The organism is Ruegeria profundi (assembly GCF_001507545.1).
Lineage (GTDB): Bacteria > Pseudomonadota > Alphaproteobacteria > Rhodobacterales > Rhodobacteraceae > Ruegeria > Ruegeria profundi.
The window spans coordinates 113,761-171,431 of the sequence record NZ_LQBP01000002.1; the positions used below are offsets into that span (position 1 = coordinate 113,761).

The window sequence follows — 57,671 nt, forward strand, 5'->3', positions numbered from 1 at the left end:
ACCCGATGTTCGCAATGCCGTGGTACTGGCACCTTGTGGTCGGTGGCTACGCGTTTGGGTTGGCATTCATGGTGACCGAGCCGGTCTCGGCCAGTCACACCAACATGGGCCGCTATATCTATGGCGCGCTGATCGGCATCATGGTCGTGATGATCCGCGTCATCAACCCGGCTTTCCCTGAAGGCATGATGCTGGCCATTCTGTTTGGCAACGTCTTCGCTCCGCTCATCGACTATTTCGTGGTTCAGGCCAACATTAAACGGAGGGCGCGCCGCCATGTCTGATACGCAACCCCACGAACCCAAGGGCGCGATCGCAAGGTTTCTGGCGGCCTCGCCGGATTCGGTTGGTAAAACGATTTTCATCGCCGTCGCCGTCTGTCTTGTTGCGTCGATGGTTGTATCCTCGGCAGCGGTCAGCCTGCGTCCAGTGCAGGAAGCGAACCGCCTGAAAGACAAACAGGTTAACGTGCTGCAGGTCGCCGGCGTGTACGAGCCCGGCATCGACGTATCCGAAGCCTTCGCCGCATTCGAGCCGCATGTGCTGGAACTGGCGACCGGTGAGTTTGTCGATGACAAATTTGATCCGGCCACCTTTGACGATCTGGCCGCCGCCAGTGACCCAGAGCTGAGCATGGCATTGGAAAATGATCCGGCAGGCATTGGCCGCAAGTCCAAGTACCGCGTGGTCTATCTGCTGCGCGATGAGTCTGGTGACTTGAACAAGGTGATCTTGCCGCTGCATGGTTATGGCCTGTGGTCGACACTCTATGGCTTTATCGCACTGGAAAACAACGGCAACGATATCTTCGGTCTGCAATTCTATCAGCACGGTGAGACGCCGGGCCTGGGGGCCGAGGTCGACAACCCACGCTGGAAAGCGTTGTGGAATGGTAAAAAGCTGCGCGATGACGAAGGAGATTTGCAGATCTCGGTCGCCAAGTCGCAACCGGCTGCTGGCCCTGAATATTATGTCGATGCGCTGGCCGGCGCGACGCTGACTTCGGTTGGTGTCGACAACCTTGTGAAATTCTGGATGGGTGATGAGGGCTACGGCCCCTTCCTGGCCAAATTGCAAGCAGGAGAGTTCTGATGTCCCAGACCAAGAAAGAAATGCTGGTCGACCCGCTTGTCGACAACAATCCGATCACACTGCAAGTACTAGGCATCTGTTCGGCGCTGGCGGTGACGTCGTCGCTCCAAGTGTCCATCGTAATGGCACTTGCGGTGATTTTCGTGACGTCGTTCTCGTCCTTCTTCATCTCGTGCCTGCGCAATCAGATTCCGGGTTCCATCCGGATCATCGTTCAGATGGTGATCATCGCCTCGCTGGTGATTTTGGTCGATCAGATCCTAAAAGCCTATGCCTTCGAGATTTCGAAAACCCTGTCGGTTTTCGTTGGCCTGATCATTACCAACTGTATCGTTATGGGGCGCGCCGAGGCGTTCGCCATGAAAAACCCGCCGGTCGCATCTTTCATCGACGGTGCTGGCAACGGTATGGGCTATGGCCTGATCCTGTTGCTGGTTGGGTTCATTCGTGAGCTGTTCGGCGCTGGGTCGCTGTTCGGTGTCACCATCCTGGAAACGGTCAACAATGGCGGCTGGTACGTGCCCAACGGCATGCTGCTGCTGCCCCCATCGGCGTTCTTCATCATCGGTCTGATCATTTGGGCCTTCCGCACATGGAAACCTAAACAGGTAGAAGAACGCGAATATAAAATTCAGCAGGTAGAGGCCCACTGATGGAAGGTCTGATCTCACTGGCTGTAAAGGCCATCTTTGTCGAAAACCTTGCGCTTAGCTTTTTCCTGGGGATGTGTACTTTCATCGCCGTATCGAAAAAGATTTCAACCGCGCTGGGGCTGGGTATTTCTGTGATGCTGGTTCAGGCGATCACCGTGCCGACCAACAACCTGCTGCTTACCTATCTGCTGAAACCGGGCGCGCTGGCCTGGGCGGGGTTTCCGGATGTGGACCTGACCTTCCTTGGCTTGATTTCGTATATCGGCGTGATCGCGGCGATGGTGCAGATTCTGGAGATGATCCTGGATAAGTACTTCCCGCCTCTCTACAACGCACTGGGGATCTTCCTGCCTCTGATCACGGTGAACTGCGCCATCCTGGGTGGCTCGTTGTTCATGGTGGAACGAGACTACAACTTTGCCGAGGCTACGACTTATGGTCTGTCTTCGGGCTTTGGTTGGGCACTGGCGATCACCGCCATGGCGGGTGTGCGTGAAAAGCTGAAGTATTCTGATATTCCAGACGGTTTGCAGGGCTTGGGCATCACGTTTATCACCGCAGGTCTGATGGCGATGGCCTTCATGTCCTTCTCGGGCGTGAAACTGTAAGGAGGCGTCGATGGAAACCTTTAGCCTTGGCGTTGTCCTTTTCACTCTGATCGTTATTGCGCTGGTAACGGTTATTCTGGCAGCCCGATCCAAGCTTGTCTCGACCGGTGACGTGAACATCACGATCAACGGAGAAAAAACCATCTCAGTCCCGGCGGGCGGCAAGTTGCTGCAAACGCTGGCAGCCGAGAAGCTGTTCGTGCCGTCCGCCTGTGGCGGCGGTGGGACCTGCGCACAATGCCGCGTGCGGGTACATTCCGGTGGCGGATCAATCCTGCCGACCGAGGAAAGCCATATCACCAAGCGTGAAGCCGCCTGCGGAGACCGCCTATCCTGTCAGGTCGCAGTCAAGCAGGATATGGATATCGAAGTTCCCGAAGAAGTCTTCGGCGTCAAAAAGTGGGAGTGCACCGTTCGTTCCAACGAGAACGTGGCCACGTTCATCAAGGCGCTGACGCTGGACCTGCCGGAAGGTGAGGATGTGGACTTCCGCGCTGGTGGCTATATTCAGATCGAAGCGCCAGCACACCAGTTGAAATACACCGATTTCGACGTCGAAGAAGAATACCGCGAAGACTGGGATCGCTTTAATCTCTGGCAGTACGAGTCCGTTGTAAGCGAGCCAATCGAACGCGCTTATTCGATGGCCAACTATCCGGATGAGAAGGGCATGATCATGCTGAACGTCCGGGTTGCCTCACCTCCTCCGGGCTCCGAAGGTATCCCCCCGGGGCAGATGTCGTCGTACATCTTTAATCTCAAGCCGGGCGACAAGGTCACGATCTCGGGTCCGTTTGGCGAATTCTTTGCCCGCGACACCCAGAAAGAAATGGTTTTCATCGGCGGCGGCGCTGGTATGGCTCCGATGCGCAGCCACATCTTCGACCAACTTAAGCGTCTGGAAAACCGCGATCGAAAGATCAGCTTTTGGTACGGTGCCAGGTCTAAGAAAGAAATGTTCTTTGTCGAGGATTTCGACCAGCTGGCCGAAGAGTTCGACAATTTCGAATGGCATGTAGCGCTGTCGGATGCGCAGCCCGAGGACGATTGGAAAGGCTATACCGGCTTCATCCATAACGTCCTGTACGAAGAATACCTTAAGAACCACCCCGCACCAGAGGATTGCGAGTTTTACATGTGTGGCCCGCCGATCATGAACCAATCGGTTATTAACATGCTGCTTGATCTGGGCGTGGACCGCGAAGACATCATGCTCGACGACTTCGGTGGGTAAGGCGGAAAAAAACCGGCGCATCAGGCGCCGGTTTTCATTTGAGGCAACAACGCCTAGTCTAAAGCCTAAGATCGCTGGCCTCGCGCGGTAGGCAGGATTTGACGTCAAAGACCACGCTTTTGGGTTTGCCAAAGGCGCGGAACTGCGCAGGGTCGAGCGTTCGGTATTCCTGATGTGCGACGGCCAGAACCACACCGTCATATGTTCCGTTCTCCGGCTGCTGGATCAGGGACAGCCCATACTCGGATTGCGCCGCCGCAGGATCGGCATGCGGGTCATGCACGTCGACTGTCACCCCGTAGCTTTGAAGCTCGGTTATAATGTCCACGACGCGCGTGTTGCGCAGGTCGGGACAGTTTTCCTTGAAGGTCAGGCCGAGTACCAGAACCCGTGCAGCACCCACGTTTATTCCGCTGCGTGTCATCCGCTTGACCAGTTGCGACACGACATAGCCACCCATACTGTCATTCAGTCGCCGACCCGCCAGAATGATCTGGGGATGATGTCCAACGGCTTCGGCCTTATGGGTAAGGTAATAGGGGTCAACACCTATGCAGTGCCCGCCCACCAAACCGGGGCGGAAGGGTAGAAAGTTCCACTTGGTGCCAGCCGCCCGCAACACGGCTTCGGTGTCGATATCCATCCGCCCAAAAATCATCGCAAGTTCATTGACCAAAGCGATATTCAGGTCGCGTTGCGTATTTTCAATGACCTTGGCCGCTTCGGCCACACGTATGCTTTCAGCTTTGTGAGTACCGGACGAGATTATACGAGCATAAAGCGCATCTACCAGATCAGCCACTTCGGGAGTCGAGCCGGATGTAACCTTGCAGATATCGGAAATTCGGTGCGTCTTGTCACCGGGATTGATACGCTCGGGACTGTATCCGGCAAAGAAATCGGAATTGAATGTCAGCCCGGAGACATGTTCCAGCACGGGCACGCAGTCATCTTCAGTCGCTCCGGGATAGACTGTGGATTCATAGATCACCAGATCGCCGGGTTTCAGTAAACCACCCACCATTTCGGAGGCGCGGAGCAGAAGGGACAGATCAGGCTGCTTGCCCACGGTGATCGGGGTAGGCACCGTTATGATGTAGGTATCGCAGTCCGCCAGATCGTTCAAATGAGCGGTGAACACCAATCCGGAGGCTGCTGCAAAATCCTCGGGCTCGACCTCTTGCGTTGCATCGAGACCAGCGCGCAGGGCATCGATCCGGTTTACGTTGATATCATAGCCCAACACTGGGCCAACCTTGCCGAAAGCCACCGCCAACGGCAGGCCAACATAGCCAAGGCCAATCACCGCAATACGACGCGCGTTTGGATCGGACTCAATCATCAAAGCACCGTGGACAATTTGCCCGCACCTTTTTGGCGTGCGAAAGCTTCGTCGGATTGAACCCAATTGATCACTTGGTGCCTGTTACCGGAGCACATTATTAGCATCCCTCGACCTCACTGCAGCCTTTGACGCCTCAGGGATACTGTCGCAAGGGCAAGGTCAAGGGTGTTTTCTGCGAAACCACTTATCCAACGATCATCTGCTTCATGCGAAGGGCTTCGTATTCCAACTCTTTCAGGCGGAAATGAACAACGTCGCCAATGGTAATCACACCGCATAGATTGCCATCACGCAGGACCGGCATGTGACGAAAGCGGCCTTCTGTCATGGTTTTCAGAACATCGTTCAACAGGTCGTCCGGCGTGCAAGTCTTTACCTCGCGCGTCATCAGGTCTTCGACCGCTTGCGGCAAGGTCTGGCCGGGCGTATCCGCCATCCGTCGGACGATGTCACGTTCGGACAGAATACCGTGCAGGGCACCGTTCTGATCAGTCACCAGAACTGCACCGATACGTTTTTCTTTAAGCGTGTTGACCACGGAATGGATCGTTTCGTTGGGCCGCACCGAAAACACTGCGTCGCCTTTGCCTTCCAGCAGTTTTGCCACAGGCGTTTGTGAGTGCGACAGGTTTGACTCCGTCGATTGGCTGTACGTGGTCTTGTCTTCCTTGTCGCCGCGCATCGGAGCCTGGTAAGAGCTTGGAGCCATAGGCAATCTCCTTTTGGTCTTGCAATGCCTTTCCCTTTCACCTTAGCGCAGCTAAACGACCTGTATAGGGTGCAATTGCGTTGATAGGCAGAATCCCGGACCTGAACAGGAGGCATAAGCCTTTGAACGATTTGTATCTCACCCCACCTGTGGCTGCCCTCATTTTTTTCCTAGTGGTTGTCTGTGGCCACAATTTCCGCATGTTGTGGAAACAACAGCCGACGGGGTGGCGAAAACGGGCGTGGCTGTTCGGTCTTCCTGCCGGGATCGGCCTATTGGTGCTGGGCTTTTTGCCTCTGAAGCTGTGATGTCGGTTTGACTCTGGCCGGGGTGGCTGGCATATGCCGGACACCGATTTTCAGGAGACCGCCCCATGCGTATTGCGCCTGTTCTGGCCCTTTGCACAGTTCTGTCCGGCTGCCTGTTCGACACAGAGCCAGAGGTGGTTCGACTGTCGGGCGAGACGATGGGAACAACCTTCAACATCACGGCAATCGGCGAGGATTTGGATCAGGACGCGTTGGCCGCCGCTGTCGAAGAGACGTTGGCGGAGGTCAACGCCAAAATGTCCAACTGGGATCCGAACTCCGAAGTCTCAACCTTCTCAGCCGCGACCAGCACGGACCCTATGCCAGTCTCTGCCGAATTCGCATATGTCATGGCCGCCGCGAATGCCGTTCACGAAAAGACCGGCGGCGCATTCGATGTTACGCTAGGCCCGCTGATCGAACTGTGGGGCTTTGGGCCGCGCACGCCCGAAGACCCGGTGCCTTCGGATGCCGAGATTAGGTCAGCACTGAACAGTGTGGGACAGAACCGTTTGCTGACCCTCGATACTGAGTCAGAAACGCTTGCGAAATCCGATCCCGATGTCGGTATCAACCTGTCCGCCATTGCCAAAGGCTATGGTATTGACGCGGTGGCTGAAACGCTGCGCGCGGCGGGTATCGAGGACTATCTGGTTGAGATCGGCGGCGATCTGGTCACAAGCGGCCAGAATGATCAGGGTGAAGCTTGGCGGATCGGTATCGAAAAACCGCAAGTCGGTGCACAGTCGCCGCAATTGATCGTATCGGTAAGCGATCGCGGCATGGCAAGCTCCGGTGACTACAAGAATTTCTTTGAACAGGATGGTGTGCGCTATTCGCATATCATCGACCCGACAACCGGGCGTCCAATCACGCACCGTACAACCTCTGTCACTGTTTTGGCCGAAAACGCGATGATGGCAGATGCCTGGGCGACCGCAATGCTGGCCTTGGGGCAGGAAAAGGGTTTGGAACTGGCCGAGGAGCATAAACTTGCCGTGTACTTCATCTCTAGGGATGTGACAGGCGGCGAAGATGCGTATATCACAGTACAAAGCACCGCGTTCAAAGATGCACTTGAACCCAACTGATCGGTAGGAATCACAATGAGTACCTTTATTCTGGCCTTTGTCTTGCTGGCCCTGGTGATGGTGGGCATGTCGCTGGGTGTCATGCTGATGGGCAAAACCATCAAAGGCAGTTGTGGCGGCCTCAATGCGATCTCGGGTGCGGACAAGTGTTTGGTGTGCCACAAGGACGTTGACCCCGACAGCCCACTGCGCGATCAGCTGCAGTGCAAGCGCGCCAAAAAGATGCTGGAACAGATGGAGCGTCAGGCCTGAGTGCAGAATATGCTTCGCTGATCGCCCGGAATTGGCTAACTAGATCCCTGACAATATCGGGGGCGTAACCTTGGCCAAAGCCAAAAACATCCTGTTTATCATGTTCGACCAGCTACGATGGGATTACCTGAGTTGCTATGGTCACCCACATCTGCACACCCCCAACATTGACCGCCTTGCCGCGCGCGGTGTGCGGTTTAACCGGGCTTATATCCAGTCCCCGATTTGCGGCAGTTCACGCATGTCGACCTATACCGGGCGCTACGTGCATTCGCATGGTGCATCCTGGAACGGTATCCCCCTGAAAGTGGGTGAGATGACGATGGGCGATCACCTGCGCAAGGCTGGAATGGGATGTTGGTTGGTCGGTAAAACCCACATGCGCGCCGATGCCGAAGGGATGGCGCGGTTGGGTCTGGAGCCCGACAGTCTGATCGGCGCTCGTGTGGCGGAGTGCGGGTTTGACGTCTTTGAACGCGACGATGGTATGCGCCCAGAAGGTCCAGACGGATTTTATGACCCGGACGGAGCGAAGGAATACAACAAATACCTGACCGAGAAGGGGTATGAAAGTGACAATCCCTGGCACGACTTCGCCAATTCTGGATTGGACGCGGACGGGAACGTGCTATCCGGATGGTTTCTGAAAAACGCGCACGAAGCCGCAAATATTGCCGAAGAAGACAGCGAAACCCCATATCTGACCGGTCGTGGTATTGAGTTCATGGAAAGCCATGAAGGCCCATGGTGCTGCCACCTGAGCTTTATTAAGCCGCATTGGCCCTACATCGTGCCAGAACCTTATGCCTCAATGTATGGACCAGAGCATGTGTTGCCTGTCGTGCGATCCGAGGCTGAGCGCCAGAACGCCCACCCGGTACTGCGTGCGTTTATGGAAACAAAAGTCGGGCAGGCATTTTCACGTCAGGATGTGCGCGAGGCGGTGATCCCCGCCTATATGGGTCTGATCAAACAGGCCGACGACCAAATGGGACGTCTGTTTGACTGGATGGAAGAAACCGGACGCATGAAAGATACGATGATCGTGCTGACCTCGGATCATGGTGATTTTCTTGGGGATCACTGGATGGGCGAGAAAACGTTTTTCCACGACGCCTCGACCAAGGTTCCGCTGATTATCTACGATCCGTCACCTGAATCCGACGCAACCCGAGGCTCAGTCAGTGACGCGCTGGTCGAATCCATCGACCTCGCTCCGACCTTTGTCGAGGTAGCCGGGGGTGAGGTGGCCTCGCACATTCTCGAAGGGCATTCCCTGTTGCCGATATTGCATGGGCACAAGGATGAGACACCCCGCGAGGTGGTGATCTGCGAGTATGACTATTCCGCCTCACCCATTGCCGATGCGCTGAATGCCTCGGTACGGGATGCGGTGATGTTCATGGTTGCCGACACGCGTTGGAAGCTGATCCATTGTGAAGGCGACCACCGCCCCCTGCTGTTCGACCTGGAAAACGACCCGGACGAATTGCATGATCTGGGGGAGAGTGACACGCATGCTGACGTCATCGCCCGAATGTACGACCACCTCTTTGCATGGGCCCGACGCCCGTCGCAGCGCACGACACGTTCGGAACAGCAATTGATCGAGATGCGGACCAAAAGTCGGGGTAGGGGTGTAGTAGTCGGTGTATATGACGAAAACGATGCCCCGCTTGAGCTGACGGTAAAATACCGGGGACGGAAAGCCCGGCCTTTTGCCGACTACATCGGCAAGGATAAGCCTTCCCGTCATTAAATCTGGCATCACGAGGCCGAAAGGCGGTTCACCCGCCGTGGGTCAGGCGATAAAAGACCGTCCAAGAGCAGAAACCCGGAGTTCAAAATGACCGTCCCGAAACCTGTCGTCCTTTGCATTCTTGATGGTTGGGGACTGTCAAACGAAACCAAGGCCAACGCGCCTTACCTGGCCAATACGCCCACTTTTGATGCAATGATGGCCAACGGGCCGCATGCCACTCTGATCACCCACGGACCAGATGTTGGCTTGCCTAGCGGACAGATGGGCAACTCCGAGGTCGGCCATACAAATATTGGCGCAGGGCGTGTTGTCGCAATGGATCTGGGTCAGATCGACCTGGCAATCGAAGATGGCACATTTTTTGAAAATGATGCTTTGCAGGATTTCATTGCCCGCGTGAAAGCCTCTGGCGGGACTACCCACATGATGGGCTTGGTATCGGATGGCGGTGTGCATGGACATCTGAACCACATCGTTGCTGCGACCAAAGCGATTACCGACGCGGGTGTGCCTGTCGCGCTTCATGCGGTGACCGATGGCCGCGATGTGGCCCCAAAGTCGGCCTTGAGCTTTGTGGCCGAGCTTGAAGACCGTCTGCCCTCAGGCGCGCAGATCGTAACGGTCTGCGGGCGCTATTTTGCAATGGACCGTGACAATCGGTGGGAGCGTGTAGCTAAAGCCTACAAGGCGATGATCGACGGCAAGGGCCGAGCCGCTTCATCTGCAAAGGAGGCAATCGAACAGGCCTACAACAAGTCGGAAACCGATGAGTTTATCGAACCCACGGTTCTGGATGGCTTTGACGGTGTCGCGGATGGCGACGGGTTTTTCTGTCTTAACTTCCGGGCTGACCGCGCACGTGAAATTCTGCGCGCGATTGGCGAGCCCAGTTTCGCCGAATTTGATACTGGTCCCCGCCCACAGTTGTCGGCATTGATTGGAATGGTGGAATACTCGGATGGGCACAACGCGTACATGACCACCGTGTTTCCCAAACGGGACATCGTCAATACGCTGGGCGAATGGGTTGCCAAACAGGGATTGCGCCAGTTCCGTCTGGCCGAGACCGAAAAATACCCGCATGTCACGTTCTTCCTGAACGGCGGCAAGGAAACGCCCGAGACGGGCGAAGATCGCTACATGCCGAAATCCCCGAACGTTGCAACTTACGATCTACAGCCCGAGATGTCCTCGGTCGAAGTAACGGACAAATTTGTTGAGGCGATTGAGGCCGGGTATGATCTGATCGTCACAAACTATGCCAACCCGGATATGGTTGGCCATACCGGAGATTTACAAGCCGCAATCAAGGCTTGTGAGGCTGTGGATCAAGGGCTGGCGCAGGTCATGGCTGCGCTTAAAAAGGTTGGGGGCGCAATGATCGTCACCGCCGACCATGGCAATTGTGAGGTGATGGTAGACCCTGAAAGTGGCGGGCCGCATACCGCGCATACACTGAACCCCGTACCTGTGGTTTTGGTCGGAGGGCCCGAGGGTGCCGTGTTGCGCGACGGGCGTTTGTCCGATCTTGCCCCTACCTTGTTACAATTGATGGGACTGGAACAACCGCCTGAAATGACGGGCAAGAGCCTGCTCTCATGACCCTGCGCGCGTTTCTGTTTGCCGCGTTGTTCGCATTGCCCGTCGAGGCCCAGACTGACCCGTCCAAAGCCGCCCTTGATGCGGTGCAGATGCTGGAAGAGGCCTCGATCGCGCTAAACAATGCCGAAAACGCCCGTGATCGGGTGCGCGCTCTGACAGAAACAATCCAAGCCTACGAGGCCGGTCTGGCCGCCATGCGCGAAGGGTTGCGCCGCGCCGCGACGCGCGAGGCGCAGTTAAACGCAGAATTGCGCAGCCGCGAAGATGAAATCGCGCAGCTTCTGGGCGTGTTGCAAACCATAGAAACGACCGCGCCATCCGTTTTGATGTTGCACCCATCTGGTCCGCTTGGCACAGCCAGGGCCGGCATGATGCTATCCGAGGTCACGCCCGGCCTGAACGCCCATGCACAGGCACTGGCCCATGACCTGCAAGAGGTTCAGACCCTCAGGCAGCTTCAGCAAAGTGCTGCGGAAACCCTGACCGAAGGCTTGACTGGCGTTCAATCCGCCCGCACTCAACTCAGCACCGCCATTGCTGATCGAACCGACCTGCCGGTACGGTTTGTCGAAGACCCGGTGCGTACGGCGATCCTGATCTCGTCAACAGAAACGCTGGACGGTTTCGCGCGCGGTCTGACAGAAATTGCCAACGGGGAAATCGCGGCAACGAATGCGGATGTGTCCAGCCGCAAAGGCAAGATCGCCCTGCCTGCACAGGGTATCCTGCTTCATCGCGCCGGCGAAACCGATGCAGCGGGTGTCAAACGTCCCGGAATGGTGCTGGGTACCCGGCCACGCGCGATTGTTACATCGCCCACGGCAGCCACGATCCGGTATCGCGGTCCACTGCTGGATCTTGGGAATCTGGTCATCCTTGAACCTCAACCCGGGCTTTTATTCGTGTTTTCGGGGCTCCAAGAGGTATATGGAAACATAGGGCAAGTCATTCCCGAAGGTACGCCTGTTGGATTAATGCCGGGTGAAACTCCGGGAATCGGCGCTATTTTGTCAACAAGCGGTGATGGCACTGGAACTGATCGGTCAGAAACGCTCTATATAGAGGTAAGACAAGACAACAGCCCCGTGGACCCGGAATCTTGGTTTCGGACCGGCAAGGATGGATAAGAACATATGAAGAAATTTGTGATGGCCGCTCTGGCCGGAACCGTGGCAGGTGTAATAACAACGACTCAGATCGCAGGCCCGTTGCTCGCCCAAGAGGCCGCGAACAAGGCCAGCGTATATGAACAACTTGATCTTTTTGGCGACATTTTCGAACGCATTCGCGCACAGTATGTCGAAGAGGTTGAGCCCGAAGAGCTGATCGAAGCTGCCATTGACGGCATGCTGACTTCGCTGGACCCGCATTCCAGCTATTTGTCACCCGACGATGCGGAACAAATGCGCGTGCAAACGCGGGGAGAGTTCGGTGGACTGGGCATCGAGGTGACGCAGGAAGAGGGTTTTGTAAAAGTCGTATCGCCCATCGATGACACCCCGGCAGATGCTGCGGGTATCGAGGCTGGCGATTTTATTACCCACGTCGATGGTGAAAGCATTCTGGGCCTGACGCTGGATAAGGCAGTCGAATTAATGCGCGGTCCGGTCGGGTCTGAGATTGTGATTACCGTCGTTCGTGAAGGTGAAGCGGACCCGTTCGATGTCACCATCATTCGTGACACGATCAAGCTCACAGCCGTGCGCGTCCGGACCGAAGGACCCAGCGTCGTGCTGCGTGTCACCACATTTAACGACCAGACCTTCCCCAACCTTCAAGAGGGGATGAGAGAACAGATTGAACAGGCTGGTGGCATCGACAAGATCAATGGATTTGTTCTGGACCTGCGCAACAATCCCGGTGGTCTGCTGACGCAAGCCATCAAGGTGTCCGACGCGTTTCTGAACGAAGGCGAAATCGTCTCGACCCGTGGCCGCAATCCGGGCGAGGGTGAGCGCTTTAACGCCACAGCCGGAGATCTGGCCGAAGGCAAGCCGATTGTGGTGTTGATCAATGGTGGTTCTGCCTCGGCGTCCGAGATCGTGGCGGGCGCTCTGCAAGATCACCGCCGGGCCATCGTTGTCGGCACCAAAAGCTTTGGCAAAGGCTCGGTGCAAACAGTGATGCCGCTGCGTGGGGATGGTGCGATGCGCCTGACCACATCGCGCTATTACACGCCGTCGGGCCGCTCGATTCAGGCGCTTGGTGTCAGCCCCGACATCATTGTCGAACAACCTCGACCGACGCCCGCCGCAGATGACGAAGAAACGGACGCTCGGACACGCTCAGAGGCTGACCTGCGCGGAAGTCTGAACAATGACAGCCTGAGCGAGGACGAAATCCGCCAGATCGAGGAAGACCGCGCACGTGCGGCAGCCACGGCCGAGCTGCGCGAAGAGGATTATCAACTGGCTTATGCGATCGATATCCTCAAAGGTCTGTCCGCCTTCAATCCAAGCGGACCGTCGCAGTAAAATAAAAGGGCCGTCCCAATGGGCGGCCCTGTTTTTATGTCGCGATCAATTCTCGACTTTGTGCAGTTTGTCTTCGTCCAGCAACATGGCCAGCACAATCCCTACTGAAACGGACAGGGTCGCAAAGATAAACGCCATGTTCATTCCTGTATCAAAGGCAGAGGCGATTGCGTCTTTGACTTTTTCAACCTCTGGGCCGGTCAGTTTTTGCATGACGTCGCGGGCTGTCGCGGTGGTCAGAGTGCCGCCATTGATAGCCCGCTGATCAGCATCAGACATATCAATCCCTGCGGCGGTAAGCTGCTCACCCAGACTGCGCAGGCTGACCAAGAACATGATTGCCGTCGCGCAGGCAACCGAAACGGCACCGTAGACCAGATGGGTCATAAAGCTAAGTCCGCCGACCAAGCCAGCGCGCTCCGGCTTTACGGCGCAGACGGCAGCAGTGCCCGAAGGCCCGACTGTCAGCGTGGCCCCCAGGCCGATCATGGCCATACCGGGCAATATCTGCCAATACCCTAACGTTGCCGGCATCGCGACGACGCTTGCCGCGCCAATGGCGGCGCAGAGGTATCCCCAGAACAGCAACCGCTTGGGGCCGAAATCATTGTATAGCTTGCCGGACACGATTGAGCCTACAGCCAACAACACCGTCAAAGGCGCCAAACCAAAAGCTGATTGCAGGGTCGACCACCCCAGAACCTTTTGCATGTATTGGGGGAAATACATCAATCCCACAAAAGCGGCAGACACGTTAAACATGTTCAGGCCCAGCGTGATACGAAACTCTCGGTTTGCCATCATCTGCGGCAGAAGCAGGGGCTCTTTCACGCGTTTTTCCACTTTGGGGAACAGAAAGAAAAGCCCGGCGCTGAGCAAAAACAACATCAGCAATGGGGGTGAGCGCCAACCCCAGTCCGCGCCAACATCCAAAGCATAAAGCAGCAGCAGGACGGCAAAAGACAGAATGCCCATACCCGCGAAATCGATATGTTCACCCTGTTTGTGTTGGGTTTCACGTTGCATCAGCAGCAAGGCCGTGACCATCGAGATGGTGGAGAACACGACGTTTGCAAGGAAGAACAACCGCCAATCCCCAAGATTGACAACTGTCCCACTTATCAGGGGACCAAAGACATTGCCGCAGGTCACACCTGCCAGAATCAGACCCATGATCATGGCCCGATGTTCCGGGCGTGAAACCTTGGTTGCACCGAAGGCCAGCGTGCATGGCCAGACACACCCTGCTCCAATTCCTTGCAGCGCGCGGGCGACGATGAGGAAATCCAATGTTGGTGATAGGAAGCACATGATGGAAGAGAACAAGAAGATCGAAAGCCCGATCAGCATCATCTTGCGATGCCCATACATGTCGCCCAGACGACCTCCGGCGACCATGGTCATGGCGAAAAACAGGGCATAGATGTTAAGGACCCACTGTGTGCTGGTAATATCGGTGTCGAAACTGTTTTCGATTGCCGGAACAAGGATTAGTGCGCCGGTGAAGTCGATCCCGATCCCGAACCCTGTCACCATCAGCGCAATGATTTTGATGATACTGCTGCGGTCCATGAGCTTGTCCAGATTATTTTGGATCGCTCAATGATGCACGGAAACGGCGCAAAAGATAGGAATTTGCCGCGCGCAGATCATTCGCTTGCGTTCTGCGACCGTCGAAATGCCCGCTTTAGCATGTCCAGTTCGGCGCGCAGCAACTCGACCTCGGCGCGTAGATCATCCGCTGCTGGTAAGCCCGCGATAACCGTGAAATCCCCCAGTTTTTCTGATGTTTCGGCGTTCTCGATCACAAAGCAATGCACCCCATCTGACAAGGCCGCCTGTGGTACAGGAATTTCCACGGACCATCCGCCATCTGAGGGCGTAACGCATACATCCGTGAGGGGTTTGCCCAGATACTGTACGCGAACCTTCGGCTCGGCTTCTGCCTCTATGTGCCCGAGCCAAAGGCCGTTTTCAAAGCGGATGGGTGTCAGTGTTGGTGACGTCATGCCAGAACTCTCACAAATCAGCGCGGTGGTGGCGGCAGAAGGTCAGATCACGTAACGAAACGCAGTTCATCTGTGGATTCTCAAAAATCAGGTCCAGCCATATCTTTTCAATCCGGGCCTCGTTCAGGGGTAAGTGAGCGAGGTCGAAATCGACCGAGTGGGACTGCGCAGATGGGTCCAGCGTGCGCAAAACCTGATCGGTGTTTGGGCCATGAAGAATGTTAAGGCGCGCAAACAGCTCAACCGGCAGTTCTGCGTCAATCAGAACGTCAACACGCATCAAGTGCTGTTTGGTCAGGTCTTTCGCGGCTTCAGTGGGCAGATCGACTGACAAGGACAGGAATGAACCGGCAAAGCCGAACACCTCAACCTGCAGCGCAAAGGCGGCTAAATCCTGATCTTGGCTGTTTCTGGTTTGCCGCATGCCGATCTCAGCCAGAGAGCAGTCGTGGAACAAAGTGACCTGCCGATCTATCTGCGCCCTGCGCGGGGCCGAGGCGACACCCGGGCGTGCCAATGGTCCGCGCCACAAGTCGGGCCGCCAACACCAGTCCGCCCCCAAAGGCTTGGGGATTTGGCTAGAGCCTATCCTGGGGCGGGCAAGCCGTGTTTCGGCCTCATGTAGTAACATATCCAGATACAAGCGTAGCCTTCGCGCTTGGTCGCGTTGACGGCGTAGCAAAGGTTCGGGCGATTCTGACGCGCCGCGCACGGCCTTGCGCCAACGCTCAACGACCTTGCGGTGGATATAGCGATCCAGAAGCCTGCCCATGTCCCCATCACTTGGATTGTGCTTCTGTTTAGTCAAAAAACGCAGAGGGTTTAAAGACAAATAAGCGAAACCTCGGGTCAAAAATCGCTAATTCGTGAAGGCAAAGACGGATGGGCAAACCCGGCGAAACCTGCTAGCTGCGCCATTCTTGCAATCACGCGGGTCAGTGCGTACCGTCTGCACCTGGTCGCAAGGGGTTATTCGACAAACGCATCCACTTAATTTGAGACAAGGCCGGGGCATGGAACCCACTCTTTTTGCTTTCATCTGGAAATACTCAAAAAAACAACAGCTTGTGTTGTTGCTGTTGACGGTTTTGTCATTTCCGTTCCTATACGCCTCGCTTGAATTGCCTAAGCAGATCATCAACGGGGCCATCGGTGCCCCCAGTGATACGGTGACAACTTTTGGCGTTACCGTGACACAGGTGCAGTATCTTATGATCCTGTGTTTTGCGTTTCTGGCCACAGTCATTGCCAGCGGGCTGATGAAGATGCGCATCAACACGATGAAGGGCATTTTGGCCGAACGCATGCTGCGCCGGTTGCGGTTCACTATGATTGAACGCACCATGCGCTTTCCGAAATCTTACTTCGCCACAACCAGCCAAGGTGAGCTGGTGTCGATGATCACTTCTGAGGCTGAGCCTATGGGCGGACTGATGGGCGATGCGATTGCGCAGCCTGTGTTCCAGTTTGGGCAGATGATGACCATCGTCACGTTCCTGTTTATGCAAAGCGTTTGGTTCGGCCTCGCCAGCATTGCGCTGATCCCGTTACAGGCCTGGCTGATCCCTAAACTGCAACGCCAGATCAACCTGCTGAACAAAGAGCGTATTCAAGAAGTCCGCAACCTCAGTTCCGAGATTGGTGAAAGCGCGGCGGGCATTAGCGATCTGCGCACCAATGGCGGTTGGCGCTACAGGCTGGCGCAGTTCAGTCACCGGTTGGGGCTTTTGTTCGATATCCGGTTCAAGATCTACAACAAAAAATTCTTTATGAAGTTTCTGAACAACCTGATTACGCAGATGACACCGTTCCTGTTCTATTCGGTCGGTGGCTATCTGGCGATTACGGGTGAGGTGACGGTCGGTGCGCTTGTCGCGGCGCTTGGTGCCTATAAGGACCTGAGCGGCCCGTGGAAGGACTTGTTGACCTACTACAATCAGGTTCAGGATATGTCGCTGCGGTGGGAGGTGGTGACCGAACGCTTTGCGCCCTCGAACATGATCCCGGAAGAGTTGTTTGAAGGTGAACCCGAGGTGATCCCGCATCTGAACGGTGAGATCGAGCTGCGCAACGTGACGGTGCGCGACGATGACGGGAAGACCATACTTGAGGATATCGACTTAAAAATCCCCAAGGGCGCGCGGGTGGCGATCAAGTCTACCAATGCCGCGGAACGCAATGCGTTGGCACAGGTATTGACGCGTGAAGTTCTGCCAGCCCGGGGCGAGGTAATCATGGCTGGACACGACCTGAAAGACCTGCATCAGGCGGTAATCGCTGCACGGATCGGCTATGCCTATTCGCGGCCCTACCTTTTCAGCGGTACGTTGGGCAGCAATCTTATGATGCCGCTGCGCACCCACCCGCAGCAAGGAGCAGAGGCTGATCCAACCCGGTGGCAGATCGAAGCCGCCCGCGCGGGCAACTCGACTGATATGCTGAGCGAGGAGTGGATTGATCCGGGAATAGCTGGGCTTGAGGATATCGATGATATTCGCGCGTGGTGGTTCCAACTGGTCGAAGCGATGGGAATCGACGAATTCATGCTGCGGCGCACCTTGCGGACGCGCTTTGATCCTGATCTGCACCCCTCGCTGGCGGAAGATATCGTCAAGCTGCGCGACACCGTTGCCGAGCGACTAAAGGAACGCGGGTTGGACCGGCATGTTTACCGCTTTGACCCTGAGCGTTTTAATCCGGCTGTTCCGCTTGGCGGCAACCTACTGTTTGCAGCACCATCGCGGGATATTAACCCGGAATCTTTGGCCGATGATGCCCGTTTTAAAAAAATGTTCGGGATGTATGATCTGGCCAACGACGCAATGGCGATGGCCAACGCTGTCGTGGAAACGCTGGATCAAGCCTTTGGCCGCGACGGGACCGATCACCCCCTGTTTCTGCGTTTGGGCATGTCGAAAGAGATGTTTCATCGCCTTTTGGACATCAAGGATCGCCGCAAGTCGAAGGGTGAGGGTGGGATAAGCGAGGCAGAGCGCGCCTTATTGCTGACGATTCCGTTCTTGCTGACGGCCGAACAAATCGGACCGGATTTCCCGGAAGAATATAAGGAAAAGATCCTCACCATCCGTAAAGAGCAGGCTGAAAGGCTGCGCGGGGCGCTTGAGGGCATGTTCGTGCCGTTGTCGCCAGATAGCTATATCCCAAGACTCACGGTTATGGAGAACGCGCTTTATGGCCGGGTTTCGCTGATGGCGGGCGCCCACGCAGACGAGATCGAGGATGTTGTTGCCGAGGCGATGAACGAGGCCGGTCTGCGCCGCAGGGCTGCGTCCACCATGTTCGATTTGCCAACCGGGCTGGGCGGAAACAACTTACCGACTGTGTTTCAGGAACGTGCGGCGTTTTCCCGTGCTGGTATCAAGCGCCCTGATATTCTGATCCTCGACAAGGCGTTGGCAAGCCACGATTCCGAAAGCCGCCTGCGCACGCGTCTCCGGTTGCGAGAATTGTTGCCCGATTCAATAATGATTTTCATGGAAGATCATTTTGCACATCCAGAAGCTTATGATCTGTTTGTCGAAATCAAGGAAGGTCGCATTGATGGCGTTTCACGTACGCGGACCCAGCCGGAAGTCAGCACGACGGCTGACCTGAGCAACAAACTGCGGATCATCTCATCGACCGAGTTGTTTTCCGGCATCGACGCACGCAACCAGCGGCTTCTGGCGTTCTCGGCACAATGGTACGAAGTCGCGGAAGGCCAGATGATCTTTTCTCGTGGGCAGGCGCCAGATGCTGCCTACCTGTGTATAAAAGGGAATGCCACGCTGGAATGGTCGGATGAAGACGGACGAAATCGCGTGATCTCCACCATTGAACCCGGTCGTCTGATTGGCGACCTTTCGATTATCACGGGCGAGTTGCGTCAACTGGACCTTACTGCAACCACGGACTGTATCTTTCTGCGCATTGGCGCCGAAGAATTGCGCGCCGTGATCGAAAGCGATGTTTCGGTCGCGGTTCAATTGCTGCAAACTGTGGCCGGATATTTTTCAAAACTGTCCAACAGGATCAACACGGCCCAGAACCCTTCGGACCTTTTCCCAGAGGCACCGCAATCCATCCAAGGTGAGAGCACAGGCAATAATGCGTGACACCAGCGCCTACTCCGCCCACGAACAGCTTGTTCGCGACGCCCGCGCGCGGCCCGAACTTTGGCGCCTTGCGGTGGGATTGGCCGTAGTCGTTGTACTGTATGTGGCGCTCAATTCTATCCTGTTTGCGGCCATCGGCAACATGTTGCAACCGAGTCAGGCCGAGACCCTGCTGCGCGGCTCCTCAAGCCTTGCAACCCTGGTTCTGCTGCTAAGTTTCGGGTTCCTGACGCTGGGCGTCGGATTGGCGGCGCGCCAAATGCAAAAAAGGTCATTGATCGGGATTTTAGGCCCGCGCGATCTGTGCCTTCAACAGTTCTGGCGCGTTCTCAGGGCCTTGGTGATTCTTGGGTTGGTGTTGATGGCCCTGCCACCCTATGGGATGGGTGAACCGCTGACGCAAAACCTGTCCTTTTCAAAATGGCTCTTGTTGCTACCGCTATCGCTGTTTGCGGTGCTGATCCAGACCAGTGCCGAAGAAATACTGTTTCGCGGCTATCTACAGCAATCCCTTGCGGCGCGGTTTAGGTCTCCGGTGATTTGGATAGGTGTCCCTTCGGTTTTGTTTGCCGCGGGGCATTATGCGCCAGGTGTGAGTGGTGAAAACGCGCTGCTGGTCGCGCTCTGGGCGTGTATTTTTGGCGTTCTGGCAGCAGACCTGACTGCAAGGGCAGGGACGCTCGGACCCGCTATCGCGATGCATTTCCTGAATAATACCGTCGCGCTGGTGTTTATCTCGTTGCCCGAAACCCTCAGTGGCCTGGCCCTGTACCTGTTGCCCTACGATATGTCCGGGACCGGCATGCTGCGCCAATGGCTGCTGGTGGATTTCGTTGTGATGATCGTAAGTTGGCTGACTGCGCGTCTCGCGCTCAGGCGTTGATTGCAATTCCTTCCCCAGCGTTTTATTTGACGTCAATGCCGCATAACAAGGTTCCGACATGAACTGGATCACAAACTACGTCCGCCCCCGGATCAACTCGATCTTCTCGCGCCGCGAAGTGCCCGAAAACCTATGGCACAAGTGCGACGAGTGCGGCACGATGCTGTTCCACCGCGAGTTGGCGGAAAATCAGAACGTCTGCACACAGTGCGGTCACCATATGGCGATCACGCCGCGCGAGCGGTTCAGGCACCTGTTTGACGGCGGTATTTTCACCGAGGTCAACGTTCCTGCGCCGACGGCCGATCCGCTGCAGTTCCGGGATCAAAAGAAATACCCGGATCGCATGCGAGCCGCCCAGAAAAAGACCGGCGAGAAAGAAGCGATGCTTGTTGCCACCGGCGAAATCGGGCGCACCCCGATTGTGGCGGCGGCGCAGGATTTTTCGTTCATGGGCGGGTCGATGGGCATGTATGTCGGCAACGCGATTATCGCCGCCGCGCAAGAGGCGGTAAAGCTCAAACGCCCGTTGATCCTGTTCTCAGCCGCAGGTGGTGCGCGGATGCAGGAAGGTATCCTCAGCCTGATGCAGATGCCCCGGACGACTGTGGCCGTTGAGATGCTGAAAGAGGCCAATCTTCCCTACATCGTCGTCCTGACCCACCCAACCACAGGCGGCGTGACTGCGTCTTATGCGATGCTGGGCGACGTACATATCTCGGAACCCAATGCGCTGATTTGCTTCGCCGGACCCCGCGTCATTGAGCAGACAATTCGCGAAAAACTGCCCGAAGGATTCCAGCGCGCCGAATACCTTCTGGATCATGGCATGCTGGACCGCGTAACCAAGCGGACCGAGATGCGCGATGAGTTGATAACCATCACGCGCATGCTGCTCAAACAGCCGCCTGCGGTCAAAGGCGATTTGCCTGCCCCGGCACCCGAAGACACCAAGGTCGAGGCGCCGGCCGAAGACGCAGCCGAATAATGACTGGCCAGACATCTGACCTCATCCTCGACAGGATGATGGCGCTGCACCCCAAGATCATTGATCTGACCTTAGATCGTGTTTGGCGTTTGCTTACGGCCCTTCACAATCCGCAGGACAGTCTGCCGCCCGTGATCCACATTGCCGGGACCAACGGCAAGGGTTCGACCCTGGCAATGATCCGCGCCGGGCTTGAGGGGGCAGGGCTGTCGGCCCATGCCTATACCTCGCCGCATCTTGCTCGGTTCCATGAACGCATCCGATTGGCGGGAAAGCTGATCTCGGAACCCGCCCTGACCGCCGTTCTGGATGAGTGCTACGCTGCCAATGATGGTGAGAACATCACCTATTTTGAGATTACAACCTGTGCGGCCCTGCTGGCCTTTGCCCGAGAGCGGGCGGACTACACGTTACTTGAGGTCGGTCTTGGCGGACGCCTGGACGCAACCAACGTTGTTCCTCAACCTGCCGTGACGGTAATTACCCCGGTCTCGATCGATCACGAGCAATTTCTTGGCAACTCTCTGGGAAAAATCGCAGCAGAAAAGGCGGGTATCATCAAACCCGGCGTTACCTGTGTCGTTGGCCCTCAAGAAGATGAAGCACTTGAGGTTATCGAGTATACTGGCGCGCGTCTGGGGGCACCGTTGTTGATCCACGGGCAGCATTGGCATGTGCATGAAGAAAACGGGCGCTTGATCTATCAGGATGAGACTGGCCTGCGCGATGTGCCAATGCCGAGCCTTCTGGGCACACACCAGATTCAAAACGCAGGCTCCGCGCTTGCTGTTCTGCGCTACCTGAACCTCGGCGATGATGCCTACGAAGCCGCTGTTTCCAAGGCAGAATGGCCTGCGCGGATGCAACGCCTGAAAACCGGTCCGCTTATCGAGGCCGCACCGCAAGCCGAGTTGTGGCTGGACGGTGGCCACAATGCCGCCGCCGGTCTTGCTTTGGCAGACGTGCTGGCAAAATTACCCGAACGTCCAACGCATATGATCTGCGGAATGCTCAACACCAAAGATGTGACCGGCTATCTGGCACCGCTAGCCAAACAGGCCGAAAGCCTGACTGCGGTCTCCATACCGGGTGAGGCAGCCACGCTGAGTGCGGAAGAGACCGCAGCTGCCGCTGCCAAGGTCAACCTGCCGGCAACAACCGCGGATAGCGTTACGGATGCGCTCAAGTCGATTGTTGCACAAAACCCGCAAGCCCGCGTTCTGATCTGCGGTTCGCTGTACCTTGCGGGCAATATCCTGCGCGAAAACGGCTGAACCTATCGGTGGCGGAGCGGGGCAGATATCTTACTTTCCCCAATCCTGATCCTGCATTTCGCGCAAGCGCGAGGCGGTGCGCTCAAACTCGAACGTGCCTTCGCCTTCAACATAGAGCATTTCAGGCTGGGCAGCGGCAGAACAAATGAGGCGCACCTTTGCCTCGTACAGGGCATCTATCAGCGTCACGAACCGCCTTGCCTCGTTGAAATTGTTGCGTGACAGGCGCGGGATATCCTCAAGCACCAGAACTTTTAGTATCTCTGCAATTGCCAAGTAATCTGCTGGCCCAAGCATCCTGCCGCAAAGATCATAGAACGATGCGCGGGCGACACCGTTTCGAAATGCGGGCAGCTCAACCGTCCGTCCCTTGACCTGCAACATCAAAGGCTCCGCCGTGCCGCCTGAAAGATCGTTCCATACGCTGCGAATGGCCTGCCGCGCTTCAGGCCCGATCGGAGTAAAGTAAACAGGCGCGCCCTTTAACCGGTTTTGCCTGTAATCAGTTGGCGAAACCAGTTCCCAAATCTGAAGCTGTTCCTTGATATGGGCGATGAAGGGCAAGAAAAGCTGGCGGTTCAGCCCGTCCTTGTACAGATCATCCGGGTGCCGGTTCGAGGTGGTTACAACAACCACGCCGCCCTCATGCAGCATGTCGAACAGACGTCCGACGATCATAGCATCGGTGATGTCGGTGATCTGCATTTCGTCAAAGGCCAGCAACTTGACCGATTTTACAACCGTTTGTGCGACCGGGGCTAAAGCATCCTCGACCCCGTCTTGACGTGCCTTGTGCATGCCTGCGTGAATTTCCTGCATGAAAGCATGGAAATGCACCCGCCGGACTGGAACGTCATCCATCGCGTCAACGAACATGTCCATCAGCATGGATTTTCCGCGCCCCACACCCCCCCAAAGGTATAACCCCTTTGGCGGTGGCGGCGCCTTGCGAAAGAACCCTCGCTTGACCGGGGCCGACAGCTCTGCCCGGATACGCTCGAACTGGGGCAAGACAGCCTCTTGCGCATCATCCCGCGTCAGGGATCCTTCGGCAATGCGAGCGTCGTAAAGCGAAATCAAATCCGTCATGGGGCCGAGCCATACCGCCCGCGTTGCCCCTTGAAAAGCGGGCATTCTCACTGACACATCAAATTTCCTTATCCTTGACCTCAAATCTGTTGAATTGACCGGCAGTTCAATTTCGCTAACGTCCGTCGAAGCATAACTCCGGGGGCCCAATGCCGCATACAGCACGCCTGCTGAACCCGATCCTGATCGTTGGATGTATCATCATAACGGTCAGCTTTGCCGTGCGCGCTTCGTTCGGGGTGTTCCAGATTCCGATTGCCAGCGAATTTGGTTGGCTCCGCACGGATTTCTCGCTGGCAATTGCAATTCAGAACCTGGCCTGGGGGATCGGCCAGCCAATCTTTGCTGCGATTGCCGAGAAAATAGGTGACCGGAAAGCGATTATTCTGGGAGCTTTGACGTATGCTGCCGGCATGGTCTTGTCGGCCTGGTCGATCACACCGTTCGGGCATCAGATGTATGCTTGGCTGGTCGGGTTCGGTATCGCGGGCACCGGCTTTGGCGTTGTGCTGGCCGTGGTCGGGCGCGCCTCGTCCGACAAGAACCGCTCAATGTCCTTGGCGATTGTTACAGCGGCGGGAAGCTTTGGGCAGGTAATCGGTGCACCGACAGCCGAGTGGTTGCTGACCTTCCTGCCCTGGCAACAGGTTTTTATTGTCTTTGCTGTTGCGGTTCTGGCTCTGGTCCTGACGCTACCCTTCATGCGCGCGCCACAACCGGTCAGCAAAGCCGAGTTGGAAGAGAGCATGGGCCAGATCATAGGACGTGCCTTCCGCGACCCGTCTTATGCCATGATATTCCTTGGGTTCTTCAGCTGCGGATACCAATTGGCCTTCATAACCGCCCATTTTCCTGCCTTCGTGACCGAAATGTGCGGCCCCATCCAGCCCGGGGGCGTCCTGCATTCGCTGGGCATTACCACCACCTCTGCATTGGGTGCCGTGGCAATATCCTTGGTCGGCTTAGCAAATATCGGCGGCACCCTCTTGGCGGGCTGGGCCGGAAACCACTTCCCGAAGAAATACTTGTTGGCGGGGATCTACACGTGCCGAACCTTTGCGGCAGCGATCTTCATCATCCTGCCAATCACACCGATGTCGGTTATCGTATTTTCGATCGTGATGGGGTCGCTCTGGCTGGCGACGGTGCCGCTGACCTCAGGCCTCGTCGCGCATCTTTATGGCCTGCGCTACATGGGAACGCTTTATGGGTTCATCTTTCTTAGCCATCAGATCGGAGGATTCCTTGGTGTCTGGCTTGGCGGGCGGATGTACGATATCTACGGCGACTACACGATGGTTTGGTGGATCGGTGTGGCCGTAGGTGCCTTTAGCGCCATTGTTCACCTTCCTATTCGGGAAAATCGGACTGCTGCAATTCCCGCCTGACCTATCTGGCCTCTTCCGAAGTCAACAACCCCTCGACCACCAGCCGGTCCGCCCAGCCTTGCGGCCCTGTGAAGTGATGCGTTTGCCACCCCCGCTTGCGCGCGGTCTCGATGTTATCGATCCGATCATCCGCAAACAGCAACGCCTCGGGTGGCACACCGCAATCGGCCTCGACCATCTCGTAAATCGGTGGATGCGGCTTCACCGTTTTCATTCGCCCCGAGACGTAGTGCCGGTCAAACTCGTTCAGGAACGGATAGATCGTGGTGGCGTAGTAAAAATTCTGTACGCCGAAATTGGTTAGTGCAAAAACGGGAATTTTCTTAGCACGCAAAGCGCGTTGGAGACGGACGGAGTGTGGGATTTCCGGTGCGGCCAACTCGATCCACTTATCATGCCACATCCTGATCTCGTCGCGCCAGTCGGGGTATTTCTCGGCCCAGTTATAGATTGTGTCGGTGAAGTGATGGCCCTGATCGACCAAATCGTTCATCCCGTGCAGATCAACCTCTGCGAACATGGCGCGGCGACGCTCTGCGCCGATTACCTTGTCATAATAGCGTTCAGGCTGCCATTCGATCAGAACATTTCCGACATCGAAAATTACGGCTTCAATTGGCATGTAGCGCCCCTGTTCATTTACCTTTGCTCGCGCCGACTGAACCAATCCGGGACTGGATTTACAAGACGGAACCGCAGCGCGCAGCGCTGCCTCGCCCAACGGGAGGCGATGCATCTTTGATGCGTCACCGACGGGCGGGAGTACTACCCGCGCCGCGCCGCACGCAACTCGCGTTCCAACGCGTCCAGAAAGCGCGAGCGATCCGCCTTGCCAAAAGGTTTGCCGCCGCCACCGGACCCCAAGGGGTTGGCTGCGCGCAGGTCCGCCATCAGGTCACGCATGGCAAGCTGTTGGCCGATATTGGCGGCTGTAAACGCCTCACCATTCGGGCGCAGGACTCGTGCGCCTGCCTCAACACATTTCGCAGCCAATGGAATGTCCGAAGTGATCACCACATCGCCTTCCCCGCACCGCTCCGCGATCCATTTGTCCGCCTCGTCGGCACCCTCGGATACGACCACGACCTGCACCAGAGGGTTCGGTGATGGCCGCAACCCGCCGTTCGACACCAGCGCCATCGGCACCTTGTGTCGTGTGGCTACCCGTTCGGCCTCGGCCTTGACGGGGCAGGCATCACCATCGACATACAGCGTGGTCACGCCTTCTTTGCCTCTTTCTTTTCAGATTCAGCGGGCTTCTTGCGCACCTTGAACTCCTCGGGGATTGGCATTCGGTTGAACGCGTCCAAACCGGCGATCTTGTAGGCTTCGGCCAAGGTTGGATAGTTGAACGTATTCTGGACGAAATAATCCACGGTGCCTTTGAGGTTCAGCACGGCCTGCGCAATATGGATAAGCTCTGTCGCGCCTTCACCAACAATTTGCACGCCCAGAACCCGGCGGGTTTTCAACGAGAACAGCATTTTCAGCATGCCGTGCTCCAACCCCATAATGTGACCGCGCGATGTCTCGCGAAAGCGCGCTACGCCAACCTCGTAGGGGATGCCGCGCTCTTGCAGCTCTTCCTCTGACATGCCGCAGGTCGAAATCTCGGGCACCGAGTAAATGCCATAGGGATACCACGGGCTTTCTGGCAGCGTCGGCGTTTCCAAGGCGTGACAGGCAGCCACTCGCCCCTGTTGCAGCGACGTTGAGGCCAGCGAGGGATGCCCGATTACGTCCCCCGTCGCATAGATATGCGGCACAGAGGTCTGATAGGTCTTGCGATCCACCTTGATCCGATTGCGGTGGTCCGTCTCAAGCCCGACCGCATCCAGATTAAGCGCCGAGGTTGCACCCATGCGTCCGGCTGCAAACAACAGCATTTCCGCCCGAACATGCCGCCCGTTGTCCAGGGTTACTTCGACATGATCGCCCGCATCGTCGATTTTTTCGACCGCCGATCCCAACCGCAGATCGACACCGTTTTCGCGAATTTGATGGGTAAAATCGTGGATGAGCCGTTTGTCGATGAAATCCAGAAACGTTTCGCGCGGCTCGATCAGCGTCACCCGCACGTCCAGTGCCGAGAACATGGTGGCGTATTCCACCCCGATCACACCGGCCCCAATCACAACCAATGACCGCGGAATCTCCGCCATTTCTAGAAAATCGTCGCCGTCGACCACGGTCTTGCCGTTGAAAGGTACATAATCCGGCCGGTAGGTTTTGGTGCCCGTCGCGATCAGAAACTTGGCCGCCGTCAGGCGGGTTTTGTCCCCGGCATCGGTAGCCACCTCAACCTCATGCGGGCCAACAAATTTTGCTAGACCATTGAGGGTTTCCACGTGATTTCGGTTGAACTGATGCTCCAGCACGTCGACCTCGTGGTCCAAAGTCATATGCAGACGCGCCTTGAGGTCTTCTGCCCGGATCTGATCCTTGACGCGATATGAGCGCCCATAAAAGCTGCGCTCGCGCCAGCCGGACAGGTTAAGAACGGTTTCCCGCAGGGTCTTCGAAGGAATAGTGCCCGTGTGAACGGACACGCCGCCGAATCTGTCCTTACGGTCGATGACCAGAACGCGCCGTTTTAGCTTGCCCGCCTGTATCGCTGCGGAACGTCCCGACGGGCCCGACCCGATGATGATCAGGTCAAAGTCGTATTTGCTCATCCGTTAATCCCCATACAGCGCTTCGGCGTGAAAGGTGATGTGGTCTTCCATGAAGGTCGACACGAAGAAATAGGAATGATCATACCCCGGCTGGAGGCGGTAAGTGGCCTGTTGGCGTCGTTCAGCGATTGCAGAAGCGAGCGCCTCGGGGCGCAGAAGGTCGATGAATTGATCATTCGCGCCAGTGTCGATCAGGATCGGGCCATCAAAACCCTTTTCTTTCATAAGTAGCGCGGCGTCATGCTTGGCCCATGCGGCCTCGTCATCACCCAGATAGGCGCTTAGCTGCTTGCGGCCCCAATCCGCGCGTGTCGGGTTCGAGATTGGGGCAAAGGCTGAAACGGATCGGAAACGCCCGGGCAGGTTCATCGCCAGCGTCAAGGCGCCATGGCCACCCATCGAATGCCCGGTGATCGCCTGTCGATCCCCGTCGATGGGGAAGTTTTCCTTCAGAAAGCCGGGCAGTTCCTCGGCCACGTAATCCCACATTTTGAAATGCGGCGCCCAGGGCGCTTGCGTCGCGTTGACATAAAACCCTGCACCCTGACCCAGATCGTAGTCTTCGTGATCCGCGACGCCTTCACCCCGCGGAGAGGTATCGGGAAACACAACGGCGATGCCTTGTTCTGCCGCCCAGGCCTGCGCACCTGCCTTGGTCATGGCGTTTTCATGGGTGCAGGTCAGACCGGACAGATACCACAGCACAGGCACAGGGCCGTCCTTGGCCTCGGCGGGTAGAAACAGACCAAAGGTCATATCGCATTGGCAGGCTGAGGAGGCATGGCGGTAAACGCCCTGCACACCCCCGAAACAGGCGTTTTCAGAAAGGGTTTCCATCTGGCAAAATCCTTCACTTGGAGTTGCGACATGGCTAACGACCCGCGGGCGTGGCGTAAAGACCACCGTCCGCGGAGGCACATATTTTTTGACCGTCAGTCTTCAGAGTGCTGCGAGCCAGGCGATCACCACGGGTACGGTCAATATGCTGGCCGCGGTCGACAACAGAATTGCCGCGGATGCGCGGTGGGGGGCCACGCGGTAATGGGCGGCCAGCATATAGACATTGCCCGCAACCGGCAACGCGGCGGCAGCGATGGCGACCGAGGCTGGAAATGACGCAACCGGGATCAGCCAGATCAAGGCAATTGCGACACAGGCCGGATGAATGACCAGCTTGCAGAAGCTCAGCCACGCCGCGATCTGGACCCGTTCGGCGGATTTGGACGCCAGCGATGCCCCGATTGCGAACAATGCGCCGGGCGTTGCAGCCCCGCCCAGAAGGGTCAGAAAATCGTTCATCGGGTCAGGGACCGGGACCTGAAAGGCCGACCACAGCATGCCCGCAGAAATTGACACGATCATAGGGTTCTTCACCAATCCTAAGCCGATAAGACGCAAAGTGGCGAGGCTTAGGCGACCGTCGCGACCGGCATGGATCAAGATCACGATGAGTGAGGAAAACACCACCAGGTCAACCGCCAATACCAGCATGACGGGTCCGATGGCCGCTTCGGACAACAGCAGGGCCAGCATTGGCAGACCTAAAAAGCCAACGTTTCCAATCGCCGCGCATTGCGCCTCGACCGCCGCAGTGGGGATATCAAGCCCCCGAATCCACGCCACAAATGTGGCCAACAGGTAGACTGCCATGGTGCCCAGCAGATAGCCCAAAACCAGCCGGCCGTTGAAAATTTCGGCAAAAGGCAACGTTGCGGCAAAGCGGAACAGCATCGCTGACAATGCAAAATAGAAAACAAACTTGGTCAGATAAGCCGTCGCGTCTTCGGTAAAGAAGCGGCTGCGCCCGGCCCAGTACCCCAGGCCGATGATCGCAAAGAACGGAAGCGTGCGCAGAAAAATCTCGACCATGGGCAGAGTGTTAGCATTGTTTTGCCGCGCAGCAAATCACCTGAAATCAAAGCGCCCTATCGTAAAAACAATGAGTGATTATTAGCCATTTCCAAACAAAACTGCGCGAATCGTTGTATCTGAACTGATCGGTTTATAGTTTGTTGGGATCAGCAACCCAAGGAGAGCCCATGACTCAGACAGCCGCCATCCTTCGGACGGGCCGCAAATTCGATCAGGTGCTGCGCGGCGCCCGAGAGGTTTTCCTGGCGGATGGGTTCGAGGGCGCAAGCGTCGATGACATCGCGCGGGCGGCTGGCGTTTCGAAGGCAACGTTGTACAGCTATTTCCCAGACAAGCGTTTGTTGTTCACCGAGGTCGCTCAGACCGAGTGCAAAAGACTGGCTGAAAACGTCATTTCGATGATCGACGATTCCAAACCCGCGCGCGAGGTCCTGACAATCGCGGCGACACAGCTGGCCGCGTTCTTGGTGTCCGATTTCTCGCAGCAGGTGTTCCGGGTATGCGTCGCTGAACGGGATCGGTTCCCGGAACTTGGCATGGCTTTTTTTGAGGCCGGGCCGCAGAACGGTCAGCGCCACATGGTAGAGTACCTTGAGAAGGCCGTCGAAAAGGGTGAGCTCGCCATCGAAGATGTGCAGATCGCGGCTGAACAGTTTTCAGAACTGTGCAAGGTCCGCATCTGGACCAAGGCAGCATTGGGCATTCAGACAAGTTTCAGCAAATCGGAAATCGACGAGATCGCGTTACAGGCCGTGGATATGTTCATGGCGCGATACGGTGTCTGACAAAGAGGGCACGACCAAGATTTGAGCAGCCACGAAAGCGTTTGCTGAAACAAGGCCCAATGGCGAAATTGATGTTTGACAGGTGGCGCGTTCTGGAAAACCATCAGCCGGATAAACCGAAGGCCCTGTGATCCTTGACCCGTGCGACTGCCAGTTTTTCCCGCCGTCTGAGCGACTTGCTTGTTCAGATCTATCCTGAACACGATCAGGCTATCCTGGCGCAGCAGATCACAGATGCTTTCTGGCCCGCAGGCACGCATCGGCGGAAACAAGGCCGCAAGCCCGGCAACAAGCTTTGGTCGGAAAAAGACAGCGTCCTTATCACCTATGGGAACTCGATCGAAGATCAGGCCCACAAACCGCTGGACCTATTGCACGATTTCCTGATCCGACATCTCAGAGGTGTCGTGAATGGTGTGCATATCCTGCCGTTTTTTCCTTTTACCTCGGATGACGGGTTTGCGGTCTCTGACTACTATAGCGTCAGTACTCAGCTGGGCGATTGGCCCGACATCACGCGGATCGCCAACGACTTTCATCTGATGTCCGATCTCGTGCTGAACCATGTGTCCAGTCAAGGCGCGTGGTTTACCAATTACCTTCAGGGAAAATCTCCGCACGACCGGTTCTTTGTCGAAGCCACGCCCGAGGATGATCTGTCCCAGGTCGTGCGCCCCCGCACCACGCCGCTGTTGCGGCAGGTCGAAACCAATAGGGGCGAGAAATACGTTTGGTGTACCTTCAGTCACGATCAGGTCGATCTGGATTTTTCAAATCCCGAGGTATTGCTGGAGATGTTGCGGATCATCCGCCTCCACATAGACAAAGGGGTGCGGATTCTGCGGCTGGATGCGGTGGCTTTTGTCTGGAAAGAGATCGGTACCAACTGCATCCACCTACCGCAGACCCACGCTATCGTTCAGTTGTTGCGGCTGCTCTGCGACTTTACAACGGAAACACTGGTCCTGTTGACCGAAACCAATGTTCCCCGAACTGAGAACCTCAGCTATTTCGGCAACCGGAATGAGGCGCATGCCGTTTACAACTTCCCTTTGCCGCCGCTGATCCTGCATGCGATGCAGTCGGGGACAGCACAATACCTGCGTGAATGGCAAGCTGCGATGCCTCCCGCACAGTTGGGATGCGCCTATCTGAACTTTACGGCCAGTCATGATGGGATTGGCATGCGCCCTGCCGAAGGGGTTCTGCCGCCTGATGAAAAAACACGCATGATCGACACTGTCCGACGTATTGGCGGGTTGGTTTCAATGCGGGCACTGCCGGACGGGCGCGAGGAACCCTATGAGTTGAACTGCGGGTATTTCGAGGCGATGCGCGAAACGTTTGACGGAGAGGATCAGTACCATCTGGCGCGATTCATCTGCTCTCAGACGATTGTCATGTCGCTGGAGGGGATACCGGCGTTCTACATCCATTCCCTGCTGGCGACGCCCAACGATCATGAGGGGGTCGCTCGACGCGGCATGAATCGGGCAATCAACCGACATCGCTGGCATTACCCAGAGCTGCTGGCGCGATTGGCTGATCCGGGATCAAATCAGGCCTTGGTGTTGTCGGAACTGTCGCGACGCCTCCGATTGCGCGCACAGCAACCCGCCTTTCATCCCAACGCGACGCAATTCACCTTGCGGTTGGACAATCGTGTCTTTGGCATCTGGCGGCAGAGCCTGGATCGCAGCCAGTCGATTTTTGCTTTACACAATGTCTCGTCAGAGCCAGTGAATGTCAGCCCGACCGAGTTTAACATGATTGCCGAAGAAACCTGGACCGATGCCCTGACTGAGGAAATCCTTGCAACCAACGGCCCGGATATCGTGCTGGCCCCGTATCAATGCCGCTGGATCACGAATGCGGGGTGAATTCTGCAAGATCGTCGGACACCGCCGCCTTGAGTCGCAGCAGGAACTCAGGGTCCGCTGAATGGACACGGTTCCAGGTCGGGATGAACGGCGTTTCATGCGGGTTGTCCAGAAAAACCTGACCGGCGCGGATGATGTTTTCGGCAAACAGCTCGATTGATTTTTCTTCCTTGTGGCGATCCAGTTCCAACCCGTTCATCCGTGCATCGGTGTAGTAGCTTTCAAGCAAATCCAGCGCTGAGCGGTAGTAGGTTGCCTTCAGAGTGCGGAACGTATTCGGGGTAAAGACTGTCCCATCTGCGGCAAGCTTGCGGAAGATTGCCTTGCAGATGTCGGTGGACATACGGCTCAGACCCTGATTGGCGTCTTCTGGCGAAAGGTCCTGGTGCTTATGATCGTAGTTGTCGGCGATTTCGACCTGGCAGACGGATTTTGGCGCCAGATTGCGCCAAGCCTCGGACAGAACGCCAATCTCCAACCCCCAATCTGACGGGATGCGCAGATCGGGCAGGGTAGGGGTGCGGATTGCGAACTCGCCCGACAACGGATAACGAAAGCTGCGCAGGTAATCGAGGTAGTCCCGATCTCCGACCACCTTTTTCATTGCAATCAACAGCGGGCTGACCAAAAGGCGCGTGACACGGCCGTTCAGCTTGCCATCACCAATGCGCGGGTAGAAACCCTTGGCCATTTGGAACGGAAAGGTAGGGTTCACGACCGGATAGACCAAACGGTCCAGCATCTGTCGGTCGTAAGTCACGATATCGCAATCGTGAATCGCCATAACCGAACTGTCTGCGCAGGCCAAGAGATATCCAATGCAGGACCAGACATTCTTGCCTTTGCCGGGTTCCTGCGGGGCGAGGCCCAAATCGTTCAGGTGCGATTGCAGTGCGGTCAAGCGCGGGCTGTCATTCCAGATCACGGTGTGGTTTTGCGGCAGCTTTGCAAAAAACGCGCGTGCATGACGGTATTGCGTCTCGTCGGCCTGATCCAGCCCGACGACAATACGGTGAAGATAGCTCACCTGCGCCAACTCATCCAAGATACCCGCCAGCGCCGGGCCTTCCAGTTCGGAGTAAAGGCACGGCAGGATCAGGGTGATTTTGCGGGTCTCGGCATAAACCGAAATTTCATGGGCCAGATGTCCGGCAGGCCGGCTGCGCAGGTTGTGCAGGGTGGTTATGTTACCGTTCTGATGAAAATCCGCCATGCCGAATGCCTTTTGTGATCAGAGGTCCGCAGTCAGGGTCAGGATCGCCTCTGACCAGCCCTGCGGCCCGCTATGTGTTGTTCTCAGTATCTGTGTTTCTATTTCTGGTGGAAAAGGGGGAATTGACGGTCCATCAGGATTGGCGACAACAACGCCCTGATCAGCAGTTTGGATCATTTCAGCATCGTTTGGTGCATCACCCAACGCAATAGTGCGGATAGGTTCAAGGTGCCGGATCACCTCGTCCATCGCGTCAGCTTTGGTTCTACCAAAGGACAACGTCAGAAATCGACCACCTTGCCGAGCCGTCACTCCGTTACGTGCCGCTTCTTTCAAAAATTCCTGCAAGCCTGCTTGAGACCCCGTCCAGAGACCGGGTTCACTGAACCTGCGTCGGCGTGCAAGTGTCGCTTGCGCCGGACTGAGGCCCGTTTCCCGCGCGACGTCGAGATCTGTCATGTCTCCGAACCCAAGAAACCCCTTGGGCAGCGTTTCAAGCACGGCGCGCAGGCGAGTATAATCGTCGTCATCTGAATCGGGTTTGCCGGGCCAAAGGATGCCTGCACCGTTTTCGACGATGGCCGGCATGTCGGTCACGCCCATCTCTTGCTGAAGGACTCGAATTTCTTCCGCCGTCTTGCTGCTGGCCAGAACAAGGCCGGCCCCCAGGTCTCTCAATCGCTCAAGGCCGGGTTTGGCCGCGTCCCAGCCATAGTCGTGATGATCCAATAGCGTCCCATCCAAATCAGAAAACACCAATAGGGGCAGGGCATGTGCGGCAGAGTCGTTCATTTGCCTGAAAGTAAAGGATCGTGGATGCACATTGTAAATGCGGGCTGACGAATTTCCGGTCAACTCCGGCGTGAACGCCTAATTATTAGGCGCATTTGTTGCCAGGCGACATCGGGTGCTATGGCCGTTTGAACACGCGGCGCGCCGCCTCAACTTTAGCGCGCACAAAGCATTCCTCTGCGTGATCATTAATCAACCCCATGGCCTGCATGAACGCATAGACCGTTGTTGGCCCCAGGAATTTCCACCCCCTGCGTTTTAACTCTCGTGCAATTGCCTCGGATTCCGGGCTGGTTGACCGGGACTGCGGCGGCGCGAGATTTTCAGGTCGCGGTTCGTAGCGCCAGAAAAAGCTGGCCAGTGATCCTTCGGCCTCAACCATTTCAACAGCACGCCCGGCGTTGTTGATCACCGCAGCGATCTTGCCCTTGTGTCTCACGATGGAGTCATCAGTTAGCAAACGATCTACGTCCGCTTGCCCATATGTTGCAATCTTCCGAAAATCGAACCTGTCAAAGGCGGCGCGAAAGCCCTCGCGCTTGTTCAGAATCGTCCGCCAGCTCAACCCCGATTGGAAGCTTTCTAGGCAAAGTTTTTCAAAGAGACGGGTATCGTCTGCAACGGGAAAACCCCATTCTTTATCATGATAGTCGAAGAATTCGGGTGCGGCACCAGCCCACTTACATCTTGTGCGCCCATCAGGCCCAACAAAAAGCGCGTTCATGCTGCGGCGCCTTTCAGAAACGCCAACCGCGCGTCAGTTCGGCCGGGTGCGACCTCTTGAATGTGGGGCGTCGCAATGCCTTCCGCAACAAACGGGTCAGCGGCCAACCGTTCTTCAAGTTGGGCCCGGTTATTCGCCACGGCAAGTATTGCACCCCCACCCTGAGGTTTCAGTCCGCCGACAACAAGGAAAGCCCCGTCGTCGAACCCTTTTGCAATCCACGCGTTATGAGCAGCCATGTACTCGGCCGCTTTGCTTTTCTTTTCTGTCAGGTTGAGGGTGATGATATACATGATACTTCCGTCTAGGTTTTGATAATTGCGCCATCGGCCACCGCATCAAGCCAGGCCAGCATTTGTTGCACTTCTTGTTCAAGGAACGGCTCGTCGGGATAGGCGTTGGCAAGGGTTGCCGCACCTTGGCTTCGCGCCAGAATATGCATGGCCAGCGCATCGGCATCGTCTTCTCTTCCCATTTCCTTGAACCTCCGAGCCAGCCAGACTCGGAATAGATCGAACAGATCGCGTGCACCGGACTCGCCGGGATGGTTCAGCTTTGACAATTCCAGAAACAACGTCCCGACGGGGCACCCGTAGGAGCGGATCTTTTGGTTGTTCATCAACAAGATTCGGATGAAGTTGGCGACGCATTGCTTTGGGGAATGGCCGGCTTCGACCCATCCTCCCAGCATCTTCGACCTGTCGCGAATTCGACGCTCGATAACAGCATCCAGAATCTCATCCTTGGTCTTGAAGTGGTAATAGAAGTTGCCGCGCGAGATTCCCACGACGCTTGCAATATCTGCGAAAGACGTAAAATCGAACCCGCGTTCATAGATCAGCTTGTCCGCGGCGGTTACAATCTTTTCGCGTGTATCCGATGCTTTCATGCCCGCGTCCTTCCAAGCTTGACCATATTACCATCTGAACCGAACTTAGGTCCTGTCGTGGGTATTAGGTCTACGGTCCTAAAAAGTCAATCGGTAAAAGTATTGCAAAATATAGCTTTACAATATTAGGACGCTTGACATACTTAAAATATAGGACAACTGACCTAAGAAAGATAACCATGAAACCCAACTTGTTCTCACCCATCCAAATCGGCGATCTGAAACTTCGCAATCGAATGGTAATGGCACCGTTGTCGCGTAGCCGCGCAACCCCCGAGGGCGTCCCCACCCCCCTTATGATCGAGCACTATCGGCAGCGCGCATCAGCCGGTCTGATCATCACAGAGTCTGCACCTATATCGCACCAAGGGGTCGGATACCCATGCACACCCGGCCTGTACACGCCCGAGCAAACCGCAGGATGGTTGCGTGTCGTGAATGCCGTCCATGCGCAAGGCGGCCGAATTTTTGCGCAGCTGCAGCACTGCGGTCGAATTTCGCACAATAGCCATCAACCCAACCGCTGCGTGCCCGTCGCACCATCTGCTGTCTTGCCGGATGGCGTTGCGTTTACCGCGACGGGATATCAACCCTTTGAAACACCACGGGCTTTGGAAGCCGGGGAAATAAAGGATGTTATCGCGCAGTATCGGCAAGCAGCCGAGAATTGCGTGGCGGCTGGCTTCGATGGAGTCGAGGTTCATGCCGGAAATGGCTATTTGATTGATCAATTCCTGCGCGATGGCACGAACAAACGCGAAGATGCCTATGGGGGAAGCACCGAAAACAGGATGCGTTTATTGAACGAAGTTCTTGATGCTGTGACTGACGTCTTACCGGTAGGTCGGGTTGGTGTGCGACTGTCTCCGGAAAACACCTTCAACAGCATGTCGGATTCTGATCCGCAACGGCATTTCGAGGAAATTGTCGACAACCTCTCTGGAAGAGGTCTGGGGTATCTTCACGTACTGGAAACCAGCATGGATTTTGGCGGGCATGTTGCTGGCGCATCCAGGACTGTTGATTACGGCAAACTGCGCAAGCTTTTCTCTGGCCCCTATATCGCCAACAACGGCTACACCAAAGAACGTGCGGAAAAGGCCATTCAGAGCGGTCATGCCGACCTGATCTCGTTCGGAGCCGCGTTCCTTTCAAACCCGGACTTGGTACGGCGCTTTAAGAAGGGGTTGCCGCTCAACAAAGTTGATAAGTCGACTTTCTATACGGGCGGGGCGACCGGATACACCGACTATCCACAGTTTTCTGCGGAATTCACAGACGCAGCTTAGCCGTTCAAAACACCAAGAATCTGAGCCGGGACACCGGCTCAGTATCCGACTGCAACATAAGTTCCGTCTGGTTCATGATGTGCGTTTCACGCTGCGGACGGCCAGGCCTTCTGGCAAGAGGGTGGGCGCTGGAGGCTTCAGCTTTGTCGAGGGTTGTTGGCGGCATGGGCGCTGATCCTGCGCACGCTCCATTCGACGGCATCCCGCATGGTTCTACCCAGAGCGTCGTCAAACGCCTTGACCAGATCCGGGGTTTGGTCGCTGGCCGAAACCACATACTCGCGGAACGAGTTGGATGCGATGATCTTGTCGTCAAACTCGTCAATGATCTTGATATTGATGCGAACTTCGACCCGAATGGTCTTGGTGCCTTCGGTCTCATTAACCACCAGCCCCTGGAATTCCCGAATATCAGGCGCGATGACGTAGTCGGGGCGCAAACCGACCGTTGAACGGCCCACGGCTGCCACCTTGCCACTGTTTTCATAGCTTTCGACCAGCAACGCCTGAACGATCAGCGGTGCGCGATCCACCCAGCGGGCGCGCGGCAGATATTGCACCTGAAACGGGGTCGGCTGGATTGCGATCTGATCCGTGTTGACCGCAGCCGTCGCCGTGGGTTCCTGTACCACAATCTGCTTTTGAACACGCGGCAACGCCGAAGAAAATGTGCTTTTGGGCGTCAGAAGATACAGGTCGTTCGGCTTGGACGCCTGCCGCAATGTTCCCAGACCTGCGCATCCCCCAAGCGACACAAGGGCAAGGACCACAAGAAAATGCCTTATCATTGGCCAAACTCCGATGCTTGTGTGCCCAGAAGGAAACGCGCGGGATCACGTTCAACTCTGTCGACCAGGCGATCCATATTAATGACCAGCCGTTGCGACTCTTCGATAAAGCGGGTGAATTGCGGCAGGCCGACCCGCAAGAAAGTCGATAGCTGGCGTCGATTGTCCTGCACTATGCCATCTATCGTTCCCAACAGTTCTGAGGCAGATTGTGAGGCGCTGAGTACATCGGCCGAGATGTCATCCAGCCGTTCGGTGACATTCTTCACGGTCGCTGAAACCTCGTTGGCCGCTGTTCGGATATCGTCCATCACGACACCGACATCTTCGTCAAGAATCCTGTTGGCTGAGTCAAATGCGCGCTCGGCGGCGCTGAGCGTGCCTTTCGTCGAGTCCATCGCAACCGTTATCGAACCGAGGGTGCTGTTTGCATTCTCGAATGTCTCGGTAATGACGGCCAGCGACATCTCGGCCTCATCCGTCAGCACGTTCAGGTTTTCAGCCAGGGTTGAGGCCCGGTCGATGAATGGTTTTACATCGTCTTCTATCACCTCACCCGCGCTTTCAATGACAGTTTTTGCACTGTCCAATGCCGCTGTGGCGGAGTCAGACGCTGCTTTAACGCTTTCCAGTGTGTCGTTGCCTGTATTCAGTGTCGTTTCAGCGGTCTGGACCAGATTATCCAACCCATCCGTGAAATCCCCAATCTTCTCGGCAGCGCCGCTTAGATCCCCGGATAGGCTCTCAAAATCAGAAAGTGTCCTGTCCAACCGCCCCGAAGCTGCGCCGAGGTTGTCCAGAATGTTATTGACCCTCTGGCGGTTTTCTTCGTCGACGACGGCATTCAGGTTTTCCAACAAGGTTACAGCCTCATCCAGCACCTTCGGCGCGCCTTCGAACAACGACTGGATGGCGCTGCGTCTGCTTTGGATGACACTGTTCTGGGGCAATCGTTCACCGCTGGCCGACCCGCCGGTCAATTCCACATAACTGACGCCCGTCACACCAAGGGATTGCAGCTGTGCAATCGTGTCCTCGGTCACCGGGATTTCCGCGTCAATCTCAAGCCTGACCCGCACTTTGGATGGGTCGTCATCGTCGAGGGTCAACGAAATGACTTGCCCAACCGGCAGGCCGTTAAAACTGACGCCGCCGGCTGCTGAAAGCCCCGAAACGTTGTCGAACAAAACGTCATAATACGCGTATTGCCGCGAGACCTCGAATTTCGCGAGCCATAGAAAAAATCCGAATGCCCCGAGGATACCCGCAAGGGTGAAAGCGCCGATCAGGATGTAATTCGCTCGGGTTTCCATGATCTCTACCTATCGTGCCCCTTCTCTTGCGCCGCGCGCGCCCGGGGGCCGGTAAAATATTCTTGCACCCAAGGATGATCGACTTTGGTCATTTCTTCAATCCGTCCCTCAACCAGCACGCGTTTTTCTGCTAGCACCGCAACGCGGTTGCAAATGGCATACAGGCTGTCCAGATCATGTGTCACCATGAAAACCGTCAATCCTAATGCGTGCTGCAATTCACCGATCAACTCGTCGTAAGCAGCGGCTCCAATGGGGTCCAGTCCGGCGGTGGGTTCGTCCAGAAATACGATTTCGGGATCCAGCGCCAGCGCGCGCGCCAGCGCAGCACGCTTGCGCATGCCACCGGACAGCTCAGATGGAAATTTCTCGCAGCTGAGTTGCGGCAAGCCGACCAGGCTGATCTTCAGGCTTCCCAAAGCCTGCATAAGCTTTTCGCTCAGCCCGGTATGTTCGCGTAACGGGGCCATGACGTTCTGCAATACCGTCAGAGAGGAAAACAGCGCCCCGTCCTGAAACGCAACGCCCCAGCGTTTTTCTATCCTGCGCCGCTCCTGTTCGGGGCCGTTCAGCACATCGACACCCAACACCTCGATACTTCCAGCGGCGGGTTTGTTCAGCCCGACAATCGTGCGCAATAAAACCGACTTGCCTGTGCCCGAACCGCCCACGATGCCCAGCACCTCACCCCGCCAGACATCCAAGTTTAGATTCTGGTGCACCACCTGCGACCCGAACTGGTTGGTCAGGTTGCGCACACGGATCACTGCCTCGCGCTGAGCGTCGGTGTCCGAAGTCTGCTGCAGCACGGTCCCGTCCATGTCAGATTTCCAAGGTCGCGAAAAAGATCGAGAACAGGGCATCCAAGGCGATGACCATAAAGATTGATTGTACCACCGAGGCTGTTGTCCTTTGACCAACGCTCTGGGCCGAACCTTTGACCTGCATCGCCTGCCAGCAAGCGATTACCCCGATGACGACAGCGAAGAACGGTGCCTTGATCATGCCGATGGCGAAATGCCAGATGCCTGTGCCTTCCTTCAAACGGGTCACAAACATTCCGGGGCTGATGTCGAGGTCGATCCAACTCATCAAACCGCCACCAATCAGGGCGGCCATATCGGCAACAAAACCAAGGATCGGTAGCATGATCAGCAAGGCCACAACACGCGGGATCACCAGCACTTCGATTGGGTCCAGACCCAGCGTGCGCATGGCGTCAATCTCTTCCTGCACTTTCATCGAGCCGATGGATGCGGTGAATGCAGACCCAGAGCGGCCGGCGACAATAATGGCGGTCAGCAGGATACCCAATTCCCGCAACACCGAGATCGAGATCAGCTCAACCACAAAAATTTCGGCTCCGAACTGCTTTAGCTGCGTCGCGCCCTGAAACGCCAGCACAACGCCGATCAGAAACCCCATAAGGGCAACGATGGGGATGGCTTTTAATCCGACCTCTTCCATCTGCGACACCAACGCAGCCTGACGCAGTCGCCATGGCATCACGATCGTGCGGGCCAACCGATGCAACGTCAGACCCAAAAAGCCCAGCATGGACAGGGTGTCCTTCCATGCTCCGGCCGTGCGTTCACCGACGGCAGCTACCCAATCGACAAAGCTGCGGGGTTGGACCTCGGTACCCGGTTCGTCCGGAATATTCTCGGCCACTGTGCCGAGAAGGGCGGATTGCGCAGGGCTTAACCCTTCAAACCGGATCTCAGCGCCCAGTTTCCGCGAGCGTCGCGCCAGATCGGCAATCAGCCATGCGCCGCCAGTATCCAACGCCTCGACCTTGGATAGATCAAACGTAATGTTGCCCCCTTGCGGCTGAACTGCGTGAAACGCCTGTTCGACGGTGTCCAGCGATTGGGTCAGCATCTCACCCGAAATACGCAGGCAGACGCCATCTGCGTCACTGTCCGAATGTATCATGGGTTGCGTCATGGGTGTATGTGATGTGAAACAGCGCCTTGCTGCAACGCATTTTTAGAATGTTTGAGGATTCGTCGCCGCGCATAAGCGGTGGTGTAACAATTTGTGCCCGGTCCATGCCTGTTTAAACACCCGTTTCGACGGGGCTGTTTTCCGAAGGGCGCAGAGTTTAGGGTCACCCAAAACTCAGCACACCGAAACGCTTGTCGAGACCAGAGAACCAAGACAGGGTTTGCGGCAGGAGCACAGTTTTAGAATCAGAGTTGGCAGAATGCAGAAACCGGGAAATATTCTGTTCATTATCATTGATCAGTTGAGGGCGGATTGCCTGCACGGTGCTTTGGCTGATCATGTCGATCTGCCAAACCTGCGCGCGCTTCGGGGCGAAGCCGTCAGCTTTGACTGTCACTATTCCGTCACAAACCCTTGCGGGCCTTCGCGGGCCTCGATCCTGACCGGGCAGTATGCGATGAACCATCGGTCCGTCCGCAATGGCACGCCGCTGCGGCACGACACGCCCAATCTTGCAACTGAAATGCGCAAGGCCGGTTACCTGCCTATGTTGTTTGGCTATACCGACACCTCTGCCGATCCCCGCGTGCATGATCCGAACGATCCGGTTCTGAAATCTTATGAACAACCCATGGCAGGGTTCGATGAAATTGTCGAAATGCGGTTGGAGGAATCCTATCCTTGGCGATCGCATCTGATGAAGCGGGGCTACCGCTTTGACACCTATTGGGATGTGCACAAACCGACCTCTCCTAACGGAGACACGCCGCGCCTGAATGATCCGGCACTCTACAAGGCCGAAGACAGTGATACGGCCTTTTTGACGGACGCGTTCCTCAGCAGTATTGCAGCCTACAAAGGTCAGAACTGGTTCGCTCACCTAACTTATATCCGGCCACACCCGCCGCTTGTCGCGCCCGCGCCTTACAACGATATGTATGATCCAGCCGCGCTGCCTGAGCCGGCCGGGTTTCCTGATGAGGTCAAGGAGCGGGCCATGCATCCCTTCTTTGGCCCGGCAATAGACAGGCAAACGGCTGAGGATGTCGTCTTGGGTTTCGAAAGCGTTGATCCCAAGGTTGAGAATATCCAGATTCTGCGATCCGTTTATCTGGGGCTCGCGACCGAAGTGGATCACCATATTGGGCGTATTATCCAGTTCCTCAAAGAAAGCGGTCAATACGACGACACGCTGCTGGTGGTTACGTCAGACCACGGAGAGATGCTGGGTGATCGCCACAGCTGGGGCAAAATGACCGTTTATGACGCGGCCTATCATACGCCTTTGATCATCCGGCTGCCAGGTAACGAAGCGCAGTCAGGATCGGTGGTGACTGCGCCAACCGAGTCGATCGACATCACTCCGACTATTCTGGAATGGGTCGGTCAACCTGCCCCGAACGCAATGGACGGGCGGTCATTGATGCCCTTGTTACAAGGCGAGGAACTTGAAGACTGGCGCGGCTATACTTTCAGCGAATTGGATTTCGCCGATCCTGAAGCCCCGTCGGTGTGGCAACAAAAGCTGGGAACAGGCTTCAGCGAGTCGTGCCTGGGCATTCTGCGTAACGAACGCTTTACACTGGTCGAGTTCGCCGCTGACCTACCGCCACTATTGTTCGATCATGAAGGCGAAGGAGAATTGCAGAATGTTGCGGACGACCCGGCCTATGCTGCGGACTTGGCGCGTTTAGGGCGGCAGATGCTGCGACATCGGATGTGTAATATGGATCACACGTTGTCGCTGCATTCGCTAACGCCGGACGGCGCAAAATCCAAACCGCGTTACTAACGCAACCTGCGGTGTTCTTGCCCCCTACACCCTCGATTAATCCAATGCTACGCATAACTTGTCTGGAGGGCGAAGTTGGACATTACAGATCAACAGATAAAGTCTATGACAAGCGCGGGCCTGAACCTGATCGGACAGGCGCTTTCGATCTATGACAGCCAGCTGCGTCTGGTGGTCAGTAATCGCCGCTTTCAGGATATGTTTGATCTGCCGGATGAATTGGTGCGGCCCGGTGCGTTGTTCGCTGACACGATCCGTTATCTTGCGTCACAGGGTGAATACGGCACAGATATCGACGTAGAAGACGCCGTCAATCAGCGCGTTCAGCAGGCGCTGACGTTTGAGCCGCATTACTTGGAGCGTGTCCGGGCAAATGGCTGCGTGATCTCGGTCGAAGGTGCGCCGCTACCCAAGGGTGGATGGGTGTCCGTGTATACCGATATTACAAGCACCAAAAAGGCGGAGGCACTGCTGCGCGCACGTTCAGAGGTGCTGTCAGGGCAGTTGCTTGTTCGGGCCGAGGAACTTGCCGCCGCCAACCGGAAGCTTGCCGCAACAAACACAGCCCTGGAGGAAGCAAAACGCCAACTGATCGAGATCGAAGCCCGGACTCGTATGACGACCGAGATGATGCCGGCCCATATCGCCCATCTGGATGCCGACGGGCGGTATGATCATTCAAACCGCCGTCTCAGCTCGGTCATGCCGGGCCGACCATCCGAAATTCTGGGCATGCACATCTCGGAAGCACTGGGCGCTTCGGCTTTTGCCCGCGTCGAACCCCACTTGCAAAAAGCCTATGGCGGCGAAACGTCGGTGTTTGAGTTTACGGAGGATCAGGATTCGCGCCGTATCCGCGTGTCGTTTTCACCGGATGAAGAGGGCGGCGTTTATGTCATGTCGGTCGACATCACCGAGGAAACGCAAGCACGGGTTGCCCTGCAACAGACGCGGCGCCGGGCAATGGCGGCGCAAATGACCAGCGGATTGGCGCATGATTTCTCGAACCTTCTGACTATCATTTTGGGCATGCAGTCCCGACTGGAAAAAATGGACCTGCCCTCAGAGGCGCATGAACTGGTTGCCGCGACCCAAAAAACCGCCCGAAGGGGTGGACAATTGCTAAACCGGATCGCGGATATGACCGGAAACCGAACGTTTCAGCCCAAAGCAACCGATATGCGCAGCCTGTTGGAAGATTTGCGTGTTCTCGCCTCACCTTCTTTGCCGCGCGGTGTCGGCCTTTCGATGGTGAACACCCTGCCGGACGAGGCACTATTGTTGGATCCGGGCATGGTTCAGGACGCGCTATTGAACCTTGTTCTGAATGCACGCGATGCGTGTGGCGGGTTCGGACAAGTCACAATCAGTGCGCATAAGATTGGTGACATCTGGATCGAAATCTCGGTCTCGGACACGGGGCCGGGGTTTTCGAAGGAAGCGTTGGAAAAAGCGCTGAACCCATTTTTTACGACCAAGGGCAGCAAGGGCTCGGGGCTGGGTCTGCCGATGGTGTACGACACAGTAAAACTGGCGGGCGGCGACCTGAGTCTACGTAACACGCCCTCGGGTGCGATGGTATCGATGCGTTTGCCGTATCGCCCTGCTCCGCCAATTCAGGACGGGCTGGTTCTGCTGGTCGAAGATAATGACGATCTGCGCGGGCAGTTCCGTGATATGCTTGTGGAGCTTGGGTTTTCCGTGATCGAGGCCACATCCGTCGACGAAGCACTGGCACTGACAGCCGATATACAGGATATCGCATTGGTGTTGTCGGACATTCGGCTGGAAGGGCAGGGAACCGGCCTTGAGTTGCTGGCACAGCTTAAACCGGGTTTGCCGTGTATTTTAATGACGTCTTTGCCGTTTTCTGACCCGTTGCACCAGCAGGCGCTGACTCTGGCCCCGGTCCTGAGTAAACCGTTCACCCGTGCGCAACTGTCTGCACTCATCCGTACCGAGGCCCCCTCATGACGCAACCGTTGATCACAATTGTCGATGACGAACCCGAAATCCGTCGCGTTCTGACCGATGCTTTGGAAGAGGCAGGATTTCGTACCCAAAGTTTTGCCCGGGCACGGGAGTTTGAGGCCGCGCTGAAACGTGTCACGCCGGATGTGTGCCTGGTTGATCTGTCTTTGCCCGATACGGACGGGCTGGCGCTTGTGCACCGGCTGGCATTGGAACGAGGGGCCGCCGTGATCATCATCTCTGGCCGGGCGCAGGTGCAAGACCGCGTGACAGGACTGGAGCTTGGGGCAGATGACTATATCACCAAGCCGTTTGACCCGGCTGAGGTCGTGGCCCGCATCCGTGCCAGGTTGCGATCCCCCAGAATACAGAACTCTCAGTCGGACGTGGCCGGTTTCAATGGCTGGACTGCGCATTTTGACCGATATGTTCTTATTGATGGCGACGGCAATGAAACACCGTTTAGCCATGCCGAAGGTGAAGTTCTGCGGCTGTTCCTGGACAGTCCCAAACGTCTGATCAGCCGGGCGCAAATGCAAGAAGCGCTGGGGGGCGCTGCTGGAGACAGCTTTGATCGGGCCATGGACGTTCGCATATCTCGGTTGCGGACCAAGCTGGGGGAAAATCCGAAGAATCCGCGCCTGATCAAAACGATCTATGGGGCCGGATATATTTTCCTGGGGGATGTTGAGTGGCGATAAAGCGCCTATAAACTTTCGTAGAACAGCTAAACATAGAAGCCAAAAAGATGAGTTTTATATTAAAAGACAATATATTAGTGTGAAACAGGATAAAGCCGCCCATGCCTGATGTTTGCTGAGATACAGCGCAGAGACTATCTGGGTTCGGGCTATGGATTCTTGGCGCGCTGGGGCGTAACAAGCGGCAACTTGTCCATCCGCCGCAGTTTGGTAACCGAATAAGGCCATTACTGTGCTTGGGAAAAGCGTTCAAAAGGTTTTGGAGAATAAAATGATCAAAAAAACCTGGGCCAAATGGCAATCAGGCCATATTGGACGCCTGCTGGGGGAAAGTTTCCGCAATCAGGGTTGGCTGTACGGAATCGCGATGATTGCCATGGTCGTGGTCGCCGCGACCACGGCTGGCACCGCATGGATGATGGAGAACATCGTCAACGCGATGACCGAGCCCGAGATGCGGGGTCAAGTCTATCTGATTGCAGCAGCCGTGCTTGCTTTGTTTTTTGGCAAGGCTGCCGCGTCCTATGTTCAGGCCGTTTTCTTGGCACGGGCCGGCAACCGGATAATTGCCGTTCAGCAGGAACGCCTATATGCGAAACTGATCAAACGCGGTGTCGGCTTTTTCTCAAAGAACGAGTCATCCAGCCTATTGATGCGCGTCACACAAGGTGCGCAGGCAGCGCGACGATTGGTCGATGTGATTGTCACCAGTTTCGTGCGCGATTTGCTGACATTGATCGGCCTGGTTTTTGTAATGATCTATCAGCAACCGCTGCTTTCGGTGTTGTTTTTCATTGTAGGCCCAGTGGCATTGATCAGCGTACGTTTCCTGCTCAAACAGGTTCGCTCGATCATGAAGTCCGAGATGAAGTCACTGTCCGAGATCTACAAGGTCCTGCAAGAAACCTCTGGGGGCATCACGATCATCAAGGTCTTCTCTTTGGAAGACCACATGGCCGGACGTATGAACAACGCTGTCCGGTCAGTTGAAAAGCGCGCAAATTCAATTGCGAAACTCCAGTCAATCGCAAGCCCGCTGATGGAGTTCCTCGCAGGTCTTGCGATTGCCGCCATACTAGTGATCAGCACAATTGGCTTCGCAGGCAGCGAACCTACGACCGCTGGCCAGTTGATGTCCTTTATCACCGCGCTCTTGATGGCGTATGAACCAGCAAAACGTCTTTCCAAGATGCGCGTTGTCATAGAAACGACTTTGGTTCCCATCGACATGATGTTCTCATTGCTGGACGAAGAAGAACCGATGCGGGAAAGCCCTGACGCGAAGCCTCTGGCCCCTGGCCCTGGGGAAATCCGCCTTCGGGATCTGAACTTTGGATATGCGGGAAAACCTAACGTCATCTCGGACATGAACCTCACGTTCCAAGCTGGGAAAACCACGGCACTGGTCGGTCAGTCCGGTGGCGGTAAGTCGACAATATTTGGCCTGATCATGCGGTTTTATGATCCAGATAGCGGGGCGGTCGAAATAGATGGCCAGGATCTGCAAGGCGCAACTTTTGAGTCGTTGCGCCAAAAAATTTCCTATGTTGGGCAAGAGACATTCCTGTTCTCGGCCTCGATCATGGAGAACCTGAGGTTCGCACGTCCAGATGCGACAGACGACGAAGTGGTGGAAGCGGCGCGTGCGGCACATGCGCACGAATTCATCTGTAAGATGGAATATGGTTACGACACGCAGGTTGGCGAAAACGGGGCATTTTTGTCCGGCGGGCAAAAACAGCGGCTCGCCATTGCCCGCGCGATCTTGCGCAAATCCGAAATCCTGTTGCTCGACGAAGCCACCAGTGCACTTGATGCGGAATCCGAAACGCTAGTGAAAACGGCGCTGGAAAAGCTGACCGAGAATGTAACAACGATTGTTATCGCTCATCGGCTGTCGACGGTGCTTGAGGCGGACAAGATCGTTGTCATTCAAGAGGGTGCCGTCATCGAAGAAGGCAATCTGGACACCCTGATCGAGAATGATGGTATGTTCCGGCAATTGTTCGACAAACAGTTCAGGCAACCAGCCTCCTAGGGGAGCAATCGTTCGGAGCACAAGGCTCCGTTCATTTGCCGCGCTAGAACGGGTTCCAACCGCTTCTCTCTATTCACGCAGGGCCCTGTCTTTGATTTTGACAACCGGTTGAAGCAGATACTCCATAACCGTTTTCCGGCCTGCCAGGATGTCGACTTCTGCAATCATTCCGGGGATTATTTCTACGGCCAGTCCATCGGCGTCCAACATCGAATTGCTGGTCTCAATCTCAACAACGAAAACCTCTTCATCATTGCGCTCGGATCGTGTGATCGTGTCGGCGCCGATACGAGTGATCTGACCGTCCAATGCACCGTAACGTGCATAGTCATAGGCGGTTATCTTGACCTTGACCGATTGTCCGGCATGCAGAAAAGCGATGTCATCCGGTCGCACATAGGCTTCGACAAGCAGAGTGTCGTTCAAAGGAACAATTTCCAGTAACTCCTCACCGCTGCGTGCCAACCCCCCGATCGTGCTGCGATGAATGCGGTTAACGATGCCGCGGACCGGAGATCTTATCTGCGCCCGTTCAGCCCGATCGCGCAGGGCGGGCAAAGCTGGCTGCAAGGCAGCAAGTTCCGTGGTTGCCAGTGCCAGATCGGTCAAAGCCGCGCTCCGAAACCGGCTGCGGGTTGCGCGGATGCGGTCGTCAATTTCCTCTAGCCCGGTTTTCAGCCTGTTGGTCACGGCGATAGCTCGGGTACGGCGACCCTCCCATTCGGCCTCACCACGGCGAAGGGTCAGAAGCGTCGTGGCTGGCTCCATGCGCTTTTGGACCAACGGCTCCATCATAGCGCGTTCTTCGGCTAGCAAGCTGAGCGTTTGATCAGCGGTGACACGGTCCACAAGGCCTTCTTCGTATTCCTGTTGTCTTTGCTGCCGTTGACTTTGCAGAATGGCGATTTCTGCTCTCAGTTCAGCTTGTCGCCCCTGATAGAGTGCGGTTTCTGATCGAACGACCTCAGGAGCGCCTTGGACCAGGGCCGCCGTAAACTGAAGGTCAGTACCATCAATCTCGGCCTGCAAGCGTTGAGTGCGCGCCATCAAGCCAAATGCGCGCTGCTGCTCCTGGCCCAGTTGGCTGTCGATTTGGGTTGTCTCAAACTCCATCAGCAATGCGCCTTTTTCAACCACTTGCCCCTCACGTATCTTCAATGATTGCAGAACGCCGGGTTCAGTGGCTTCAATCACCTGAATGTCTGCCGAGGGGACAATTCGGCCGTCAACGCGGGTCACGTCGTCCAGCTCGGTCAGATGCGCCCAGAGCCCCAGTGCGCCCAAGCAAGAAGTGATGACCAACAAAAGCAAGGATCCACGTATGGGTGAGCGACCGCGCATTTCACGGGCGAGCGTGGCAAGGTCAGGATGCCGCGACATTCAGGTGCCTCCGTGATTTGCGGGCATGTTGGGAAAGCATGCTTTTCGGTCCGTCAGCGCTAATGCGTCCGTTCTCGACCACAATGACACGGTCGACCAGTTCCAACAGGGTGGTGCGGTGTGTCACTATTACCATTGTTGTGTCTTGCGTCGCTTGTTTAAGGCGTTGGATCACGTTTGCTTCGGTTTTCACGTCCATCGCGCTGGTCGGTTCATCCAGTAGCAAAACCCGAGGACGCCCGACTAACGCTCTGGCCAATGCAATGGCTTGTCGCTGCCCCCCTGAAAGGCCTTCACCCCGCTCTGTTATTTTCTGGTCATATCCACTGGGTGTATTGGCTAGAAAGTCTTCAACCCCTGCCACCTTACCTGCATGGATCAGGTCCCGATCACGTGCTCTGACAGCGCCGCTGTTTATGTTTTCGCGTACAGTGCCGGAAAACAGCCAGATATCCTGTAGCACGGATCCGATATTCCTACGCAAATCGCCGGGATCAATCTGACGTATATCTGCCCCATCCAACATGACCGACCCCGCGCGCGCTTCGTAAAGCCCAAGCAACAGGCGACCAATAGTGCTTTTCCCGGAGCCGATTGGTCCCAAGATCGCGACTTTCTCACCCGGTTCGATCGAGAATGAAACTCCGGCCAATGTGTCGTGGGGCTGATCCGGGTAAGCAAAATGCACATCCTTGAAGGTGATACGACCTTCGCAACCGTCCCGACTGACCCATGTGCGACCCGGCGGTCTTTCGCTTTCGGCCTGCATCAGTGCATTGAGGCTACGGTAGGCACTTCGCGCCTGATTGACGCGTGTCAACGTCTGTGCAAGTTGGCCCAATGGGGCCAGGGCGCGCCCCGTCAGCATCACCGAAGCGACCAATGCCCCCATACTGGCCTGACCGTCCGTTATCAGAAAAACGCCAAAAAAGACAATCAGAACCTGCGCAGCCTGTTGGGTGAATCCAGTCAAATTCAATGCGAACTGCGTCACCGTCCGGCTGCGAATGCCGTGAGAAGATTGGCGTTCTATCGCGTTTTCCCAGCGTGTCCTCATTTGCCGGGCGGCTGAGGTGGTTTTGATAGTCTCAAGCCCTGATACGGTCTCTACAAGGACGGATTGTTTGGATTGACCGTCTGAGAAACTCTTTTCTGCTAGGCGCGACAACAGGGGCTGTATTGCGACACCGGTCAGCAGGACAAACGGAACAGCGAGCGCCGGGACAAGCGCCAATGGTCCGCCAACCAAGTAAATGACAAAGACGAACAGGGCAATGAATGGTAGATCAACTAATGCAACGAGTGTTGCCGAAGTGAAGAACTCTCGCAGCGTTTCGAACTCACGAACGGTACTTGCCATGGCGCCGGTGGATCCGGTTCGGGATTTCATGCGAATGTTCAAAATTTGATCGAACACGCGCCGTCCCATCAGCAGATCGGCCTTTTGTCCGGCGCGATCAATGAACCCTGCACGCAAAAGTTTCAAAACGAAATCAAACCCGAGCGCGAGGCCGACCCCGGCCGTCAGAGCGATAAGGGACTCGGTGGCCTCGTTTGGCAACACACGGTCATAAACAACCATGATGAAGATCGAGGTCGACAGGCCCAGCAAGTTGGCAAGCGCTGCGGCAAGGCCCACCTGTGTATAGGACCATCGGTTCGCAGCCATTGCCGACCAGAACCAGTGGCCAGAAACAGGGGCGTCGCCAGTTGCCACGTCTTCTTGATGATTGCGACGAAACAATATGGCATATCCGGTGTATATTTGCTTCAGCTTGTCTTCCGAAACTTCACCGATTCCATCACCAAGAGCCGGATCAAATACTAAGAGGTGCCCATGTTTTGTGCGGCCATGGTAGACAATGGCCTTTTCATCTTCCAAAACCAATAACGCAGGTGCCAAGTTTGCATCAAAATCCCCTAACTTGCGTTTGCCATATCCGGCCTGCAAACCCGCTCTCTGAGATACCTCGATGGCGTCGCGGAGGGTAAGCTCTCCTGCCGGTCCAGATTGCGCGGCAAACAAAGTTGCAAGTGTTATCGGGCGGTCAAGTTGGGCCGCGACGTGTAAAAGGCAGGCTTCAAGAGGCGAAAGCTCAGCGCCGTGCGAAATGGTTGCTGGCTTTGTCATGGGCCGTCCTCACGCCATTCGATTGTTGAAATGCCCAGCAAATCCAGAATATCGCCCGTCAGGCTAAGCGCAGCGTAATTGGTAAGAAAAAAGCTCTGCTCGGCCAGGATCAGTCTTTCCTGCGCGTTTACGTAGTCTCTTTGGGCATCAAGGATTTCGATTAGGCTACGCCGTCCAATTGTGAATTGAGCCCGCACCGCAGCCACACTGTCGGCGTTAGCTTGAACTGCAACCCGAGCGGTCTGCAAACGAACCGCGCCTGCCTGTTGATCTGACCGAACGAGTTCGAGTTCGCGGCGGATACTCCGAATGACCGAGTCACGGGCGAATTCAGCCTCTTTGACCTGCGCTTCGGCGGCAGCGATGGTGGCGCGGCGCTGGCCTGTGCTGTCGATTTCGTAGTTAAGCGATAGATCGACACCGAAATTTGCATCACTGCTGTTGTCCATGTCGGCAAAGGCTGCCAGCTGAACCTCAGGTTGGCGTCGCGCAAGGGCAGCCGCTTGCGCCGCCTTCGCAGATAGCAACGCCGCGTCTGCCCGGCGAACCTGTGGGCTGTCTAAGACAATCTGCGCATCGGTTCTGAGCAATGTGGGTGCGGCGACAGGCGGCGGTAGCGTTGTCGGGGTGGAGCCAAAAAGCTCACGAAACTGCGCATTCGCGCGATCCAGACGCGATTGGGCATCTGCCAGCCTTGTCCGTGCGTCAGCCATACGCGAACGGGCTGTCAGAACATCGGCGCTGGACCCAACACCCTGTTCTGTCCGCTCCGTAATCTGCTGCTCTAACTCTTCGTGAACCGTGACATTTCGGGCAGATATTTCCAAGATTTTTCGCCTGTCCAGAACCAAGACATACGCTTCGATCGCCGAAAGCGCGAGTGCTGCAGCGGTTTGCAATTGATCGCCATGGCTTTGCAGAACACCTGCTTTCGCCGCAGCCAGATCATTCGATGCAGCACCGCCGTCATAGACAAGCTGCGAAATACGCAGGTACGGAGTAACGTCGGCTGTGTTTGTGTCGATTCGCTCGGACCTGGCATTTACGCCTAAGGAAAATTGCGGCAGGAAAGCGCCTTTGGCGGCGTCTTCATTGGCTGCAGCTACCTCAAGTCGCGTGGCACTCTGTGCCAATTCGGGACTCGACTCAACAGCGGCCCGAACACGCTTCCCAAATGCGCTTTGCGCAAGTTGAGGCGACGGAACGCTTGCCCCAACGCCGACAGATCCACGGGACAGTGACATTTCAACCCCGGTCAGGTCTGGCGTGGATGTGCACGCCGAACACAGAGTGGCAAAGCCGATAAAGAGTGCAAAACTAGCATTGCGGTTGCTTATTAGCATAGGTGCTTCACACCCCATTGGTTCCGAGAAAATCGTCAGTCGGCGCGTTAGCCATGGCGTGAAGGAAACTGGAAATTTCTAAATTTTTAGTATATTTTTCCTGCGATTTTTCCTGCCATAGTTGTTTCTGCGCCTGTGCTATCCACCCGCAATGCGCAAGGGAAACCTGATGCGCGTGGATCAATTGCAACGCCCCAGAATCGACCAGCCTAAGTTTTTCAGCTTGTGTCAAAGTGCTTAGTCGCTGTGCCGACACTGCAAACGTTCCGGGGGCTAAGTCGATCCCGTCATATGCAGCAAGTGGTTCAAACAGCCCAAGCTTGTCCACCATTTGACAAAGGGCTTGGGTTGCCGCTCGCGCAGCTGCGCGAGCACTCAAAAAGGCTTGTACTTCTTGTAGGGCGGGTGACAAGGCACCGGTCTTGTCAAAGAACGTTTCGTCGTTTGGATCGTTGCTGATTAGGCCTGATGCTTCATCTACACATAACCTGAACATCGATTTACTGTCTGACGAATCTCGCCCAACCGGTTCAGCCCGAAATGGATAGCAGCGCAAATCTGATGGAACATAGGCTGCCATCCATCGTCCATCTCGGGATACGAAAGGGGTGGGCATGTTCGCGAAGAACGACAATATAACGTGCGGCTCGAAACCCGCTTGGTCTTTTTTGAAAAAAATTGGGAAAGCCGACGCTGCCTGCAAGACTTCTTGAAGGACAATTGCGCAATCAGTGCGGTCCATCGCGAAATCGTAAGAGGTGAAACGTCTCCAGTACATACGCCCATGTCGGGTGAAAGTAACTGGAACGTGGCCATTCTGCGCCATGTTGTTTCCCATAAAAATAATTGGCTGCCGTTCAGGTTGAACGGCAGCTGATTGAAATGGTTAAGCAGTTGCGCCGGTGGGGTCTGTATGAAGGATGTTGTCCGCACTTAGACCATTCAAGTCATCAAGCCCGCTAAAATGTGCAATCGTTTCGACCGACGCAGAATCCGCGGTAGTGTAATCGACCTTGAACAGGGCACTGTCCGACCCGTCTGTAGCCATCACAAAAAGCTCATCACCGGCCTGAATTCCAGCGAAGTTTTCAACGGCGGTTTCGATCGTGTTTTCGGACAGATCGCCTAGGACCGTTGTCAGGCCAACGAATCCGGTATCTGCACCAACTGCGTCTCCATCGGCTAGGCTTTCAAATCCGTTTCCGTTACCACGCAGGTCCTCTGAGTTTAGCCCACTAAACATCAGCCCATCAGTCACATCGTTTGCGCCGCCGATTGTGAATCCCGTGATGGTATCAACACCGTTTGCAGCCGGATCAGCTTCGAACACAACGAGGTCGCGCCCGACTTCCGAGAGGTCAATCATATCATCCCCGTCTTGTCCGCGAATGACGGTGTCGACGGCGGTTGCAACCAACGTATCGTCCCCATTTGTACCGATCTGGAAGACGGATGGCCCGCCTTCGGGGGTGGTGATCGACAGCTCAATAGGCTGACTGGAGTCAACTACGGTCATGTCGAACGTCACCAGAGGCTGACTGAGGTCAGTGAAAGTTGTTGCAGCGGCACCGAAGCTGATCATCGAGCCACCAATAGGGTTGGATGTAAACAAGTCGAACGACGCATTGCCTATGTCCGATCCGGCGTTAAAGGTCACAACGGATGGGTCAAAGCCGAGGTCAGCCGTAAAGTCTAAGCCGGTCGATATATCACGGTCAGCATCGGCGTAGATTGCGAATGTCAGGGTGTTTCCGCTCATACCTGTCTGCGCAATCACATAGGCCGCCGATTCATGCGCCGCATTTTGATCTGACGCAGGCAGCGGATCCGGGCCACCGGACACCGCGGCGTTCGCGGTGAAGTTCAGATCATCGCCAGCATTGATGTTGGTAAACTCTGTGTCCGGGACCGCCAGAGACCAGGTTCCATCGGCGCCAACAGTCGCGGGGCCGACCGAATTTCCGTTCAGTGTAACATCCACCATCTGACCTGCACTTAGCCCAAGCGAGGTACCGGAAACCATAACACCCGAAGCCTGTGCGTCGGTCAGCGAAACCGCATTGTTTGTTCCAACAGCGTTGATCGTCAAGATCGGGCGAAAATCCGTGGTGAACGCGGTCGCGGCCAGTATCGCCGGATTCCCTGCGAGATCAGACACGTTGGCCGAGATCGGATAGCTTGTACTGTCTGAGAGCGTGGTCAAATCAGCTGATGGCACAGTTGTGGACCAGACTCCGCCGGAAGCGGTTCCGGTATAGCTTTGACCGTTCAAAGTAACAGTAACAGTTTGCCCGTCTTCCGCGCTGGTTGTCCCCGTGATCACGAGGTCACTTGCTTGCTCGACCAAGTCCAGCTCTGATCCAACGGGTAGGGGGTCTATCGTAACGGTTGGCGCGGAAAAATCCGTGCTGAAACTCGCAGTACCGACCGCGCTGTTGCCTGCTGCATCAGACACAGAAGCCGCGACTTCATAAGCAACACCGTCCTGCAAAGCGCTCAGATCTGCGGCCGAGGCGGTGTAGGCCCAGCCGCCGCTGCTAACTGTTGCGGTGCCGCTGACGTCAACTGTCCCGTCGGGTCGGGTGATTTCGAATGTGATGACAGTGCCATCCGGGGCATCGGAAAGACCAGTGACAATCAGGTCTGTCCCTTGTTGCGCAGCATTCATGACAGCGCCATCCGGCACGCTTGTGATGCTAATCGACGGTGCGGTGAAGTCAGTGTCAAAGTCGCCTGTGGCCTGAAGCGCAGGATTCCCTGCCGCATCTGACACGTCTGCGGTAACTGACACAGTCGCCCCATCGGACAAAGCAGCCAGGTCAGCTGCAGGTACGGTGACTGACCAAGCCCCGCCGGACACCGTGGCTGTATAGGTGCTACCGTTCATCGAAATGGTCACTGTCTGACCGTTTTCTGCAGTGGTAGACCCTGTGATGGTGAGATCGGTACCCTGCTCAGTCGCGTTCAAAAAGGCACCCCCTGAGAAACTGTCGATCGACAGGGTCGGAGCGGTGGCATCTTTGGAAAGAGGCACACTGGCTTGAGGTGCCACTAGCCCGTCAGCGTCTGAGACGTCCGCGGTGATGGAAAAGCTTCCACCGTCCGCAAGCGCCCCTAGGTCCGCAGCGGGTACAATCACGCTCCAGTTGCCGCTTGTGACTGAGCCGGTATAGGTTTGACCGTTCAGGGTGACAGTAACTTGCTGTCCGTCTCCTACTTTGTCGGTGGTTCCTGAGATTGTCAGATCCGATCCAATCTCGACAGCATTCAGAACTTCGCCGACAGACAGGGGGGAGATCGCGACGGACGGTCCCGTCAGGTCCACCGGCACCGAGGCTGAAACAGGAACTGATATGTTGCCGGCCGCATCGCTTACCGAAACACTGATCGCCGCAGGGACACCAGTCGATAGACCTCCAAGATCGGCGGTTGGGACTGTCACGCTCCAGGCACCGCCAGACGCCATCGCGGAATAAGTTTGCCCGTCGAAGACAACCGTCACCGGCTGACCGTCAACCGCATTGGTCGATCCGGTAAGGATCAGGTCGCTGCTAACGTCGATCAGTTCAATGGACCCGCCCGCAACCGGGTCGAGTGAGATGGTGGGGGCGGTGAAATCTGTATCAAAGCTGCCATTGGCCTGCATTGCGGGGTTGCCGGCTTGATCCTCGACGTCAGCCGTGACAGCAACGGTTGCGCCGTCTGACAGGCCAGCCAGATCGGCGGCGGGAACGGTAACGCTCCACGCTCCTCCGGAAACGGTGCCCGAATAGGTCTGCCCATTGATCGTAACCGTAACGCTCTGTCCGTCTTCGGCATCTGTTGTACCGGTTACCGCGAGGTCGGTAGACTGCTCTGAGGCGTTCATCACCGGCCCATCGGAAAACCCTGTGATGGTCAGGGTCGGAGGAATTGTATCGACGTCGAATGTAAACATCTCGGTCGCCAGTTCCATGCCTTCGGAGTCGAGATTGCGAACCGTCACGGACTGAACGCCTTGCGGCAGGCTGGCGGCTTCAGATGGGCTCAGCGAAATGGTCCACATGCCGTCACTATCGGGTGTCACAGTCTTGGTGATCGCCCCGATGGTAATTTCGATAGTGTCGGTATCTGCTGGCGCAACAAAGCCCGTGCCGGCACTGCTTAGGGTATTGCTTTGCGCGCCTGCAAGGTTGAGAACCGGATAGGTCGGTGCGGCGACTGTTGTATCATCGCCGCCTCCGCCACCGCCACCTGCGGCAGCAGCTGCGGCTCCGGCAAGGCCAAGACCACCCAGAGCCACCGTTGCAGCACTGACGCCCCCGGTGGCAGCAGCGGCTACGCCACCAGCTTCCGCCAGGCTCAATTGCGCAATCTCGGAGACTGCCCCTTCGGCAATCATGATTGCGCCGCTGTCCAGCACTTGCACATTTTCGGCCGCGACGATCATCTTTCGGCCGTCCGCCAATTTCAAAACGACATCTCCGTTGTCCAACAGCTTGACCGACCGCACACCTGGAATGGTCTCGGCAAATTGAAATGCATACAGCTCCTCAATCGTGGCCTGCGCCAATGCCGGCAGCGCCAGAATCGTCGAGCCAAGCCCACCTGCAATGCTGCGCCCGGCCCATCGACGCATCTTGCCGTCGATCCACTGACGGATTTTTTGCTTACGCTCGAAATCAGGCTGAACGTCATTCGGGGTGATCTGGGTTTCAGGTGCTTTGGTCATCTTGCCCTCACGTGTGGTGTCCGCATTTGCCGGATGGAGTCTGGATTTTTCATCTGTCTTTGCCTTCTGAGGCTCATGCGGTCCGAGTAGAAAATTTGAGACAAACTGAAGCCGAACTTCTCGTTTTTTCCACAATCCAGCTTTGGTTTCGCGCTGCGCATCAGATCATCCTTGAGTCGGTGTCAGGTGTGGTGTGGAGTAATTGAATATGATGCTTCAGTTCGAAGGTGTGGTTGCAACGGGGAGCGCAGCGCTCGATACAGGTATCGGTGATACGGCTTTAAAAACGTTTAATGGCGAAACTTACCTGTATGGGGTGACCGGCCCGGGGGGCGGAATTGCGGTTTGGAAACTGGTCGAAGGTGCTCTGCCGCAGCTGCAGGATACCGAGTATTTCAGCGGTACGATCACGTTTCAGGTTGGTGAAATCGGTGTACCTGTTTCACTGACCGGACGTGATCTGCTTGCACTGGATGTACGCTTGGCGACCGGATTGGTGGGGTATGAAATGAATCCCGACGGAACGTTGGGTGCTTTGACGGAGGTAGATTCGTTGCCCGG

The 57,671-nt window shown here is 56.1% G+C and carries 49 protein-coding genes (2 of these 49 only partly in view); 24 read left to right on the forward strand and 25 right to left on the reverse strand.

The genetic code is table 11. The features are described 5' to 3' along the window. The 5 genes in view from AVO44_RS04080 to nqrF are tightly spaced (at most 10 nt apart) and all read left to right on the forward strand, a layout consistent with a single transcriptional unit that may run on beyond the window. A protein-coding gene (locus AVO44_RS04080; protein ID WP_068332978.1) for an NADH:ubiquinone reductase (Na(+)-transporting) subunit B crosses the window boundary here: on the forward strand, positions 1-284 show its end. Its footprint begins 925 nt before the window's first position; only the last 284 of its 1,209 coding nucleotides appear in the window; the start codon falls outside the window, past its left edge; the stop codon is at positions 282-284. Further along, the gene (locus tag AVO44_RS04085; RefSeq protein WP_068332981.1) at positions 277-1,092 is read left to right on the forward strand and encodes a Na(+)-translocating NADH-quinone reductase subunit C; all 816 of its coding nucleotides are present in this window, start codon (positions 277-279) and stop codon (positions 1,090-1,092) included. Before AVO44_RS04080 ends, AVO44_RS04085 begins: the two co-directional genes overlap by 8 nt. Then, a complete protein-coding gene (locus AVO44_RS04090) occupies positions 1,092-1,745 on the forward strand; it encodes an NADH:ubiquinone reductase (Na(+)-transporting) subunit D (RefSeq protein WP_068332984.1) in 654 nt (217 codons plus the stop codon). The genes AVO44_RS04085 and AVO44_RS04090 overlap by 1 nt, the downstream gene beginning before the upstream one ends. After that, positions 1,745-2,353: an NADH:ubiquinone reductase (Na(+)-transporting) subunit E gene (gene nqrE, locus AVO44_RS04095; RefSeq protein WP_058281554.1), complete on the forward strand. Its 609-nt coding sequence runs from the start codon at positions 1,745-1,747 to the stop codon at positions 2,351-2,353. The genes AVO44_RS04090 and nqrE overlap by 1 nt, the downstream gene beginning before the upstream one ends. Before the next feature lie 10 nt (positions 2,354-2,363). Further along, positions 2,364-3,587, forward strand: coding sequence for an NADH:ubiquinone reductase (Na(+)-transporting) subunit F (gene nqrF, locus AVO44_RS04100; protein WP_068332987.1), 1,224 nt, complete (start codon positions 2,364-2,366; stop codon positions 3,585-3,587). A 58-nt stretch (positions 3,588-3,645) separates the two neighbouring features. Here nqrF and tviB read toward each other — a convergent pair whose 3' ends face one another. Together tviB and AVO44_RS04110 are read right to left on the reverse strand one after the other, a co-directional pair. Next, a complete protein-coding gene (gene tviB, locus AVO44_RS04105) occupies positions 3,646-4,929 on the reverse strand; it encodes a Vi polysaccharide biosynthesis UDP-N-acetylglucosamine C-6 dehydrogenase TviB (RefSeq protein ID WP_068332990.1) in 1,284 nt (427 codons plus the stop codon). A gap of 187 nt (positions 4,930-5,116) precedes the next feature. Next, positions 5,117-5,641, reverse strand: a complete 525-nt coding sequence (locus AVO44_RS04110; RefSeq protein ID WP_068332994.1) for a CBS domain-containing protein — start codon at positions 5,639-5,641, stop codon at positions 5,117-5,119. A gap of 373 nt (positions 5,642-6,014) precedes the next feature. Here AVO44_RS04110 and AVO44_RS04120 point away from each other — a divergent pair, with 373 nt between their 5' ends. The 6 genes from AVO44_RS04120 to AVO44_RS04145 all read left to right on the forward strand — a co-directional run bounded on the left by AVO44_RS04120 (position 6,015) and on the right by AVO44_RS04145 (position 13,130). Beyond that, on the forward strand, positions 6,015-7,040 hold the full coding sequence (locus AVO44_RS04120) for an FAD:protein FMN transferase (protein WP_068332997.1): 1,026 nt from the start codon (positions 6,015-6,017) through the stop codon (positions 7,038-7,040). Positions 7,041-7,055: 15 nt separating this feature from the next. Continuing rightward, the gene (gene nqrM / locus AVO44_RS04125; RefSeq protein ID WP_068333000.1) at positions 7,056-7,292 is read left to right on the forward strand and encodes a (Na+)-NQR maturation NqrM; all 237 of its coding nucleotides are present in this window, start codon (positions 7,056-7,058) and stop codon (positions 7,290-7,292) included. A 70-nt stretch (positions 7,293-7,362) separates the two neighbouring features. After that, entirely contained in the window at positions 7,363-9,051 is a 1,689-nt protein-coding gene (locus AVO44_RS04130; RefSeq protein ID WP_082677379.1) for a sulfatase-like hydrolase/transferase, read from the forward strand. Positions 9,052-9,138: 87 nt separating this feature from the next. After that, positions 9,139-10,656 (forward strand): 2,3-bisphosphoglycerate-independent phosphoglycerate mutase, encoded by a 1,518-nt coding sequence (gene gpmI, locus AVO44_RS04135; protein ID WP_068333002.1) that lies wholly within the window; start codon positions 9,139-9,141, stop codon positions 10,654-10,656. Further along, positions 10,653-11,783: a murein hydrolase activator EnvC family protein gene (locus AVO44_RS04140; protein WP_068333006.1), complete on the forward strand. Its 1,131-nt coding sequence runs from the start codon at positions 10,653-10,655 to the stop codon at positions 11,781-11,783. Before gpmI ends, AVO44_RS04140 begins: the two co-directional genes overlap by 4 nt. Before the next feature lie 6 nt (positions 11,784-11,789). Further along, the gene (locus AVO44_RS04145; protein WP_068333009.1) at positions 11,790-13,130 is read left to right on the forward strand and encodes a S41 family peptidase; all 1,341 of its coding nucleotides are present in this window, start codon (positions 11,790-11,792) and stop codon (positions 13,128-13,130) included. Positions 13,131-13,175: 45 nt separating this feature from the next. Here AVO44_RS04145 and AVO44_RS04150 read toward each other — a convergent pair whose 3' ends face one another. The 3 genes from AVO44_RS04150 to AVO44_RS04160 form a co-directional block, all read right to left on the reverse strand. Continuing rightward, positions 13,176-14,702: an MFS transporter gene (locus AVO44_RS04150; RefSeq protein WP_068333012.1), complete on the reverse strand. Its 1,527-nt coding sequence runs from the start codon at positions 14,700-14,702 to the stop codon at positions 13,176-13,178. A 77-nt stretch (positions 14,703-14,779) separates the two neighbouring features. Next, the gene (locus AVO44_RS04155; protein WP_068333015.1) at positions 14,780-15,139 is read right to left on the reverse strand and encodes a hypothetical protein; all 360 of its coding nucleotides are present in this window, start codon (positions 15,137-15,139) and stop codon (positions 14,780-14,782) included. A gap of 10 nt (positions 15,140-15,149) precedes the next feature. After that, a complete protein-coding gene (locus AVO44_RS04160) occupies positions 15,150-15,911 on the reverse strand; it encodes a DUF6478 family protein (RefSeq protein ID WP_068333018.1) in 762 nt (253 codons plus the stop codon). 241 nt (positions 15,912-16,152) lie between these two features. Here AVO44_RS04160 and AVO44_RS04165 point away from each other — a divergent pair, with 241 nt between their 5' ends. Genes AVO44_RS04165 through AVO44_RS04180 form a run of 4 tightly spaced genes read left to right on the forward strand, consistent with a single transcriptional unit; the run spans position 16,153 to position 22,399 of the window. Next, positions 16,153-19,254 carry an ABC transporter transmembrane domain-containing protein gene (locus AVO44_RS04165; RefSeq protein WP_068333021.1) on the forward strand — a complete coding sequence of 1,034 codons (3,102 nt, stop codon included), beginning with the start codon at positions 16,153-16,155 and terminating at the stop codon, positions 19,252-19,254. Further along, complete coding sequence (locus AVO44_RS04170; protein WP_068333024.1) at positions 19,247-20,137, forward strand: CPBP family intramembrane glutamic endopeptidase; 891 nt, start codon at positions 19,247-19,249, stop codon at positions 20,135-20,137. The genes AVO44_RS04165 and AVO44_RS04170 overlap by 8 nt, the downstream gene beginning before the upstream one ends. Before the next feature lie 58 nt (positions 20,138-20,195). Continuing rightward, complete coding sequence (gene accD / locus AVO44_RS04175) at positions 20,196-21,125, forward strand: acetyl-CoA carboxylase, carboxyltransferase subunit beta (RefSeq protein WP_068333028.1); 930 nt, start codon at positions 20,196-20,198, stop codon at positions 21,123-21,125. Continuing rightward, a complete protein-coding gene (locus AVO44_RS04180; RefSeq protein WP_068333031.1) occupies positions 21,125-22,399 on the forward strand; it encodes a bifunctional folylpolyglutamate synthase/dihydrofolate synthase in 1,275 nt (424 codons plus the stop codon). Before accD ends, AVO44_RS04180 begins: the two co-directional genes overlap by 1 nt. Positions 22,400-22,429: 30 nt before the next feature. Here AVO44_RS04180 and zapE read toward each other — a convergent pair whose 3' ends face one another. Continuing rightward, positions 22,430-23,488 (reverse strand): cell division protein ZapE, encoded by a 1,059-nt coding sequence (gene zapE / locus AVO44_RS04185; RefSeq protein ID WP_068333991.1) that lies wholly within the window; start codon positions 23,486-23,488, stop codon positions 22,430-22,432. A 149-nt stretch (positions 23,489-23,637) separates the two neighbouring features. Between zapE and AVO44_RS04190 the strand changes: the two genes are divergently transcribed. Continuing rightward, the gene (locus AVO44_RS04190) at positions 23,638-24,876 is read left to right on the forward strand and encodes an MFS transporter (protein WP_068333035.1); all 1,239 of its coding nucleotides are present in this window, start codon (positions 23,638-23,640) and stop codon (positions 24,874-24,876) included. 1 nt (position 24,877) lies between these two features. On the opposite strand, the gene AVO44_RS04195 is transcribed toward AVO44_RS04190, so the two are convergent. The 5 genes from AVO44_RS04195 to AVO44_RS04215 all read right to left on the reverse strand — a co-directional run bounded on the left by AVO44_RS04195 (position 24,878) and on the right by AVO44_RS04215 (position 29,420). After that, entirely contained in the window at positions 24,878-25,498 is a 621-nt protein-coding gene (locus AVO44_RS04195; RefSeq protein ID WP_068333994.1) for an HAD family hydrolase, read from the reverse strand. A gap of 143 nt (positions 25,499-25,641) precedes the next feature. Further along, positions 25,642-26,097 (reverse strand): YaiI/YqxD family protein, encoded by a 456-nt coding sequence (locus tag AVO44_RS04200; RefSeq protein WP_068333038.1) that lies wholly within the window; start codon positions 26,095-26,097, stop codon positions 25,642-25,644. Beyond that, on the reverse strand, positions 26,094-27,551 hold the full coding sequence (sthA, locus tag AVO44_RS04205; protein WP_068333041.1) for a Si-specific NAD(P)(+) transhydrogenase: 1,458 nt from the start codon (positions 27,549-27,551) through the stop codon (positions 26,094-26,096). The genes AVO44_RS04200 and sthA overlap by 4 nt, the downstream gene beginning before the upstream one ends. A 3-nt stretch (positions 27,552-27,554) precedes the next feature. Continuing rightward, positions 27,555-28,388: an S-formylglutathione hydrolase gene (fghA, locus tag AVO44_RS04210; RefSeq protein ID WP_068333044.1), complete on the reverse strand. Its 834-nt coding sequence runs from the start codon at positions 28,386-28,388 to the stop codon at positions 27,555-27,557. A 102-nt stretch (positions 28,389-28,490) separates the two neighbouring features. Continuing rightward, complete coding sequence (locus tag AVO44_RS04215; RefSeq protein ID WP_068333047.1) at positions 28,491-29,420, reverse strand: AEC family transporter; 930 nt, start codon at positions 29,418-29,420, stop codon at positions 28,491-28,493. Between the two features lie 170 nt (positions 29,421-29,590). On the opposite strand from AVO44_RS04215, the gene AVO44_RS04220 reads away from it, so the two are divergent. Next, complete coding sequence (locus AVO44_RS04220) at positions 29,591-30,208, forward strand: TetR/AcrR family transcriptional regulator (protein WP_068333050.1); 618 nt, start codon at positions 29,591-29,593, stop codon at positions 30,206-30,208. A gap of 134 nt (positions 30,209-30,342) precedes the next feature. After that, the gene (locus AVO44_RS04225) at positions 30,343-32,088 is read left to right on the forward strand and encodes a sugar phosphorylase (RefSeq protein WP_068333053.1); all 1,746 of its coding nucleotides are present in this window, start codon (positions 30,343-30,345) and stop codon (positions 32,086-32,088) included. Here AVO44_RS04225 and AVO44_RS04230 read toward each other — a convergent pair. The 5 genes from AVO44_RS04230 to AVO44_RS04250 form a co-directional block, all read right to left on the reverse strand. After that, positions 32,072-33,301, reverse strand: a complete 1,230-nt coding sequence (locus tag AVO44_RS04230; RefSeq protein WP_068333055.1) for a glycosyltransferase family protein — start codon at positions 33,299-33,301, stop codon at positions 32,072-32,074. The genes AVO44_RS04225 and AVO44_RS04230 overlap by 17 nt on opposite strands. Before the next feature lie 18 nt (positions 33,302-33,319). Then, positions 33,320-34,093, reverse strand: a complete 774-nt coding sequence (locus AVO44_RS04235; protein ID WP_068333058.1) for an HAD-IIB family hydrolase — start codon at positions 34,091-34,093, stop codon at positions 33,320-33,322. A gap of 118 nt (positions 34,094-34,211) precedes the next feature. After that, positions 34,212-34,817 carry a DNA-3-methyladenine glycosylase I gene (locus tag AVO44_RS04240; RefSeq protein WP_068333062.1) on the reverse strand — a complete coding sequence of 202 codons (606 nt, stop codon included), beginning with the start codon at positions 34,815-34,817 and terminating at the stop codon, positions 34,212-34,214. Then, a complete protein-coding gene (locus AVO44_RS04245) occupies positions 34,814-35,110 on the reverse strand; it encodes a YciI family protein (RefSeq protein ID WP_068333065.1) in 297 nt (98 codons plus the stop codon). Before AVO44_RS04245 ends, AVO44_RS04240 begins: the two co-directional genes overlap by 4 nt. An 11-nt stretch (positions 35,111-35,121) precedes the next feature. After that, complete coding sequence (locus AVO44_RS04250) at positions 35,122-35,706, reverse strand: TetR/AcrR family transcriptional regulator (protein WP_068333068.1); 585 nt, start codon at positions 35,704-35,706, stop codon at positions 35,122-35,124. Positions 35,707-35,885: 179 nt separating this feature from the next. On the opposite strand from AVO44_RS04250, the gene AVO44_RS04255 reads away from it, so the two are divergent. Then, positions 35,886-36,995, forward strand: coding sequence for an alkene reductase (locus AVO44_RS04255; RefSeq protein WP_068333071.1), 1,110 nt, complete (start codon positions 35,886-35,888; stop codon positions 36,993-36,995). Positions 36,996-37,132: 137 nt separating this feature from the next. Here AVO44_RS04255 and AVO44_RS04260 read toward each other — a convergent pair whose 3' ends face one another. Genes AVO44_RS04260 through AVO44_RS04275 form a run of 4 tightly spaced genes read right to left on the reverse strand, consistent with a single transcriptional unit; the run spans position 37,133 to position 41,031 of the window. Next, a complete protein-coding gene (locus tag AVO44_RS04260) occupies positions 37,133-37,783 on the reverse strand; it encodes an ABC-type transport auxiliary lipoprotein family protein (protein WP_068333074.1) in 651 nt (216 codons plus the stop codon). After that, complete coding sequence (locus AVO44_RS04265) at positions 37,780-39,096, reverse strand: MlaD family protein (protein WP_068333077.1); 1,317 nt, start codon at positions 39,094-39,096, stop codon at positions 37,780-37,782. The genes AVO44_RS04260 and AVO44_RS04265 overlap by 4 nt, the downstream gene beginning before the upstream one ends. A gap of 5 nt (positions 39,097-39,101) precedes the next feature. After that, a complete protein-coding gene (locus AVO44_RS04270; RefSeq protein WP_068333080.1) occupies positions 39,102-39,917 on the reverse strand; it encodes an ABC transporter ATP-binding protein in 816 nt (271 codons plus the stop codon). 1 nt (position 39,918) lies between these two features. Continuing rightward, positions 39,919-41,031, reverse strand: coding sequence for an ABC transporter permease (locus AVO44_RS04275; protein WP_233421914.1), 1,113 nt, complete (start codon positions 41,029-41,031; stop codon positions 39,919-39,921). Between the two features lie 271 nt (positions 41,032-41,302). Between AVO44_RS04275 and AVO44_RS04280 the strand changes: the two genes are divergently transcribed. The 4 genes from AVO44_RS04280 (at position 41,303) to AVO44_RS04295 (ending at position 47,545) form a co-directional block, all read left to right on the forward strand. Further along, positions 41,303-42,835, forward strand: a complete 1,533-nt coding sequence (locus AVO44_RS04280; protein WP_068333085.1) for an alkaline phosphatase family protein — start codon at positions 41,303-41,305, stop codon at positions 42,833-42,835. A 75-nt stretch (positions 42,836-42,910) separates the two neighbouring features. Next, positions 42,911-44,809 (forward strand): PAS-domain containing protein, encoded by a 1,899-nt coding sequence (locus AVO44_RS04285; RefSeq protein WP_082677380.1) that lies wholly within the window; start codon positions 42,911-42,913, stop codon positions 44,807-44,809. After that, a complete protein-coding gene (locus tag AVO44_RS04290) occupies positions 44,806-45,507 on the forward strand; it encodes a response regulator transcription factor (RefSeq protein ID WP_068333091.1) in 702 nt (233 codons plus the stop codon). Before AVO44_RS04285 ends, AVO44_RS04290 begins: the two co-directional genes overlap by 4 nt. Before the next feature lie 271 nt (positions 45,508-45,778). Next, positions 45,779-47,545, forward strand: a complete 1,767-nt coding sequence (locus AVO44_RS04295) for an ABC transporter ATP-binding protein (protein ID WP_068333094.1) — start codon at positions 45,779-45,781, stop codon at positions 47,543-47,545. A gap of 69 nt (positions 47,546-47,614) precedes the next feature. Here AVO44_RS04295 and AVO44_RS04300 read toward each other — a convergent pair whose 3' ends face one another. From AVO44_RS04300 to AVO44_RS04320, 5 genes are all read right to left on the reverse strand, one after another. Continuing rightward, positions 47,615-48,925 (reverse strand): HlyD family type I secretion periplasmic adaptor subunit, encoded by a 1,311-nt coding sequence (locus tag AVO44_RS04300; protein ID WP_068333097.1) that lies wholly within the window; start codon positions 48,923-48,925, stop codon positions 47,615-47,617. Beyond that, positions 48,909-51,056, reverse strand: a complete 2,148-nt coding sequence (locus AVO44_RS04305; protein WP_068333099.1) for a type I secretion system permease/ATPase — start codon at positions 51,054-51,056, stop codon at positions 48,909-48,911. The genes AVO44_RS04300 and AVO44_RS04305 overlap by 17 nt, the downstream gene beginning before the upstream one ends. Next, on the reverse strand, positions 51,053-52,300 hold the full coding sequence (locus tag AVO44_RS04310) for a TolC family protein (RefSeq protein ID WP_169794827.1): 1,248 nt from the start codon (positions 52,298-52,300) through the stop codon (positions 51,053-51,055). Before AVO44_RS04310 ends, AVO44_RS04305 begins: the two co-directional genes overlap by 4 nt. A gap of 106 nt (positions 52,301-52,406) precedes the next feature. Beyond that, positions 52,407-53,237 carry a SapC family protein gene (locus AVO44_RS04315; protein WP_082677382.1) on the reverse strand — a complete coding sequence of 277 codons (831 nt, stop codon included), beginning with the start codon at positions 53,235-53,237 and terminating at the stop codon, positions 52,407-52,409. Positions 53,238-53,285: 48 nt separating this feature from the next. Beyond that, positions 53,286-57,110, reverse strand: a complete 3,825-nt coding sequence (locus AVO44_RS04320) for an adhesin (RefSeq protein WP_068333108.1) — start codon at positions 57,108-57,110, stop codon at positions 53,286-53,288. A gap of 208 nt (positions 57,111-57,318) precedes the next feature. Between AVO44_RS04320 and AVO44_RS04325 the strand changes: the two genes are divergently transcribed. Next, positions 57,319-57,671, forward strand: partial view of a dockerin type I domain-containing protein gene (locus AVO44_RS04325; RefSeq protein ID WP_068333111.1) — the 5' end (the start) only. It continues 1,687 nt past the right edge of the window; only the first 353 of its 2,040 coding nucleotides appear in the window; it begins with the start codon at positions 57,319-57,321; its stop codon lies beyond the right edge, outside the window.

What these genes read in the sequence shown, in the direction of transcription:
- AVO44_RS04085 (WP_068332981.1), top strand. Translation starts at nt 277, where the DNA reads ATGTCTGATACGCAACCCCACGAACCCAAGGGCGCGATCGCAAGGTTT.
- AVO44_RS04090 (WP_068332984.1), top strand. Translation starts at nt 1,092, where the DNA reads ATGTCCCAGACCAAGAAAGAAATGCTGGTCGACCCGCTTGTCGACAAC.
- nqrE (WP_058281554.1), top strand. Translation starts at nt 1,745, where the DNA reads ATGGAAGGTCTGATCTCACTGGCTGTAAAGGCCATCTTTGTCGAAAAC.
- nqrF (WP_068332987.1), top strand. Translation starts at nt 2,364, where the DNA reads ATGGAAACCTTTAGCCTTGGCGTTGTCCTTTTCACTCTGATCGTTATT.
- tviB (WP_068332990.1), bottom strand. Translation starts at nt 4,929, where the DNA reads ATGATTGAGTCCGATCCAAACGCGCGTCGTATTGCGGTGATTGGCCTT.
- AVO44_RS04110 (WP_068332994.1), bottom strand. Translation starts at nt 5,641, where the DNA reads ATGGCTCCAAGCTCTTACCAGGCTCCGATGCGCGGCGACAAGGAAGAC.
- AVO44_RS04120 (WP_068332997.1), top strand. Translation starts at nt 6,015, where the DNA reads ATGCGTATTGCGCCTGTTCTGGCCCTTTGCACAGTTCTGTCCGGCTGC.
- nqrM (WP_068333000.1), top strand. Translation starts at nt 7,056, where the DNA reads ATGAGTACCTTTATTCTGGCCTTTGTCTTGCTGGCCCTGGTGATGGTG.
- gpmI (WP_068333002.1), top strand. Translation starts at nt 9,139, where the DNA reads ATGACCGTCCCGAAACCTGTCGTCCTTTGCATTCTTGATGGTTGGGGA.
- AVO44_RS04140 (WP_068333006.1), top strand. Translation starts at nt 10,653, where the DNA reads ATGACCCTGCGCGCGTTTCTGTTTGCCGCGTTGTTCGCATTGCCCGTC.
- AVO44_RS04145 (WP_068333009.1), top strand. Translation starts at nt 11,790, where the DNA reads ATGAAGAAATTTGTGATGGCCGCTCTGGCCGGAACCGTGGCAGGTGTA.
- AVO44_RS04150 (WP_068333012.1), bottom strand. Translation starts at nt 14,702, where the DNA reads ATGGACCGCAGCAGTATCATCAAAATCATTGCGCTGATGGTGACAGGG.
- AVO44_RS04155 (WP_068333015.1), bottom strand. Translation starts at nt 15,139, where the DNA reads ATGACGTCACCAACACTGACACCCATCCGCTTTGAAAACGGCCTTTGG.
- AVO44_RS04160 (WP_068333018.1), bottom strand. Translation starts at nt 15,911, where the DNA reads ATGGGCAGGCTTCTGGATCGCTATATCCACCGCAAGGTCGTTGAGCGT.
- AVO44_RS04165 (WP_068333021.1), top strand. Translation starts at nt 16,153, where the DNA reads ATGGAACCCACTCTTTTTGCTTTCATCTGGAAATACTCAAAAAAACAA.
- AVO44_RS04170 (WP_068333024.1), top strand. Translation starts at nt 19,247, where the DNA reads ATGCGTGACACCAGCGCCTACTCCGCCCACGAACAGCTTGTTCGCGAC.
- accD (WP_068333028.1), top strand. Translation starts at nt 20,196, where the DNA reads ATGAACTGGATCACAAACTACGTCCGCCCCCGGATCAACTCGATCTTC.
- AVO44_RS04180 (WP_068333031.1), top strand. Translation starts at nt 21,125, where the DNA reads ATGACTGGCCAGACATCTGACCTCATCCTCGACAGGATGATGGCGCTG.
- zapE (WP_068333991.1), bottom strand. Translation starts at nt 23,488, where the DNA reads ATGACGGATTTGATTTCGCTTTACGACGCTCGCATTGCCGAAGGATCC.
- AVO44_RS04190 (WP_068333035.1), top strand. Translation starts at nt 23,638, where the DNA reads ATGCCGCATACAGCACGCCTGCTGAACCCGATCCTGATCGTTGGATGT.
- AVO44_RS04195 (WP_068333994.1), bottom strand. Translation starts at nt 25,498, where the DNA reads ATGCCAATTGAAGCCGTAATTTTCGATGTCGGAAATGTTCTGATCGAA.
- sthA (WP_068333041.1), bottom strand. Translation starts at nt 27,551, where the DNA reads ATGAGCAAATACGACTTTGACCTGATCATCATCGGGTCGGGCCCGTCG.
- fghA (WP_068333044.1), bottom strand. Translation starts at nt 28,388, where the DNA reads ATGGAAACCCTTTCTGAAAACGCCTGTTTCGGGGGTGTGCAGGGCGTT.
- AVO44_RS04215 (WP_068333047.1), bottom strand. Translation starts at nt 29,420, where the DNA reads ATGGTCGAGATTTTTCTGCGCACGCTTCCGTTCTTTGCGATCATCGGC.
- AVO44_RS04220 (WP_068333050.1), top strand. Translation starts at nt 29,591, where the DNA reads ATGACTCAGACAGCCGCCATCCTTCGGACGGGCCGCAAATTCGATCAG.
- AVO44_RS04230 (WP_068333055.1), bottom strand. Translation starts at nt 33,301, where the DNA reads ATGGCGGATTTTCATCAGAACGGTAACATAACCACCCTGCACAACCTG.
- AVO44_RS04235 (WP_068333058.1), bottom strand. Translation starts at nt 34,093, where the DNA reads ATGAACGACTCTGCCGCACATGCCCTGCCCCTATTGGTGTTTTCTGAT.
- AVO44_RS04240 (WP_068333062.1), bottom strand. Translation starts at nt 34,817, where the DNA reads ATGAACGCGCTTTTTGTTGGGCCTGATGGGCGCACAAGATGTAAGTGG.
- AVO44_RS04245 (WP_068333065.1), bottom strand. Translation starts at nt 35,110, where the DNA reads ATGTATATCATCACCCTCAACCTGACAGAAAAGAAAAGCAAAGCGGCC.
- AVO44_RS04250 (WP_068333068.1), bottom strand. Translation starts at nt 35,706, where the DNA reads ATGAAAGCATCGGATACACGCGAAAAGATTGTAACCGCCGCGGACAAG.
- AVO44_RS04255 (WP_068333071.1), top strand. Translation starts at nt 35,886, where the DNA reads ATGAAACCCAACTTGTTCTCACCCATCCAAATCGGCGATCTGAAACTT.
- AVO44_RS04260 (WP_068333074.1), bottom strand. Translation starts at nt 37,783, where the DNA reads ATGATAAGGCATTTTCTTGTGGTCCTTGCCCTTGTGTCGCTTGGGGGA.
- AVO44_RS04265 (WP_068333077.1), bottom strand. Translation starts at nt 39,096, where the DNA reads ATGGAAACCCGAGCGAATTACATCCTGATCGGCGCTTTCACCCTTGCG.
- AVO44_RS04270 (WP_068333080.1), bottom strand. Translation starts at nt 39,917, where the DNA reads ATGGACGGGACCGTGCTGCAGCAGACTTCGGACACCGACGCTCAGCGC.
- AVO44_RS04275 (WP_233421914.1), bottom strand. Translation starts at nt 41,031, where the DNA reads ATGATACATTCGGACAGTGACGCAGATGGCGTCTGCCTGCGTATTTCG.
- AVO44_RS04280 (WP_068333085.1), top strand. Translation starts at nt 41,303, where the DNA reads ATGCAGAAACCGGGAAATATTCTGTTCATTATCATTGATCAGTTGAGG.
- AVO44_RS04290 (WP_068333091.1), top strand. Translation starts at nt 44,806, where the DNA reads ATGACGCAACCGTTGATCACAATTGTCGATGACGAACCCGAAATCCGT.
- AVO44_RS04295 (WP_068333094.1), top strand. Translation starts at nt 45,779, where the DNA reads ATGATCAAAAAAACCTGGGCCAAATGGCAATCAGGCCATATTGGACGC.
- AVO44_RS04300 (WP_068333097.1), bottom strand. Translation starts at nt 48,925, where the DNA reads ATGTCGCGGCATCCTGACCTTGCCACGCTCGCCCGTGAAATGCGCGGT.
- AVO44_RS04305 (WP_068333099.1), bottom strand. Translation starts at nt 51,056, where the DNA reads ATGACAAAGCCAGCAACCATTTCGCACGGCGCTGAGCTTTCGCCTCTT.
- AVO44_RS04310 (WP_169794827.1), bottom strand. Translation starts at nt 52,300, where the DNA reads ATGTCACTGTCCCGTGGATCTGTCGGCGTTGGGGCAAGCGTTCCGTCG.
- AVO44_RS04315 (WP_082677382.1), bottom strand. Translation starts at nt 53,237, where the DNA reads ATGGGAAACAACATGGCGCAGAATGGCCACGTTCCAGTTACTTTCACC.
- AVO44_RS04320 (WP_068333108.1), bottom strand. Translation starts at nt 57,110, where the DNA reads ATGACCAAAGCACCTGAAACCCAGATCACCCCGAATGACGTTCAGCCT.